Raw genomic sequence first — 55385 nt, 5'->3', positions numbered from 1 at the left:
CTTGCCGCCCTTGCCGAGCACGGTCAGGGCGTCGCCGGAGCTGGCCGGGGCTTGGGCGCGCTTCAGGCCGAGGGCCTCGGAAATGCGCAGGCCGCTGCCATAGAGCAGCGAGAGCACGGCGGCGTCGCGCGCCAGCACCCAGTCGGGCCGATCCTCGCCGATGCGGGAATCCGCCTTGGTGACGGCGGCGGCTGCCCTCGCATCGAGCGGGCGCGGCAGGCCCTTGCCGAGGCGCGGGCCGCGCGTCGCGGCGAAAGCGGCGGCGCTGAGCCGGCCGTCGCGTTCGCCGAAGCGGGCGAGCGAACGCAGGGCCGCGAGCTGGCGCATCAAGGTGCGGTTGCCGGCACCGTCGCGGCGGCGCTGGCCGAGAAAGGCGCGCAGATCGGCGGGCTTCAGCGCCGCGACGGCCTTGAGGTCGGGCGAAGCACCGAGATGTTCATCGAGGAAGGCGCGGAACTGGTTGAGATCGCGGCCATAGGCTTCGAGCGTCTTCGGCGAAAGCCGGCGCTCATGCCCGAGATGGGCGAGCCAGTCGCGCTGCAAGGTGTCGAAATCGCTCATGTTCCGATCATGGCGCGCGCGCCTTAACAAGCGCTGTGCGTCAGTGCCGCTTGGACCTTGCGGTCGTCCTCATAACCAGGAGCGATGGCCGCCATCGTGTTTGCCGGCATTCCCGCGGCCTGCGACCGCTGCTATGAGCCAGAGCGGAGATTGTTCAGGGGTGACCATTTTGAACGCGATCGACAGCCAGGGCCTGAGCTTTCCCTTTCCCGAACCGCCGGCTCCGGGGCAGGTGATCGAGGTCGCGCCCGGCGTGCTCTGGGCCCGCATCGCGCTGCCTTTCCGGCTCGACCACGTCAACATCTACCTGATCGAGGACGGCGATGGCTGGGCGGTGATCGATACCGGCATCGGCGATGCCGCGACCAAGGCCGCCTGGCTCGCCTTGACCTCCGGCCCGCTCGCCGGAAGGCGCCTGACGCGGCTGTTCGTGACGCATTACCATCCGGACCATATCGGCCTCGCCGGCTGGCTTCACGAGCAGTTCGATACCCCGCTCCTGACCAGCCAGACCAGCTATCTCGGCTGTCTCAACATCTCGCTGAGCCCGGGCGCCTCCGAGGCACCGGTCTACAAGGATTTCTACCTGCGCCATGGTCTCGACGCGCAGGTCACCGAAGTCGTCTCGACGCTCGGCCACGGCTATCTGCGCATGGTGACGCCGCTGCCGCCGACTTTCACCCGCGTCGTCGCCGGCGATGTGCTGAGGATCGGCGGGCGCGATTTCTCGGTGCTGGCGGGCGACGGGCATGCGCCGGAGCAGTTGATGTTCCATTGCGCCGAGGCCGGCATCTTCCTCGCCGCCGACCAGGTCCTGGCCAAGATCACGCCGAATATCAGCGTCTGGGCGGTCGACCCCGAGGGCGATCCGCTCGGGCTCTATCTGCGCTCGCTACGCGCCATCGCGGCGGCGATCCCGCCGGAGACGCTGGTCCTGCCCGGGCATCAATTGCCGTTCCGTGGCCTGCAGGCACGCTGCGCCGAGCTCGCAGAGCATCATGGCGAACGCTGCCGGCTGATCGCGGAAGCCGTGGCGCACGGGCCGCATTCGGTCGCTGCGCTCGTGCCGGTGATGTTCACCCGCCCGCTCGATCCGCACCAGCTCAGCTTCGCCTTCAGCGAGGTCTTCGCCCATGTGAATGCGATGCTGCGGCTGGGCGAGCTGCGCTGGGCGGCGCCGAAGGACGGCATCATGCAGGTCGAGCCCGGTCGCTGAGCCATCTCCGGCTGCGGCCGTTCGGGCAAAAACATTAAGTATGATGGCCGAAGCTTGACCGCTGACGGTTGGTCACTACGCGGAATTAGGATTTTCTCGCCATTGATGCACGCCAATGGAGGCGTGATTTCGGTGGGTACTGACGCTGTTGGACCGTCGGAGGCGCGGAATGCCGCGAAAACGACGGGAAAAAACAGAGCCATGGCGATTCCGGCGATCATCCGGGCGATGCGACCGCATCACTGGCTCAAGAACGGCCTCGTCTTCGTCCCGATCCTGCTCAATCACGACGTCTTCGACGTCCACGCCGTCGCCTATGGCGCAATCGCCTTCATCTCGTTCTCGCTGCTGGCCTCCTCGATCTACCTCCTGAACGACATCGTCGACGTCGAGGCCGACCGGCGCCACCCGACCAAGTGCAAGCGCCCGCTCGCAGCCGGCGAGATCACCAAGGCGCAGGCCTATGCGATGGTGCCAGGCCTGATGATCGTGGCCTTCGGGCTCGCCTGGTTCCTGCCGCGCCCGGATCTCTATCTTTTAGCGCTCGGCGCCTATCTCGTGCTGGCGCTGGCCTATCTGTTCTTCCTCAAGCGCAAGCTGCTCGTCGATGTGCTCGGCCTCGCGGCGCTGCACACTTTGCGCATCCTTGCCGGCAATGCGGCGGCTGCTATCCCGCTCTCGTCCTGGCTGCTCGCCTTCTCGATGTTCCTTTTCCTCAGCCTGGCGCTGGTGAAGCGCTATGCCGAATTGCGCATCACCCAGGACCAGTCCGGGTTGAAGAAGGCCGGGCGTGGCTATCATGCCGAGGATATCGAGGCGCTCTCCCAGCTCGGCATGGCCTCGGGCTGCACCTGTGCGCTGATCATGGCGCTCTATGTCGACAGTGCCGCGGTCAAGGAGCTCTACCGCTATCCGCAGCTGATCTGGCTGATCTGCCCGATCGTGCTCTACCAGATGGCGCGGATCTGGTTCATGGCCCGGCGCGGCCAGATGCCGGACGATCCGCTGGTGTTCATGATCCGTGACTGGCGCAGCCAGCTGATGGGGGCGGTCGTCGTCGTCATCATGGTCGCCGCCTCGGTCCTGCCGTGAAAGGCCGGTCCGCCGATCTTCGCTCCTGGGGCGGGCTGCGCACGCATGGCTCGGAGCTGCTCGAACCGGCCGACTGGCTCGCCGCTCCGGCTGCGCAGGATGTCCCGGTGCTCGCCTATGGCAATGGCCGCTCCTATGGCGATTCCTGTCTGAACGATGGCGGCGGGCTGATCGCGGCGCGCCGGCTCGGACGCATCCTCTCCTTCGATGAGACGAGCGGGGTGATGGTCTGCGAGGCCGGCGTCCTGCTCGACGAGGTGTTGGAGCGCGCGGTGCCGCTCGGCTGGTTCCCGCCGGTGACGCCGGGCACCTGCTTCGTCACCATCGGTGGGGCGCTCGCCAACGACGTCCACGGCAAGAACCACCACCGCGCCGGAACCTTCGGCCGGCATGTGCTGTCCTTCGAACTTGCCCGCTCGGACGGGGCGCGCCTGACCTGCTCGCCGGCCGAGCACGCCGACCTTTTCGCCGCGACCATCGGCGGCATGGGGCTGACCGGCCTCGTCACGCAGGTGACGCTGCAATTGATGAGGGTCGAATCCGGCGAGATGCTGCAGGAGGCGATCCGTTTCGAGGGGCTGGAGCGCTTTTTCGAGATCGCGGCGGACTCGGATGCGACGCATGACTACACCGTCGCCTGGATCGATTCAGCTGCCGGCGGCCGGAGCTTCGGGCGCGGGGTGTTCTTCCGGGCCAATCATGCTCCGGCCTCTTCGGCGCCGCCGCCCAAGGCTGCGCGGACACTGCCTTTCCCGATCACGCCGCCGGTCTCGCTGATCAACCGGCTGACGCTCAGCGCCTTCAATGCGCTGTATCTCGCCGCTCAGCCGAAGACGGCAGAGCCCCGGCGCATTCCCTACCGGCCGTTCTTCTACCCGCTCGATCGGGTGAGCAACTGGAACCGGGCCTATGGGCCGAAGGGGCTGCGCCAGTTCCAGTGCGCCGTGCCGATGGCCGATGCCCGCGCCGCCGTCGAGGCGATGCTGCGCCGGACGCTCGGCGCCGGCGAGAGCTCATTCCTGACGGTGCTGAAGCTGTTCGGCGACGTGCCGTCGCCGGGGATGATGTCGTTTCCGATCGCCGGGGCGACGCTGACGCTCGATTTTCCGCATCGCGGCGAGCGTACCTTGCGGTTGCTCGACGAGCTCGACCGCATCGCGATCTCGGCCGGCGGGCGTGTCAACCCTTACAAGGATGCGCGCATGTCGCCGGCCACTTTTGCAGCGTCCTTCCCGCACTGGCGGGATTTCGCCCGCCATATCGATCCCGGCTTTTCCTCCGGGTTCTGGCGGCGGGTGACCGAGGGCGTCTGAGTCAGGCCGGGGCCTTCTCCGGCGTGGCGGCCGGCTGCTCGACCGTCAGCACGGTCAGGGTGTGCTGGCGCCCGTCGCGCGCCGTCCAGGCGATGGACTGGCCGGCCGCGAGCCCGATCAGGGCGGTGCCGATCGGGGTCAGGATCGAGATCCGGCCCTGCTCGATATCGGCCTCTCCGGGGAAGACGAGCTGGACGCGGCGCTGCTGGGCCGTGTCGGAGCTGAACTCGACAATCGAGCCCATGCGCACGACATCAGCCGGCATCTGCTTGGGGCTGACGACCTTGGCGCGGTCCATTTCGTTCAGCAGTTCCTCGGCGACCTCGGGAATGCGCTCGAGGGCGGCGGTGGCGAGACCGGTCAGGCGCTCGAGATCGCTTTCCGTGACGACGATCTTGGGCTTGCGGGGCGGCTTCTGGGTCATGATGACGCGAATGTCCTGTGGTGGCGCATGCCGACGCGCGGCGCTGCTTCGAAAAACGTGAATGTGGAGGTTGCGCCTGTAAGATCGTGCTGCGGACAGCGTAGACAGCACCCCTGAACTCGGGGCGCGTAAGGCCGAGTCCGGGGCTAAACGTCCGCGATCGGGAGGATCCGGAGAACGGTGCTGCGCAGCGTGGTCATGCCTATAAAGTTGGTTTGTTCCGAGGTTCTGTCAAGCCTCGCTTGGGGATGAGACGGCGCACGGAAAAAAGGGCCGGCTTTCGCCGGCCCTCAGGCATCCGGGAGATGTCGTCGCAGCGTGTCAGCCCTTGCTGACGGCGACCTTGCGCAGATAGTCGGTGACGATCCGGGTGATGCTGCGCGAGAGCAGGTCGTCGAGTGCCGTGATGAACTCGTCGCACTGCTCGCGGGTGACGATCAGCGGAGGTTCGAGCCGGATGACGTTGCGGTTGTACTCGGTGAAGGCGACGAGCACGTCGTAATCTTTCAGCAGCAGCGCGCCGATGAAGCCGCAGAGCGAGCCCTTCAGCTTGTCGTCGAGCAGCGCGACCATGTGCTTCAGCCCGAAGGGCATGGTCTCGCTGATGTCCTGGAACTCGACGCCGATCATCAGCCCGCGGCCGCGGATCTCCTTGAGCAGGCTGGGATGCTTGGCGCGCAGCTCGTTCAGCCTTGCGATCAGATAATCGCCCTGGCGCTGCGCATTGCCCATGAGGTCTTCCTCATAGAGCACGTTGAGCCCCTCGATCGCGCTGATGCAGGCCTCGCCCATGCCGCCAAACGTGGCTTGGGCGTGGATCAGCGCCGCCTTCGGCTTGCCATAGGCCTTCATGTAGATCTCGCGGCGGGCGATCATCGCGCCGACCGCGGCCTTGGAGCCGCCGAGCGCCTTGGCGAGCGCGGTCACGTCCGGCACGACGCCGTCACGCTCGAAGGCGAAGAACTGGCCGGTGCGGCCGAGCCCGCACTGGACCTCGTCGGCGACCCAGAGCACGCCATGCTTGTCGCAGAGCGCACGCAGCTCGCGCCAGAAGCCGAGAGGCGCCTCGACGATGCCGCCGCCGCCCTGGATCGTCTCCATCACGACGATGCCGATCGCCGGATCGCTCTCCAGCGCCAGCCGCACCGCCTCGATATCGCCGAAGGGTACCTTGACCCGGTTGTCGACGAGCTTGAACTGCGACTGGTAGAGGTTGGAATCGGTGACCGAGAGCACGCCCTTGGTCTTGCCGTGGAAGGAGTTTGCGGCGTGCAGGATCTTCGATCTGCCGGGCCCCTGCGCCTGCTCGGCGACCTTCAGCGCCGCTTCCATCGCCTCCGAGCCGGTCGAGCCGAGGAAGACCATGTCGAGATCGCCGGGCGCGATCTGGGCGAGGTTGTGGGCGAGTGCCGAAGCATATTGCGACATGAACGCCATGCAGATCTCATGGCGGTTCTCGGCCTGGAACTTCTGCCTTGCCGCGATGATACGCGGATGGTTGTGGCCGAAGGCGACCGAGCAAAAGCCGCCGAAGAAATCGAGGATCTTGCGGCCGTCCCTGGTGATGTAGTGCATGCCCTCGGCGCGATCGACGATGATCTTGTCGAAGCCGAGCAGCTTCAGGAAATGCACCTGGCCGGGATTGATATGGCTGGTGAAGAGGTCCTTCACCTGGGTGGCGTCGAGCTGCTTGGCGGCCTCGACGCTGATCAGCTTCGGGCGGGCGGGAGTGGCGGGGGCCATGTCGTCCTCGTTCCGGTAAGCGGGCATGCTCATGCTGCGAGGCTCCTTTCGGCCTTGGTCCCTGCGGTCTTTGCTTTGCGGTATTCGGTGTAGGCGGCGAGCAGCATGTCCTCGTCGCGGTATCTGGGCGTCCAGCCGAGCTCGCGCTTGGCCTTGCTGGTGTCGAGGATGCAGACCTCGTTGGCGATCTTGTACTGCTCGGGGTCCATGATCGGCAGGTTGACCGCGTCCAGCGTGTCGAGCGCGAACTTGACCAGAGGCGCCGGGGTCGGCAGCAGGATCGATTTCGAGCCGGCATGCCTGATCAGGTCGCCGAGCAGCTTCTTCACCGGCGGTGGATCATCTGAGCCGAGATTATAGGCGCTGTTGGGGAAGTCCGCCTTCCAGGCCGCGATGCAGGCGCTGGCGCAGTCGAAGACCGAGATGAACTGATAGGGGTTGGTGCCTGCGCCGATCATCGGCACCGGCAGGTTGAGGTCGATCAGCCGGAAGAGCTTGACCAGGATGCCGAGCCGGCCCGGCCCGATGATCAGGCGCGGCCGGAAGATCGGGATCTGGAAGCCCCGGTCGCGATAGCCCTGGGCGAGCTTCTCGGTGGCGAGCTTGCTCTCGCCATATTCGCCGAGTGGGTTCGCCGGATGGGTCTCGTCCTGCGGCACGGTCACGGCATGGCCGTAGATCATGTCGGTGGTGAAGTGGACGAGCTTGCGGGCGCCGTTCTTCTCCATCCATTTCAGGATGTTCTCGGTGCCATGATAGTTCACCGGCCAGAAGAAATCGTGGCGTTCCTTGCGGGTCACGATCGGCGACAGCATCTTGGCCGAGAGATTGTAGACGAGGTCGTCCGGCGTCAGCGCGATGCTCTCGACGCTGGCGGCGTCGGTGACGTCGATCTTCTGGAACGGCACCTTGTCGTAATGGGCGTGGCCGCTCTTGTGGATGTCGCAGACGAGGACCTCCTCGCCCATGGCGGCGAGGTCCTCGGCAAGGTGCGAGCCGACGAAGCCGTCGCCGCCGATGATGATGTGTTTCATGTCCGGGGAACCGCTGGTTCGAAGATCAAGGGCTGCATCAACGCGGCGCGTCGGGCAGGCGAGGGCGGGTGCGCGCCGGCACCGGGACCGGCTTCAGCGCCGGCTCGGCCGGCGGGACGAGGAAGGTGCCGAGGCGCAGAATGAAACGGGCGATCAGGTCCATGGTTTCCCTCAGCTTTGTGCGATGAAGACCGTGCCCAGGACGATGAGGCCGATGCCGGCGATGCGGGCCGGACTCAGATCCTCCTGGAAGACGAAATAGGCGTAGACCGCGACCACGACGTAGGCGAGGCTCAGGAACGGGTAGGCGTAGCTGATCTGTACCTTCGACAGCACGATCAGATGCGAGGCCATGCTGACCACGAAGGTGCACAGGCCGGCGAAGACGAAGGGGTTGAAGACGACGCGGAAGACCGTCGCGATCAGTCCATCGCCGCCGATATCGAGATGGCCGACCCCGGTCATGCCGCGTTTCAGCATCAGTTGCGCCGCGGCATTGGTCAGCACCGTGAACAGGATCAAAGGCAGGTAGGCATTCATCGAAACGGGATTTTCCGCGTGGCTGATGCCGCCCTGAATGGCGCGGAAAATACTTCGAATGCCTTACGCTACGGGACCTTATCGGCCCGTAACCTTAAAAGTGTACTGCATCGACCACGGAAAGACGCCGGCTTCCCTTCGGCCATGCCTTCGCTGGCTCGGCCGCCGGCATGCTGAGATGTGGGGCGCAGGCGCGAAATCATGGCGGGAATGTGCGCCGGATTGATCCTGAGGCTGCGCTGCTCTAAGGTTAATCATTCCTTAACCTGGATTTCCAACCCGCCATGGCCGACCTGCTCCGGCTCGCGTCCCGTACTCGCTCCGAGCTCCTGCAGGCCAGCCCCTGGGCGTGGCCGTACGAGCCCGCGCTCAACGCGGCCGAGGTGCTGCCGCAGCACGATTCGGAGGAGCTTCGTGCGATCCATGCGGCACGGCGCGAGGCGACCTTGCGTCGCCTTGGATCGGGAGTGGCGGCCTGGAATTCCTGGGCGGCGACCATGACGAGCCTGCGTCGCAAGGTGGGCGCCGATCCGGCCCTGACCTCGCTCTGGCAATTGCTCGCCGGTGTCGAGCTGGTCGACGAGAGCTTCGACGGGGAATTCGACGTCGCCGGCTTCCACTTTCCGGGTGCCGCGCGCTTCGCCGGGTCGGCCTTCGGCAGCGATGTGTGGTTCACCGATGCCAGGTTCTCCGGGCCGGCCGATTTCCGCGACGCGACGTTCGCGGGCGATGCCTTCTTCGAACGCACGCGTTTCGCGGCCGGGGCCGATTTCGGGGCGGCGCATTTCCAGCGCGGCGCGGAGTTTCGCGAAATTTCCTGTGCCGGCACGCTCTGCTTCGTCGAGGCCGAGTTCTCCGGCAGCGTCTGGTTTCGCAGTTCGTTCTTCGAGGGGCCGGTGCGCTTCCGCGGCGCCAGGTTCGGATGGGAGGCGGGACTGGGCGATTGCCGCTACCGCGGACCGGCGGATTTCGTCGAGGTCGATTTCGCCGATAATGCCGGCTTCGAGAATGCGATCTTCGAGCAGAGCGCGACCTTCACGCAGGCGCGCTTCTGCCAGGCGGCTTGGTTCAGCGGGGCCCAGTTCCGTGGCGAGGCGGTGTTCGACCGCACCCGTTTTCTCGGCCGCCGGCATTTCGACGGCATCGCGGTCTCGGTGCCGCAGACCCCGGTGGCGACGCAGGCCGCCGTCCTCGAACGGTTGCGCGCCGCCTTCTCGGGCTGAGCCGCGCGAGGACGCGCCTTATCCCGGTCAGATCGGGAGCGCGTCGTCCTTGGCGATGGTCTGCTGCAGGGCCGGCCTCGCCAGCATCCGCTCCATATAGGCTTCGAAGGCCGGCAGGCGCGGCAGGGCGCCGATGATGTTCATGCCGAAATGGATGCCGCTGCCGAGCTGGGTATCGGCGGCGGTGAAGCGCTCGCCGGCGGCATAGGGATGGGCGGAAAGCCGTTTCTCGAGATTGGCGACGGTGTCGGCATGCGAGCCGAAGGAGAAGCCGCGCGGTTCATAGGCGAAGTCGTGGACCTTGGTGGCGATGATCGGGTCTAGCACCGCGTCCGCATAGACCAGCGCGGTCAGGAAGGCGGCCCGGTCGGCATCACCGATGGCGGGGGCGAGCCCGGCCTCCGGAAACCTTTCGGTGAGATAGAGGCAGATCGCGGCGCGCTCGGTGACGACGGTGCCGTCATGGACGATCGCCGGTACCTTCTTGTGCGGCTGGATGGCGCGGTAGCTCTCGGGCGGACCATCCTTCGCGCGGATGTCGACGAGCTCCATGGTGTAGGGCTGGCCGAGTTCCTCCAGCAGCCAGAGCACGGAGAAGGAGCGCGATTGCGGAGCGTGATAGAAGGTCAGCATGGCGATGTCCCTTTCGGCGTTTCCTCAAGCGATGGGCGGGCTGATAGGGGTGCCCTGGGTCGGTCGTTGTCAGGATCGATGCGCTGGTGCTGCCGCAGGCTCATGGATTCCGACCGGGCCCTGCTGTCGCTGCTCCGCCGCTGCCGGGGAGCCAGGGTTGACCCGGCTTTCCCAATTCCGGTTAAATCCCGGCGGGGGGCGTTGCAGGGATGATCATGCTGCGCGCCATTGTCTTGACTGCCGCCGCTCTGGCTTTCGCTACGCCTGCGTCGGCCTATTCCAACCCGATCAGCCGCGGGCTCGCGGACTTCCTCAACATCTTCAGCGAACAGCCGGTGCCGCGCCAGCTCGTTGCCTGGAATGGCAAGCAGGCGCCCGGTACGGTCGTGGTCTCGACCAGCCAGAGGCGGCTCTATTACGTGCTCGGCCAGGGGCGGGCGATCCGCTACGGCGTCGGTGTCGGCCGGCAGGGTTTCAGCTGGTCGGGCACGAAGATCGTCTCGCGCAAGCGCGAATGGCCGGACTGGCGTCCGCCCGCGGCGATGCTGAAGCGCCGACCCGACCTGCCGCGCTATATGGCGGGCGGAATGGAGAACCCGCTCGGTGCGCGGGCGATCTATCTGGGATCGAGCCTCTATCGAATCCACGGTTCGAACGAGCCCGACACGATCGGAGCGGCGGTCTCTTCGGGCTGCATCCGGATGACCAATCGCGACGTGATGGACCTCTATGATCGCGTCAGGCCCGGGACCAAGGTCATCGTGCAGCGCTAGCCGTCGCTGTGGCCGCGTCTGATCCGGCGGACCATGCTCCAGACCAGCAGCAGGGCGATGGGAACGAAGAGTGCGGTCGCGATGCCGACATCGACAGGCAGGTAGCCGGCATCCTTGGCGCCCTTGGCGAGGTAGCCGAACAGGCTGACGACATAATAGCCGATGGCGGCAACCGAGAGCCCCTCGACGGTCTGCTGCAGGCGCAGCTGCAACCGGGTGCGCTCGTTCATCGCTGCCAGCAGGTCGCGGTTCTGCTGCTCGAGCGCGACGTCGACGCGGGTGCGCAGCAGGTTGGCGGCACGGGCGAGCTTGCGCGAGAGATCGGCCTGGCGCTCCTGCAGCATCTGACAGGTGCGCATCGCCGGCGCCATCCGCCGGGAGAGGAAGGCGGCGATGGTCGGCCAGCCCCGGTACGGCGCTTCACCGATCGCGGTGAGGCGCTGACCGACGATGTTGTCATAGGCGCGGCTGGCGCCGAACCGGTAATTCGAGGAGGCGGCTTCCGATTCCATCGGCGCGGCGAGCGCCGTCATCTCGTCGAGCAGGGCATTGTCGGCGGCGAGCCCGTCGGTCTGCGTCATCGTGCCGGCGATACGGACCAGCGCCTCCTCGGTCGCCCGCACGGAAGGGGCGAGGCGTTGCGCCTCCGGCAGGCCGAGCAAAGCGAGGACCCGATAGGTCTCGATCTCGAGCAGGCGCTGCGCCAGCGCCCCGGCCCGCGAGGGCGTCAGCGACCGGTCGAGGAGGAGGATGCGCACGAAGCCGTCGGGATCGGGCTGGAAATCCGCCGCTGCGATCGCGCCCTCGCTGTCGACCAGCGAGGCTGCGAGGCTCGCCGGATCGAAGATCTCCTCGAGCGGCGGCGCTGCTCGCTCGGGTAGCAGATGCAGGTCGACCGCGACCAGATGCGGTCCCGGCTGCGGCAGCTCCAGCATGAAATGCGGCAACTCCCTGCCGGCGGGAGTGAACGGCGCATTGCCATTGCCCGGCAGCTCCCAGCTATAGGTGGTGAACTCGCTGTGCTGCTCCCAGCGCAGTCCGATCTCGCCGAGCCGGGCGCGATGATGTTTGGCGCCCTCGGCGGGGCCTGCGACGCCTCGCCCGGCGCAGAAGCCGGCGAGCGCCTCGCGGTCGGCACTGGCCTGCGCCTGGTCGGTCATGAAGGCGAAATGCAGCAGGCGCTGTGGCGTCTCCAGCGGGGCGAAGGGCCGGGCATGGATCTCGGCGAGGATCGCGCCGCGCGCGGGATGCGGGCTGAGCGTCGGGGCCGGCCTTGCCTCGCTGCGATCCATGCTGTCCTGCCCTGCCATGACCGGCTCTGCGGCTCGGTTCCGCGCCCATCACCGAACTTGCAGCAAAGCCCCGGAGACGGAAAGATCGGCATGGCGTCGCATCGTCTGGGAGGGGTTCGTCATGGCTTCGAAGATCGGCCCCGATGACGCGCACAGCTGCCCGACGCCGGAGGAACACCTGGCGATCGCGAGTTCGGGCGCCACGCGGCCGCGCGCCAAAGCATTCTTCGAGCGACGCGGACACCGGCTCGCGTGAGAACAAGCGATAAAACAAGGAATCGGAGCATCCGCGCTGCAAAGGGGCGCGGATGCTCTGGAGCCGACAGGTTCAGCGCTGCTGACGCGATCCGGCGGCGGCCGGCCTAGATTGTGCTGATCGCCGGAAAGCTTCGCTGCCAGCCATGCCCCTGCCAAACCGCATCCGTCCCGATGGCACGCTGTTCGCCGACCCGGCGCGCGGCACGCTGTTCGGCAATCGCGGCGGCAGGTTCCACGATCCGGCGACTAGGGCCCTGCCGCGACGGCTCTATGCGACGCAGCAATGGATCTGCTGTGTCCTGTCTTTCAAGGGTCGGCAGCGCGATGTCTGGGGGCGCTACTATACCGAGCTGTTCTTCTGCGACGAGGTCACGGCCCTGGCGGCTGGCCATCGCCCCTGCATGGAGTGCCGGCGCGGCGATGCGCTGGCCTACCGTGCAGCGCTGGTCGCTGGGCTCGGCCTCGGGCGCGTGCCGAGCTTCCCGGAGATCGACGAAAGGCTCGACGGGGAGCGCCGCCGCGGGCGCGAGAAGCGCCTGCACCGGCTCGACGCCACGGGACTGCCTGACGGTGCGATGATCATCGGCGACGATACGACATTCCTGGCCCTGCGTGGCGATGCGGCGCTGCTCTGGTCGCCGGCCGGCTATGTCGCGCGGCGGTCGCGGCCGACCGGGCCGGTGCCTGTCTGCACGCCGCCCGCGAGCCTGGCCGCGCTGGCCCATGGCTTCCAGCCGCGCTGGCATGCGAGCGTGACGGCGCTGGTCTGAACCGGACGGGGAACCTTCTCGGCGCCTGCGACGTTGTCCCGCCATCAACAATCGTGGCAATCAAGGGGGCAATGTCATGCGCTCGATCGCATTGTGGCTGCTTGGAATTCCGATCCCGATCATCATCCTGATCTGGCTCTTCGTCCGCTGATCTTGGTCCGCTGACAGGAACTCACAGAATAAATTGCTATGGCCGGGCGCGTCCCGGCCATATTCTTTTGCGGTGGGGAATCGCGCAGGCTGGGCGGAGCTGCGCGGCGCCGCCTTGATCAGATCGCCTCGTCCCTCCAGCAGCGTTCCGCCATGCAGCCGATCATCCAGATTTCCGGTCTCTCGAAGACCTATGCCTCGGGCTTCCAGGCGCTGAAAAGCGTCACGCTCGACATCAGGCGCGGCGAGATCTTCGCCCTGCTCGGGCCGAACGGCGCCGGCAAGACGACGCTGATCAGCATCGTCTGCGGCATCGTCAATCCGAGCACCGGGACGGTGCTCGCCGACGGTCACGACATCATCGCCGATTACCGCGCTGCGCGCAGCCGCATCGGCCTCGTGCCGCAGGAGCTGACCACCGACGCCTTCGAGACCGTCTGGGCGACGGTCTCCTTCAGCCGCGGCCTGTTCGGCAAGCCGAAGAACCCTGAGATCGTCGAGCAGGTGCTGCGCGATCTCTCGCTCTGGGACAAGCGCGACAACAAGATCATGACGCTGTCGGGCGGGATGAAGCGGCGCGTGCTGATCGCCAAAGCGCTGGCGCACGAGCCACAGATCCTGTTCCTCGACGAGCCGACGGCGGGCGTCGATGTCGAATTGCGCCAGGACATGTGGAAGCTGGTGCGGCGCCTGCGCGACAGCGGCGTCACCATCATCCTGACGACGCACTATATCGAGGAGGCCGAGGAGATGGCCGATCGGGTCGGCGTGATCAGCAAGGGCGAGATCATCCTGGTCGAGGACAAGGCCGAGCTGATGCGCAAGCTCGGCCAGAAGCAGCTCACCCTCCATCTGCAATCGCCGCTTGCGGCGGTGCCGGAGGCGCTGGCGGGCTATGGGCTGACCCTGCGCGCCGATGGCGAGGAGCTGGTCTACAGCTACGACACCAAGGCCGAGCGCACCGGCATCACGGCGTTGCTCAGCGATCTGGCTGAGGCCGGCATCCGTTTCAACGACCTGCAGACCAGCCAGTCCTCGCTCGAGGACATCTTCGTCGGCCTGCTGAGGGCGAACGCATGAGCGCCGTGACCATGAACCTGCACGCGATCAAGGCGATCTACCTGTTCGAGATGGCGCGGACCTGGCGTACGCCGCTGCAGAGCATCCTCTCGCCGGTAATCTCGACCTCGCTCTATTTCGTCGTCTTCGGCGCGGCGATCGGCTCGCGCATGCAGGCGATCGACGGGGTGCCCTATGGCGCCTTCATCGTGCCCGGCCTGATCATGCTCTCTCTGCTGACGCAGAGCATCGCCAACGCTTCCTTCGCGATCTATTTTCCGAAATTCACCGGGACGATCTTCGAGCTGCTTTCGGCACCGGTCGCCTGGTGGGAGGCTGTCTTCGCCTATGTCGCGGCGGCGGCGACGAAATCGGTGATGCTCGGGCTGATCATCCTCGTCACTGCCTTCCTGTTCGTGCCACTCAAGATCGAGCACCCGCTCTGGATGCTGCTCTTCCTGGTGCTGACGGCGACGACCTTCAGCCTGTTCGGCTTCATCATCGGCGTCTGGGCCGATGGTTTCGAGAAGCTGCAGGTGGTGCCGCTCCTGATCGTGACGCCGCTCGCCTTTCTCGGGGGCTCGTTCTACTCGATCGACATGCTGCCGCCCTTCTGGCGGGCGGTGACGCTGTTCAATCCGGTCGTCTACCTGATCAGCGGCTTCCGCTGGAGCTTCTTCGGCTTCGCCGATGTCGGCATCGCCGTCAGCCTCGGCATGACGCTGGTCTTCCTCTGCGCCTGCATCGCGGTGATCGCCTGGATCTTCAAGACCGGCTACCGGCTGAAGAACTGAGGTTGCGTTCGCTTTGAAGCTGCGCCGTCATTCCGGCGCAGCTCCAGGGACGCGAGCCGCTTCGGACTCAGGCCGCCTTGATCTGCTTGAAGAAGGTGTCGAGCTCGCCCCGCAGCGTCGCCGCCTCGCGGGCGAGACGCTCGGCGGTGCGCAGGACCTCGGCGGCCGAACGCATCGCCTCGTCGGAGGCCGCCGTGACGCCGGCGAGACGCTGCGCCACGGTCGCCGCGCCATGCGCCGTCGCCTGGGCGTTGCGGGCGATCTCGGAGGTGGTCGCGCGCTGCTCCTCGGTCGCGTCGGCGATGGCGGCGGTCTGGTGCGAGACGTCGCTCATCGTGCGCGTGATGATGCCGATGGCACTGACCGCGCCCTCCGCCTCGCCATGGAAAGCCTCGATCTGGCTGGCGATGCCGTTGGTTGCCTCGGCGGTGCGGTTCGCCAATGTCTTGACCTCGGCGGCGACGACCGCGAAGCCGCGCCCGGCCTCGCCGGCGCGGGCGGCCTCGATGGTGGCGTTGAGGGCGAGCAGATTGGTCTGCTCGGCGATGTCGCGGATCAGGTCGATGACGGTGACGATCTGCTCGGAGGCGCGGGCGAGATTGCCGACATGGCGGCTGGCGCCGAGCGCCTCGTCGCTGGCGCCGCCGACCATCGCATTGGCGCGGGCGAGGCGAGCGGAAATCTCGGTGATCGAATCGGTCAGGTTGTCGGCGGCGTTCGCGACCTGCTGGACATTGCCCGACGCCTCCTGCGAGGCCGTCTCGGCGCGGCCGATCTCGGAGGTGGCGGCGACGGCAAGCCCGTTCAGCATGCGCGCGGCGGTCTCCAGCGTCTGGACGCCGCCGCCGACAGTCTGCAGCGCATCGGCGAGCCTTGCATCGAAGGCGGTCACGATCTCGTCGATCCGCCGCTGCCGGGCGAGGCGTGCCGCCTCGTCGCCGGCGGCGGCGCTCTCGAGCGCGGCGCGCGCTTTGGCATTGTCGCGGAAGACGGCGACGGAGCGTGCCATGTCGCCGATCTCGTCGCCGCGCTCGACCAGCGGGATCTCCTCGACCGGCTCGGCGGCGGCGAGGCGGCGCATCGTCGCCGAGAGCCGCAGCAAGGGACCGGCGATCCTGCGCTGGACGAGCAGCAACGCCAAGGCGAGGCCGCCAGCCAGGGCCAGGGCGCCGGTTCCGATCAGCAGATCGGCGCTGCTCTGCTGCATATGGACAAGCTCGGTATCGAGCGAGGCACTGCGGGCATCGTTGGTGCCGGCGATCCGCTTCAGGGCTTCGTTCAGCGCCTTGCGGTTGCTGCGGTTGCCTTCTTCATTGCCCATCGTCCGGGCGGCGACGATCGAATGCTCGCGCGCCAGGCGGACCATCTCGCGACGGAAGGCGATGAACTCCTCGACGCGTCGTGCAACGTTGGCGAAGCTCTCCTGGTCGCCCGGGCCGATCAGCGGCCGCCAGTCCTGCATCAGCACTTCGATCTCGCGCAGGCCCTGCAGCAGCAGCGGGATGAAGCGCTCGGCGCCGGCGAGGTCATCGCTCATATAGATGCCGCGCGATTCCATGACGACGCTGTTGACCAGCCCGTTGATACGCTCGGCAATGGCGGCGCGGTGCGAAGCGGACTGCATCTCCTTCGTCGTCGTCGCATAACGTTCGAGCGTCTTGACGCCGAACGCGATCGCCAGCGCTGCCGCTATGGCGAGCAGCAGCACGGCTGCGAGGATCTGACGCGATATGGTGCGCAGCATTGGCAGGGCGATCTTGAGCGCGCGAGCCGCGACTTTCCCCCTGGCGCGCGGCGTGAAACCGCCGTCAGGCTAGGCGCGGCTCGGTTAATTTTGCGTTGGGCCCGTCAAAAACGCCGGCTCAGGCCGGGGCAGGGCGATTGACTCAGGAGCCGGCATCCTGTCTCAACCACGCCATGACCGATCTTCAGACACTCGACGGCGCCGCGGCCGCCGCCGCGCCGCATGCGCGCCGCCGGACCTTCGCGATCATCTCGCACCCGGACGCCGGCAAGACCACGCTGACCGAGAAACTGCTGTATTTCGGCGGCGCGATCCAGCTCGCCGGCGAGGTCAGGGCCAAGGCCGGCCGGCGCCAGACCTCCTCCGACTGGATGAAGATCGAGCGCCAGCGCGGCATCTCGGTGGTCACTTCGGTGATGACGTTCGGATATGGCGGGCATGTCTTCAACCTGCTCGACACGCCGGGCCACGAGGACTTCTCGGAGGATACCTACCGGACGCTGACGGCGGTCGACAGCGCGGTGATGGTGATCGACGCCGCCAAGGGCATCGAGGCACGTACCAAGAAGCTGTTCGAGGTCTGCCGTCTCAGAGACATCCCGATCGTCACCTTCATCAACAAGGTCGATCGCGAGACGCGCGACCCGTTTGACCTGATCAACGAGATCGAGACGACGCTGGCGCTCGACGTCGCGCCGATGACCTGGCCGGTCGGGCGCGGGCGCGAATTCGTCGGCACGCTGGATTTCGCCTCGAACACCTTCCGCCGCAACCAGAAGGGCGACGAGACCGATGCCGGCACGGCCGTCGCCGGCGAGGACGATCCGCTCTTCGACGAACTGCTGCCGAACGGTGCGGTCGACAGCTGGCGTGAAGAGGTCTTCCTGGCGCGCGAGGGGCTGAAGCCGTTCGATCTCACGGCCTTCCGCGAGGGGCATCTGACGCCGCTTTATTTCGGCGCGGCGCTGCGCGATTACGGCGTGCGTGACCTGATCGACGCGCTCGGCCGCCATGCGCCGAGCCCGCGCGCCCAGATCGCCGACAAGCGTGCGGTCGAGGCGGACGAGCCGAAAATGACCGGCTTCGTCTTCAAGATCCAGGCGAACATGGACCCGAACCATCGCGACCGCATCGCCTTCATGCGCGTCTGCTCGGGCAAGCTCTCGCGCGGCATGAAGGCGAAGCTGGTGCGCACCGGCAAGCCGATGCCGCTGAACGCGCCGCAGTTCTTCTTCGCCCGCGACCGCTCGATTGCCGAGGAGGCCTATGCCGGCGACATTGTCGGCCTGCCGAACCATGGCACGCTGCGCATCGGCGATACGCTGACCGAGGGCGAGGAGATCATCTTCAAGGGCGTGCCGTCCTTCGCTCCGGAAATCCTGCGCCGCGTCAAGCTCAAGGACGCGATGAAGGCCAAGAAGCTGCGCGAGGCGCTGCAGCAGATGGCCGAGGAGGGCGTCGTCCAGCTCTTCCTGCCGCATGACGGGGCGCCCGCTATCGTCGGTGTCGTCGGCGCGCTGCAGCTCGACGTGCTGAAGGAGCGGATGGAGGTAGAATATTCGCTGCCCGTCGACTTCGAGCCCTGTCAGTTCGCGATCGCGCGCTGGGTCTCGAGCGATGACAAGCTCGCGCTGCAGAAGTTCATCGCTCTGAAGCCGTCCTCGATGGCCGATGACCTCGACGGCGACCCGGTGTTCATGGCCTCGTCGCAGTTCACGCTGAAATATGATGCTGAGCGCTCACCGGATATCAGCTTCTCGGATGTGAAGGACTACCAGAAGGTCGCCGGCGGCTGAGGCTGCCGGGTGCTCGACATGGCCGGCCTCGAGCCGACCATGTCGGAAAGCAATGGAACTCCGGCGAACGGCATTCTGTCGGACGTTCTCGGACCTGAGCTTCGCCGCGCCAGAAAGTGACGTCCTGCGGCTCAGCCGCGCCAGCGCGCGAGCGCGTCGGCGATGGTCTGGCTGCCGGAGACGCCCTTCTCGAAGGTGATGATGCCGCGGCGGCCGGAGGCGAAGCGAATCGGCAGGTCGATCCAGGGCCTCGTCTGGAGCAGGTCGAGATTGCGGTCGGCCTCGACCTGGACATTCGACAAGGCCGCGACGAAGAGGTTCTCGCCGAGCGCCGAAGAAATCGCGGAGAGCGGCGCGCCACGCTCGCCTTCATCGGTCTTGAACTGCGGCACGCCGACTTCCCGGACCGTGTCGCTCGCCGCTTCGCCGGTGGTGGTGAACCGCATGCCGATGATATGCGAGGCCGGGAAGGCCTGGTCGGTGTTGCGCCGGATGGTGAAGTCGAGCGCGAGGCCGGCGTCGGGAATCTCGACGGTGGCGCGCACGATCGTCTCGACCGGCTGGCCCTGGCCGACGGTGTCGCTGTCGAGCCGCCAGAAGACGCGGCCGGGGACGGTGCGCGGCTGCTGCGGCGCGTCCGGAACCTCGATATAGAGCACGGCGCGCTGGGCGACGGCGACGTCGCTGGCGGCGCCGGGAACGGCCGGGCCTCGCTGCGGGGCCCCTTGCGAGGAAGCGGTTGCCTCGGCCCCGGCCCGTTCGCTGATCTTGCCGGACTGCTCGGCCGGCGGCTGGCCCGACGCTTCGGCGCGGGGCCTGACGGTCGGCTCCGGTGGCGGGTTGATCTTGTTGACGTAATAGGCCGCGCCGGCGATCACCGCGACGGCGAGCGCGACACCGGCACCGACGACGGCGGTGCGGACATGGCCGGGGTTGACGCCGCGCGCACGTGGCGGGGCGACGCGCGGCCGGGTCGGGACCGCCTCCTCGCGTATCGCCGGACGCTCGTCGAAGATCTGTTCGGCCGCCGGAGCGGGAGCAGGGGAGGGGCGCGGCTCTGGCGGGGCTCGCTCCGGCTCCGGGAGCGGTGCGGGGTCGCGCCGCTCATCCGCAGGCAGTGGCGGAAAGCTCGGTTCGATCGCCTCGGCGAGCGCGATCTCGGCCTCGATGCGCGAGACCGCCTCGTCGAGCGAAAGCCGCTCACGGGTGATGTCGGCCTCCGAGAGCGGAGGATCGAGGCTGCGCAGCTGTGAGAGCAGAGCGGCGCGGGCCCGGTCATAGACCGCCCGACGCGCCTCGGGCGACTTGTCGGTCAGCCCGGCAATCGCCCGCGCCAGAATGGGGTGGAAATCGGCCATTGGCCTCAAATGTCCGTGTTGTTCCGGTCCGTCAACCCTCGAACGGATTCTGGACCAGGATCGTGTCGTCGCGTTCCGGGCTGGTCGAAAGCACCGAGACGGATGCTCCGATCAGTTCCTCGATGCGGCGCACATATTTGATCGCCTGGGCGGGAAGCTCGGCCCAGGAGCGGGCGCCGGCGGTCGAGCCTTCCCAGCCGGGAATGGTCTCGTAGATCGGCTCGACGCGGGCCTGATCGCGCTGCCCGGCTGGCAGATGCTCGAGGACCTGCCCGTCGAGACGATAGCCGGTGCAGACCTTGATCTCGGCGAAGCCGTCGAGAATGTCGAGCTTGGTCAACGCGATTCCGTCGATGCCCGAGGTCTTGACGGTCTGGCGGACGAGGCAGGCGTCGAACCAGCCGCAGCGGCGCTTGCGGCCGGTGACGACGCCGAATTCCTTGCCCTTCTGGCCGATCAGCTCGCCGATCTCGTCGTGGAGCTCGGTCGGGAACGGTCCTTCGCCGACGCGGGTCGTATAGGCCTTGGCGATGCCCAGCACATAGCCGACGGCGGAGGGGCCGAGGCCCGAGCCGGTCGCAGCCTGGCCGGCGACGATGTTGGAGGAGGTGACGAAGGGGTAGGTGCCGTGGTCGACATCGAGCAGGGCACCCTGTGCGCCCTCGAACAGGATGCGCTTGCCGGCGCGGCGCTCGGCGTCGAGCAGGGCCCAGACCGTGTCGGCGAAGGGCAGGATCTCGTCGGCGATGCCGAGCAGCTGCGCGAGCAATTCCTTGCCGTCGATCTCGGCGATGCCGAGGCCGCGACGCAGCGCGTTGTGATGGGCCAGCAGCCGCTCGATCTTGGCTTCGAGGATCGTGCGGTCCTTGAGGTCGACGACACGGATGGCGCGGCGGCCGACCTTGTCCTCATAGGCGGGGCCGATGCCGCGCTTGGTCGTGCCGATCTTCAGCGTGGTGTTCGAGGTCTCGCGGAAATGGTCGAGTTCACGATGCAGCGGCAGGATCAGCGTCGCGTTGTCGGCGATCCGCAGATTCGCAGGGCTGATCTCGACGCCCTGGGCGCGCAGCCGGGCGATCTCCTCGACGAGATGCCAGGGATCGACGACGACGCCGTTGCCGATGACCGACAGCTTGCCGGGGCGCACGATGCCCGAGGGCAGCAAGGAGAGCTTGTAGACGACGCCGTCGATGACGAGCGTGTGGCCGGCATTGTGGCCACCCTGGAACCTGACGACCACATCGGCCTGGCTCGACAGCCAGTCGACGATCTTGCCCTTGCCCTCGTCGCCCCACTGGGCGCCGACCACGACCACGTTCGCCATGGCGGTGACCTTTCTCTCGCTGCCGAAACCCGACGGCGGAAGTGGCATCACTTCCGCGACCGGGCCATGCTCCAGAACGGGCCGGCGCGAAACTCGCTTCGGACAGCCGATTCGGGCCGAAGCGAAAGCACACCGACGCAAGGCGCCCGCACAAACGAAAACCCCGGCGCAAGGCCGGGGTTTCGGGGAGGTCCTTGCAACCCCTCTTCCTCCAAGAGCATGGCGAGGTCAAGGCTGAGACCGGGAAAACCGGGGAAGAATTGGCCGCGCACCGGTCGATTCCGCCCGTCGCCAGGCGTTGACCGGTCGACAAGGGCGGCGTTTGGTCGCCCCTTCGCGGCAACATCCCGCGCTGTGCTTCCTCCCGGTGCGGGCACTCGTGCCGGCTGGTGAGGGGCAGCCCTGCGGCTATCGCTGTTGCCCGGGCGGGCGAGGAGGACTAACCCGGGGTCATCCGTCATGCAGGGGCCCGCTACGATGCAACCGATCGCCATTTCGACGCTGACCATTTGCGGCATCGAAGAGCTGCCGGCGCAGAGCCAGCGCAAGGTCAGCCATGTGCTCTCGCTGCTCGATCCTGACCTGCCGGAGCTCGAATCCTTTCTGGCCTATGAGGCGCATGAACGCACGACCCTGCGCTTCCACGACATCATCACGCCGCAGGAAGGCCGCGTGCACCCGACGCAGGCGCATGTCGACGAGATCCTCGGTTTCGGCGCGAAGCTGCGCGAATCGGCGGAGCAGCGCCACGAGGGACATCTGCTGGTCCACTGCCATATGGGCATTTCGCGCTCGACCGCGGCGATGCTCTCGCTGATCGCGCAGGTCCACGCCGACGAGAGCGAGGATGCGCTGTTCGCGCGCCTCCGCGCGATCCGGCCGCAGGCCTGGCCGAATTCGGTGATGATCGGCTTCGCGGATCAGGCGCTGAAGCGTCGCGGCCGGCTCACGGACGCGCTGCGCCGGCATTATGCGCTCCAGCTCGAGGCGCAGCCGCGCTACCGCCAGTGGATGGCCGATCTCGGCCGCAGCGCCGAGGTCGAGATGGCGGGCTGAGCGGCAGGCTATTTCCACATCACCAGCGCTGCCCCGCCCGTGCGGATATCGGCCAACGGCATCATCTGCCGGCCGATCCGCCATGGGTTCATGCACCAGACGCGATAGCCGCGGAAATTGGGATTGTCTTCGCTGAAGCCGATAAAGACGCCATAGGCGACAATGGTGTGGGCGACCTCGCCATCCGTGTCGGGGAGGTTATAGGCGATCAGCATCGGGCCCCGCGCCTTCGCATGGCGCCAGATTTTGTCGATCGTCAGATCGTCGATATCGGCGCCCTTGCTGCCGCCATAGGCCTTGAATTGCAGCCCCCAGCGCTTGACGACCTGGGTCCAGCCACGCGTCGTCATCCCTTCATTGTCCTCGTCGAGCGCTCCGGCGACCTTCCTGTAGTCCTCCAGCGCCTGCCAGAGGCTGATCGTCTTCACCCGGGGGATGGCCTGGGTCCAGGAGGAGAGGGCGGCTGCCCAGCAATGATAGCGGCTCGTGTTCTGCAGGATGACGATCGGACGCGGGATAGCTTCGTACTCGAATGAAGACTGGGTGATCACCGCAGAGGTGACGTCGTCGACGATGCCCGTGACCGTCAGGTTCATCATCGCCTGGAATTCCCTGACGCGCTTTTCGGTCGCGGCGTCGAACTGACCATTGGTCTTCAGCGCGGCGCGGTTGGCGTTCGCCGGCATGCGCAGATTGAGCTGTTCCTGGATCGTGAAGACAAGGGGCCCGGTCGAGCCCTTCTTCTGGATCATCGCCGCCTCCTGCATCGCTCAGGGGAGACCGGCCGGCGCCCGCACGGCCGCTTCGGCGAGCAGCTTGGCAGCGGCATTTGCGGAGTCAATTCAAGGTTGCGCCATGACCGGGCTGGGCCTCCCGATCGCGAGACAAGCCTGTGTCCCGCTTCGTCGCGGGGTAGTCGGATCGCGTTGGGCGAACGGTGTCGAAAGGGGCGTCAGTCTTCCGAAGCATGGCTGTTTTGCCGCGTTTGCAGAGTGATCTGGCGGCGAACGGCCCTATGACTTCAAGGGACGGCGGATGGCGATGGCACGGGCCATGCTTCAAAAACAGCCGCAAGCAGGGGAACGTGACCATGACGAAGCTCGACGACTGGCTCGGCCAGAACCATGCCGAGTTCACGACGATCCGCCGCGACATCCATGCCCATCCCGAGCTCGGCCTGGAAGAGCATCGCACGGCCAAGCTCGTCGCCGACAAGCTGCGCGAATGGGGCGTCGAGGTCACCGAGAATATCGGCCAGACCGGTGTCGTCGGCGTCATCCGCGGCAAGGGGCCGGGCCAGCGCGCCATCGGCCTGCGGGCCGACATGGACTGCCTCGCCCTCGAGGAGCTGACCGGGCTGCCGCACGCCTCGAAATTTCCGGGCCGGATGCATGCCTGCGGCCATGACGGGCATACCACCATGCTGCTCGCGGCCGGGCGCTACCTCGCCGAGAACCGGGATTTCGGCGGCACGGTCAACCTGATCTTCCAGCCGGCCGAGGAGGGCCGCGGCGGCGCCAATGCCATGCTCGCGGACGGGCTGTTCGAGCGTTTCCCCTGCGACGCCATCTACGGCCTGCATAATACTCCGGGCGTGCCGGCATCGCATTTCGGCACGGCGGTCGGCCCCTTCCTGGCGGCGGCCGATTCGTGGCGGGTCACCTTCCGCGGCGTCGGCGGTCATGGAGGCTCGCAGCCGCACCGCTCGACCGACATCACCTATGCGCAGGCGCATTTCGTGCTCGGCCTGCAGGGCATCATCGGCCGCAATGTCGCGCCGCTCGACACGGCCGTGATCAGCGTCGGCTTCATCCATGGCGGCGACGAGAACGCCTCGAACGTCATCCCCTCCGAGCTCGTCATCGGCGGCACGGCGCGGACCTACTCACAGGAGGTGCGGGCGCTGGTCGAGCGCCGTATCGCCGAACTCGCGGCTGCGACGGCGCAGGCCTGGGGCTGCGAGGCGGAGGCCCATTACCATCGCGGCACCAGCCCGCTGGTCAACGCGGCCGAGCAGGTCAAGGTCGCGGTCGCAGCGGCCTCGTCCGCCGTCGATCCCGCGCATGTCAACGGCCAGATGCTGCGTGGCACCGGCGGCGAGGACTTTGCCGAGATGATGCTGGTCTGCCCCGGCGCCTTCATGCGCATCGGCAACGGCGTCGAGGCCGACGGCTCGTTCAAGGGGCTGCACACCCCGCTCTACGACTTCAACGACGCGATCATCCCGGCCGGCGTGCGCTACTGGGTCGGCCTCGTCGAACAGGAACTCGGCCAGGGCTGGCAGGCCGTCGCTGCGGAATAGGGCGGGACCTGTCCCCTCTCCCCCTGCGGGAGAGGGCTAGGGTGAGGGGTCTCGCGACGCGGATCGTTGGCTCGGCTGGCGGCCTGCCAATTTCGCCGAGCTGCGCGACCCCTCATCCGCCCCTTCGGGGCACCTTCTCCCGCAAGGGGAGAAGGGAGCGAGCTACCGCCGCGTCTGATCGAAGACGACCTCGCGGTCGCCGGGATACTTGATCCGGTAGGCGAGGCGGATTTCCTTTTGCGCGCCGGGAGCGAGCTCGAAGCTCCAGGCCGAGACGCCGCGCTTGTCGCCGACCTGCTTCTCGGTCGGCGGCGTGCTCTGCGACAACAGCTCGACGGTGATCGCGCTGTTCTCCGAGAAGGGCACGCGCTCGATCACGGTGAGCTTCACCGGCTGGGCGTGCAGGCTCTTCACCACCGTCTTGAACTCACGCTGGTCGGTGCGGGTCGAACCGAGCCAGCCGGAATCGTTTTCGCGCCGGCGCACCGGCGCGCGCGTCACCTTGATGCGGTCATCGGCGCCGAAGCCGAGCTCGACCTTGTCGCCGGGCGCGACCTGCCGGAGGCGGCCCTTGCCGATATAGGCGCCGTCACGGTGCAGATAGACCTCGCCGGCGAGCAGCGGCGCCTCGTCCTCATGGCTGAAGCTCGCCTCGAGATAGGCCTTCTCCTCCAGTTCCGGCGTGGCGCGGGCGGCGAGCTCGGGCTTGAGCTTGCCTTGCGTCAGCACCACCGCCTTGCTGGAGCCGTCCGGCGGGATGGAGACCCGGCCCGGGACCATGAAGCTCGCCTGATAGGCGCCGGCGCTGATGCTGGCGGTCTGGATCTCGGCCTGCTGCTTCTGGAGGGCGTCGGCGGCGGGCTCCGGTGAGGCGGGGGCGACCGCCAGAGCGGGCGGGCGGCCCGCGCGTTCTGCTTCCTGCCGCAGGGCACGCGCGCGCTCCTCATAGACCACCGGCGGCTCGTAGAAAGCGATGCGCAAGGGGCTCAACTCCGGCGCCCGCGTTCCTTGCGCCGAGCGTGTCGTCGAGAGTTCGACAGCGACCTCGCTCCAGTCCTCGCCGGTGCGCTGGCGCAGTTCGGCGCGGCGGGTGAAGACGATCTCGGCGCCGCCATTGGCGTTGCCGGTGGTCAGCCTCGCCTCGTAGACCGGCAGCCAGCTCGCGCCCGAGACGCGGTAGCTGACCGCGATCTCGGCCGCGACCGGCGCCTTCGCCTCGACGGCGATGGCGACCTCGCGCCTGGACTGGCCGGCGCGGGCGCCATGCGGGCGGGCCTTCTCCAGCGCCGCGATCTCGGCGTCGAGATCGGAAATGCGGTTGCGCAGGGTCAGCAATTCGCCCTGCACCTTGACCAGAGCGGTGCCGATCGCATCGAAGATCGCCGGCCAGTCGGTGACCGGCAGCGCCTTGCCGTCGGGGCCGAGCTTGTCGGGGCCGGTCCTGCCGAAATTCTCGATCGTCGCGCGTTTGGCCTCGACGGCGCTGACCTCGCCCGAGAGCTTCGCCTTCTCGCCTTGCAGGGCCCTGATCTTGCCTTCGAGGGCAGCGTCGACGGCAGGGCGGGCCTCGCCGGGAATCTGGCGGACATCGACCGCGCCGATCGTGAAGGGGCCGTCGCCTTCCGCCTCGACCCGGATCGAGGTGGGATCGACGGTCGCCGGCAGGCCACGCAGCACGATCTGCGAGACGCCCTGCAGGAGGGTGGCCTTGCCGAGGCGGGTTACCACGGCGCCGTCCGGATAGACGGTGACGCGGTCGATCTGCGAGGCGAGCTCGATCTCGGCGGCGCCGGCCAGGCCCGGGGCGAGAAACAAGGCTGCGGCCAATCCGGTCTTCATCATCATGCTGTCCCCCGACAAATCACGCGGCCGCGATTTGCCCGAGGGATTTCGGCGCGGCGAGGGCGGAATTGGGCCGGAAGGTGGAAAGGCGCCGCGAGGGCATGACCACCGCCCGGCGACGATGGCAGCCCCTTGCCGTCGCCAGGACGGTTTTCGCTGCGTCAGGGGAGCGAGGGATGCATGAGTTCGAAACGCGAGGAGGCGCGGAAAACCCCCCGCCCTTGCGGGGACGGGCAGGGGCGGGGGGCGCGTGATCTTTCCGTCATGTTCGCCCTTGCGGCGAGTATCCACGTCCTGGAGTACGACACTCGACCAGCGAAGACGTGGATGGTCGGGACGAGCCCGACCACGACGTGAAAGGCCTGTGCGACGCCTCATCCGGCCCTGCGGGCCATTTTCGCGCGCAAGGGGGAAGGAAATCAGCTGCGCAGGCCCGGCGCCTCCTGGCCGGTGCTGGCGACATATTCGGTGTAGCCGCCGCCATAGAGATGGACGCCGTCCGGCGTCAGCTCGAGCACCCGGTTCGAGAGCGCCGCCAGGAAATGCCGATCGTGGCTGACGAAGAGCATGGTGCCCTCGTATTGCGCGAGCGCCGTGATCAGCATCTCCTTGGTGGCGATGTCGAGATGGTTGGTCGGCTCGTCGAGCACGAGGAAGTTCGGCGGGTCGTAGAGCATCTTCGCCATGACGAGCCTTGCCTTCTCGCCGCCGGAGAGGAAACGGCAGCGCTTCTCGACATCGTCGCCCGAGAAGCCGAAGCAGCCGGCGAGCGCCCGCAGCGAGCCCTGGCCGGCCTGCGGGAAGGAACCTTCCAGCGACTCGAAGACGGTGGCGTCGCCGTCGAGCAACTCCATCGCGTGCTGGGCGAAATAGCCCATCTTGACGCTCGCGCCGATGGCGACGGACCCGTCATCGGGCTTCGATGAGCCGGCGACGAGCTTCAGCAGCGTCGACTTTCCGGCGCCGTTGACGCCCATCACGCACCAGCGCTCCTTGCGACGGACCTGGAAGTCGAGCCCCTCATAGATGCTGCGGCTGCCATAGCGGACATGGACGTTCTTCAGCGTGGCGACGTCCTCGCCGGAGCGCGGCGCCGGCTGGAACTCGAACTGCACCGTCTGGCGGCGGCGCGGCGGCTCGACCCGGTCGATCTTGTCGAGCTTCTTGACGCGGCTCTGCACCTGCGCAGCATGCGAGGCACGGGCCTTGAAACGCTCGATGAAGGCGATCTCCTTGGCCAGCATCGCCTGCTGGCGCTCGAACTGCGCCTGCTGCTGCTTCTCGGCCAGCGCCCGCTGCTGCTGGTAGAATTCGTAATCGCCGGAATAGCTGGTGAGGGTGCCACCGTCGATCTCGACGATCTTGCCGACGATGCGGTTCATGAACTCGCGGTCGTGCGAGGTCATCAAGAGGGCGCCGTCATAGCCTTTGAGGAAGCTCTCCAGCCAGATCAGGCTTTCGAGGTCGAGATGGTTGCTCGGCTCGTCGAGCAGCATGGCGTCCGGGCGCATCAGCAGGATGCGGGCGAGCGCGACGCGCATCTTCCAGCCGCCGGAGAGCGCGCCGACATCGCCCTCCATCATCTCCTGGCTGAAGCCGAGGCCGGCGAGCACCTCGCGGGCGCGGCCGTCGAGCGCGTAGCCGTCAAGCTCCTCGAAGCGGCCCTGTACTTCGCCATAGCGGGCGATCAGCGCCTCCATCTCGTCGGCCCGGTCGGGATCGCCGAGCGCCGCCTCGAGCTCCTTCAGCTCGGCCGCGACAGAGCTGACCGGGCCGGCGCCGTCCATCACCTCGGAGACGGCGCTGCGACCGGCCATGTCGCCGACATCCTGGCTGAAATAGCCGATGGTGGTGCCGCGATCGACCGAGACCTGGCCCTCATCCGGGAGTTCCTCACCGGTGATCATCCGGAACAGGGTGGTCTTGCCGGCACCGTTTGGGCCGACCAGGCCGATCTTCTCGCCCCTCTGCAAGGCGGCCGAGGCCTCGATGAAGATGATCTGGCGGCCGTTCTGCTTGCCGATGCTTTCGAGGCGAATCATGGGGTCCGGGAGGTTTTCAAGATCTGGAATTGCCGCGCGTTTACAGGCTGCGGGACGCGCACGGAACCCCGCAACGTGCCGGATCAGCCCCTTGCGCTGCGCGCGACCATGGCGGCGATCGTCTCGAACAGCTCGCGCTTCGCCTCGTCGGCGCCGATCTCTTGTGTCGCCGCGGCGTGCGACAGGGCTTCGGCGGCGCCGAGCATGGCGCGCAAGCCGGCGGTCGGGATCGTCCTGCCGGCGGCGAAGGGCGCGAGCAGGCCCCGGCATTTTTGCAGGAAAATCAGGTCGCAATCGCGCTTGACCGCGGCGAGCTCGGGCGAGCCGGCAAGCGCTGCCATGACACCGGGGATCTCGCGCCCCTGCGCCAGCACGCAGTCGACATAGGAGGAGGCGATCGCGCCCGCCTTGCCCGCGAGGCTGGCCTCGCTGCTTTCGAGCGCCGCCTCCATGACCGCGTATTCGCGCATGTCGAAGTCGCGATAGAGCGCGATCAACAGGGCGCTGCGGGTCGGGAAGTGGCTGTAGACCACCGGCTTGGTCACCCCGGCCCATTCGGCCAGGCGCCCGAGCGTCAGGGCGTCCGTCCCTTCCTCGCCGACGATTCGCCAGGCGGTCTCGATCAACTGGCGCTGGCGCTCCTCGCGCGTCAGGCGCTGACGGCGTGGCAGGCTGGGTTCCGTGCTTGACATGTTTTATATACCAAAAGTAACTTACTAAAAGTATATAGCGATCGACCGCCGATCGCAATCACAGCGGAGATTTCGCATGCACGCCCTCGTCGTCGTCGCCCATCCCGATCCCGCCTCGCTCAGCCAAGCCGTGGCGCAGAAGCTGGCCGAGGGCGTCTCCGGCGCCGGTCACAGCGCCGAGATCGCCGATCTCGCCAGGGAGGGCTTCGATCCGCGCTTCACGCTGAAGGACCTCGCCGCCCATCGCCGCGAGATCGCCCAGCCCACCGACATCGCTTTCGAGCAGATGCGGATCGAGCGGGCCGATGCGCTGGTACTGGTCTATCCGGTCTATTGGTGGTCGATGCCGGCGCTGATGAAGGGCTGGATCGAGCGCGTCTTCGCCAATGGCTGGGCCTATGACGAACTGGAAGGCGGGAAGACGGTGAGGAAGCTGCAGCACCTGCCGGTCCATCTCGTCGCGGTCGCCGGGGCCGACATGCGCACCTATGCCCGCCACGGCTATTTCGGCGCGATGCGGACCCAGATCGACCACGGCATCTTCGGCTATTGCGGCGCGCCGGTGGTGACCTCGGAACTCTTGGTGCCGGTGCCGGAGATGTCGGAGCATCTCGATACGGCGCGCGTGCTCGGCGGCAGGGTGTTCGACAGAGCGGTGGGCACGGAAGCCGCGGCGGCGTAATTCTACTGTTCCAGCTGTTGCGATGTCCGTCATGGTCGGGCTTGTCCCGACCATCCACATCTTCTTCCTTCGAAGGTGCTGTTCAAGGCGCGGATGCTCGCCACAAGGGCGAGCATGACGGACAGGCTCATGCCCGCCCGCGCAGGCTGGCCTGCAGTTTCACCCGCATCTCCAGGAAGTTCCTGAGCTCGGTCACGCGCCTGACCGGGTCGAGCACCTCCTCGTCCAGCCCATGCGCCCAGGCGAGATCGCGGCGGGCGGGATCGGCGTCGAGCGCATCGAGATCGGCGAGCCAGCTTTCCGTGTCGGCCTCGTCGCGGCGGAAGCCGCGTTCGATCAGCGCCTTGCTATGCCGGCGCAGGATCGTGGCGATCAGTCGCAGCGAGAATTCCGGATGGTACTGCACGCCCCAGAAGGTGCCGCCGTCCTGGCGGAACTCGGCGGCCTGGATCGGGCTCATCGCATTCGCGGCGAGGATGGTCGCGTGGTCCGGCGGGGCGACGATGCTGTCGAAATGGATCGCCGGTGCGTCGAAGGCGGCCGGGCGGCCGGCGAGCAGCGGATGCGCGGCGCCGGCCTCGGTCTTGGCGATGCGGCGGGCGAAGCCGATCTCCAGCCCGTTCGGATTAAGCGCGACGCTGCCGCCGGCGGCGACGGCCGCGATCTGGATGCCCCAGCAGGAGCCGAAGCAGGGCGTACCGCTCTGGTAGATCGCCCGCATCAATTCGATCTGCCGGGTCACTGCCGGTTCCGGGCTGTGGATGTGCAGTGACGAGCCGGTCAGGGCGATGCCGTCATAGGAGGCGAGCCCGCTGCCATCGGGCAGATTGGCGCCCTCGTCGGCGGGCAGACAGATGTCCGTGACCAGAGAGGGCTCGATCCGCCGGAGCTCTGCGGCATAGGCCTCGCCCGGTGTCGCGCCGCTGTCGCGCGCGTACTCCTCGCGCTGTGCGCGCTTGTAGCCGTCGACGACGAGGACGCGGAGCGGCTTGGGGGCGAACAGATTCATGGCTTCCTCGGCACGATTGCGTGTGGCGACGGGCTGCGTTGCGCCTCCTCTCATAGGAGAAGCGCTGCCTGCAAGGCTATGCAAGCGCTCCGCAGATATGAGGATCGTGCATCTTGCAGCCGGCCGCCTCCCTTCCTCAGCGAATCTGGGCCAATGCCTATCTTCTGCTGACGCTGACCACCCTGCTCTGGGCCGGCAACGCCGTCGCCAGCCGGCTCGCCGTCGGCCATATCGCGCCGATGACGCTGACCTCGCTGCGCTGGGTCCTGGTCTGCGCCGTCATGCCCTATCTGTTCCGGCAGGGGCTGCGCGAGCACTGGCCGGTGCTGAAGGCGAACTGGCTCAAGGTGACGCTGCTCGGCACCTTCGGCTTCACCGCCTTCAATACGCTGATGTACATCGCGGCCTATTCGACCACCGCGATCAATATCGGCATTCTGCAGGGCTCGATCCCGGTCTTCGTGTTGCTCGGCGCCTTTCTCGCCTTTCGGACCCCGATCGGCGGGCTGCAGGCGCTCGGCGTCTCCGTCACCATTCTGGGCGTGCTCGTCACGGCGAGCCGCGGCGACTGGCATACCCTGCTTCAGCTCAGCTTCGTGCCCGGCGATCTCTGGATGATCATCGCCTGCCTGCTCTATGCCGGCTACACCGTCGGCATCCGCACGCGCCCGCCCATGCCCGGGCTGATCTTCTTCACCGCGATGGCGATGGTCGCCTGCCTGGTTTCGCTGCCGCTTCTCGCGGCCGAGATCGCCACCGGCGAGGCCTTTTGGCCGACGCTGACCGGCTGGCTGATCCTGATCTATGTCGTGGTAGGCCCCTCGCTGGCGTCGCAGCTCTTCTTCATGCGGGCGATCGAATTGATCGGCCCCGGCCGCGCCGGTGTCTTCGTCAACCTCGTGCCGGTGTTCGCGCCGGTGCTTGCGGTGCTCATTCTTGGCGAGCACCTCGCGCTCTATCACGGGCTGGCACTGGCGCTGGTGCTCGGCGGGATCTGGATCGCCGAGCGCAGGCGCTGAGCCTCAGCGCAGACTCTCCACCGCCAGCCGCGCGACCGCCGCATGGGCGGCTTCGCGAGCCTTGGCATCGGCCTGTGACCCGGCGAGATAGACCGCGATGGCGAAGCGGCGGCCATCCGGCAGGGTGACGATGCCGATATCGTTGGTGGCGTGGTTGAGCCCGTCGGCGCTCGGGCCGAGCCCGGTCTTGTGGGCAAAGCGCGCGCCGTCGGGCAGACCGGCCCGGATCCGCTGCGGTCCCGTCTTGGTTTCCAGCATGATCTTGTCGAGCAGGGCGGTGTGCGCGGGCTCGCGCAGCCAGTTTCCCTTGGCGAGGGCTTCGAGGAAGGCGGCCGAGGCATCGGGGCTGGCGGCGTCGCGCCTGTCCTTGAGCGAGGCTTCCAGCGTCTTGTGTCGCTCTGCGGCCGGGATCGCCTGGATCGCCTTGTAGAAGGCGGCAGTGTCGATCGCCTCGTCCCAGCGATAGCCGGGCAGGCCGAGAATCTCCGGCTGGAAGACGCGCTCATAGCGGTCGACCGAGATGCCGGGAACGCCGCCATCCCGCAGCATCGCGGTCAGCACCTGCGGCCCGCCGATCAGGCGCAGCAAGAGATCGGCGGCGGTGTTGTCGCTCTCGGCCGTCGAGCGGGTGAGGAGATCGCGCAGCGTGTAGTCGTTGCGCTCGCCCTTGAAGCCCTTCGCCAGCGGGCTGTGATAGAGCGAGAGATCGTTGCGGGTGACGGTGATCTTCTGGTCGAGCTTCAGCTTTCCGGCCTCGACCGCCTGCAGGACCGCGACCGCGAGCGGCAACTTGAACACGCTCTGCATCGGGAAGGGCTCGGTGCCGCGATGCGACCAGCTCTTGCGATCCCTGAGGTCGAGGAGCGCGACGCCGAGGCGTCCTTTCGCCGTTTGCTCGATGGATTTGATCCAGGCATCGAGCCTTGCCTTGTCCCAGTCGGCGAAAGCGGGCGAGGCGGTGAGAAGGATGAGGGCGGCGGAGCAGGCGAAGGCTTGGGCGAAGGCTCGGCGGGTCGGCATGAAAAATCCCCTGTGGCGGGCTGCCACAGGGGAGGGTGATTGCGGCGCCGTTTGGGCGCCCAGAACGCTTTCGGCAGGCCGGCCTGCTTGAGAATCTCATTCGCCGTGTGGCGGGATTTCGTGCCGGCGTCGAGCGAGACCTGCTTCTGGGTTTCCGGATGGCGCCAGATCTCATGGTCGCCCTTGGCTGATCGGTAATACTCGTAGCCAGCCTTGCGCAGGATACGTTTCAGCCGCGGGCCGATCTCGACCATCAAGCAGCCTGAACGATGTCCGAGACCTTGATGTCGAGGTCGAGCCGGAGTTCTTCCTCGGTCTCCAGGAAATCCGGCACGAGCAGTTTCAGCCGCTCGCGCAGAGCCTCGATCGTCGCGGCCTCCGTGACGATGCCGGCATCGCTTCTCGAACTGGCGTACCAGACGCCGGCATCGTCGTCACGGCGGACGTCGAAGGTGACGATGCGCATGCGCAATCCTCCGTTCCGGAGAAATATAGCATGCGCACCACCATTGCGCAGCCTTCAGAACTTCAGGCGGCGGGCCCGCTTGACCATCGGGATCTCGTGGATCCGGGCGAGCAGCTCGTCCGAGATCGCCTCGTCGACGGCGACATAGCAGATCGCGTCGCCGCCCGGCTTGTCGCGGCCGAGATTGAAGGTCGCGACATTGACGCCGGCCTCGCCGAGCACGGAGCCGAACTGGCCGATGAAGCCCGGCTTGTCGGCATTGCGGACATAGAGCATGTGCGGCGCGAATTCGGCGTCGACCTGGATGTCGCGGATCTCGATGATGCGCGGCTTGCCGTCATGGAAGACGGTGCCGGAGGCATGGCGCGGCATGTCCTGCGCCTCGACGACGATGCGGATGACGCTTTCGAGATTGCCGGCGACCTCGCGGGTCAGCTCCTCGACGACGATGCCCTTCTCCTTGGCGATCATGGTCGCGTTGACCATGTTGATCTCCGGCAGGAAGGGGCGCAGCACGCCGGTGATGGCGGCGGCCGAGATCGCCTTCAGGTTCAGCTTGGCGACCGCGCCTTCGTACTCGATCCGGATGCCCTTGACCTGCGCCTCGGTGAGCTGGCCGAGGAAGGAGCCGAGCTTTTCGGCGAGATCGACGAACGGCTTGATCCGCGGCGCTTCCTCGGCCGAGATCGACGGGAAGTTCACCGCATTGGTGATCGCGCCCTTGAGCAGATAGTCGCTCATCTGCTCGGCGACCTGCAGGGCGACATTCTCCTGCGCCTCATTGGTCGAGGCGCCGAGATGCGGCGTGCAGACGACATTGTCCAAACCGAAGAGCGGGTTCGTCTCGGCCGGCTCCTGCGAAAACACGTCGAAGGCGGCGCCGGCGACATGGCCGGACTTGATCAGCTCGGCGAGGGCCGCCTCGTCGACGAGGCCGCCGCGGGCGCAGTTGATGATGCGCACGCCCTTCCTGGTCTTGGCGAGGTTCTCGGCCGAGAGGATGTTCCTGGTCTTCTCGGTCATCGGGACGTGCAGGGTGATGAAATCGGCGCGCTTCAGGAGCTCGTCCAGCTCCACTTTTTCAACACCCAGCTGCACGGCGCGTTCCGGCGAGAGATAGGGGTCGAAGGCGATGACCCGCATCTTCAGGCCGATGGCGCGCTCGGCGACGATCGAGCCGATATTGCCGCAGCCGATCAGGCCGAGCGTCTTGGCGGTGATCTCGACGCCCATGAAGCGGTTCTTCTCCCACTTCCCGGCCTGGGTCGAGAGGTCGGCGGCCGGGATCTGGCGGGCGAGCGCGAACATCATGGCGATGGCATGCTCGGCGGTGGTGATCGAATTGCCGAAGGGCGTGTTCATCACGATGATGCCGCGCGCCGTGGCGGCCGGGATCTCGACATTGTCGACGCCGATGCCGGCGCGGCCGATCACCTTCAGGTTCTTCGCCTCGGCGAGCAGCTTTGCGGTGGCCTTGGTCGCCGAGCGGATGGCGAGGCCGTCATAGTCGCCGATCACGGCGGCGAGCTTGTCCTTGTCCTTGCCGAGGGCCGGATCGAAGGTCACGTCGATGCCGCGATCTTTGAAAATCTGCACGGCGGCGGGGGAGAGGGCGTCCGAAATCAGGACTTTGGGGGCGGTCATGATGATGGCTCCGGCGGCGCCGCGCTGCACGGGGAGCGTTTCGGCGCTGAGAAGGGGAGGGAACCCCACCTGTCATTCCGGGGCGGCGAAGCCGAACCCGGAACCCATGGCGGGGTGCAATACTGATGAAGCGGTGGAGAGGGCTCGCCCGGTCGTGGGTTCCGGGTTCGCGGGCGAAAGCCCGCGCCCCGGAATGACAGGGCGAAGCGCCTCAGGCCGCCTTCTTGCCCAGCGAAGCCTTGGCCTCGTTGAAGGCATAGGTGATCCAGGGCAGCAGCGCCTTGAGGTCTCTGGCCTGGACGGTGGCGCCGCACCAGATGCGCAGGCCGGGAGGGGCGTCGCGGTAATGGCCGAGATCGTAGCCGGCGCCGGCCTTCTCGATGATGCTCACCACCTGCTTGGCGAAGGCCGCCTGCTGCTCGGCCGGCAGCGCGGTCACGGCCGGGTCGGTGAACTTCAGGCACACCGAGGTGTTCGAGCGGGTCTTCGGCTTCACCGCGAGGAAGTCGATCCAGTCGTTCTCGCGCACGAATTTGGCGATGACGCGGGCATTGCCCTCGGCGCGCTTCACGAGGCCATCGAGCCCGCCGACCTTCTTCGCCCAGTTGAGCGCGTCGACATAGTCCTCGACGCAGAGCATGGACGGGGTGTTGATGGTCTCGCCGACGAAGATGCCCTCGGAGAGCTTGCCGCCCGAGGTCATGCGGAAGATTTTCGGCAGCGGCCAGGCCGGCTTGTAGGTCAACAGCCGCTCGACGGCGCGCGGCGAGAGGATGATCATGCCGTGCGCGCCTTCGCCGCCGAGCACCTTCTGCCAGGAGAAGGTGACGACATCGAGCTTTTGCCAGTCGAGGCGCTGGGCGAAGGCGGCCGAGGTCGCGTCGCAGATCGTCAGGCCTTCGCGGTCATCGGCGATCCAGCTGGCATCGGCGACGCGCACGCCGGAGGTGGTGCCGTTCCAGGTGAAGACGACGTCGCGGTTCTTGCTGTCGACCTTCTTCAGGTTCGGCAATTCGCCATAGGGCGCCTCGAACAGGCGGGCATCCTGCAGCTTGAGCTGCTTGACGACATCGGTGATCCAGCCGGAGCCGAAGCTTTCCCAGGCCAGCATGTCGACGCCGCGGGCGCCGAGCATCGACCACATCGCCATTTCCATGGCGCCGGTGTCGGAGCCGGGGACGATGCCGATGCGGTAATCGGCCGGGACCTGCAGCACTTCGCGGGTCAGGTCGATCGCGAGCTTGAGCTTGTCCTTGCCGACCTTGGCGCGGTGCGAGCGGCCGAGCGGCGCGTCACTGAGGGCTTTGAGGGTCCAGCCGGGGCGCTTGGCGCAGGGGCCGGACGAGAAATTGGGCACGCGCGGGCGCGCTGCCGGAATCGTATTCGCCATCGATGTCTCCATCCTTGCAGATGGGCGCGCCTCGGTGGGGAGGCGTGTCCCGTCGACGAGGGTAGGATGGGAGGGGCGGGGGAGTCAAGGGATGGATCGAAAAGCGGTTGCGCGACAAATTGTTCTGTCAATGCTATGCCGCATCATCAGTTCGTTTAGATGAATGGATCGCAGCTTCGATCTCCGCGATATCATCTGTGAAATCCAACACCATCTGAATAGGGCGTTCGGAGGCGTGAACTTCGTTGTAGTGATCGACGTCCTGCTTAATTTGAAAGCAATCGTCGATGATCGATTTACGGCGTTGAGAAAAAGATTTTTCCATGAATGAGCGCGGTGCGTTGTCGATGTCTGCCCAGAGATTCATTTGGGTTCCGCCAACGTTCATTTTTACGGAGTGCTTGGCGCGATACTTTCGCCCTTCCGCGTCGGTCCGCTTTTGCTGGCGCAAGCTTTCTGCGAGTGCCTCTCGGCAGAGCTTGGTAATGTCCCTTGGTTCGGGGCGGTACAGGCCTTGCCTAATCGCCCAAACAGCTACCTCATCGAGAGAGACAGGAGAAGGATCGACTTCCGTGTTGTATCGCTCAAATATTCTCTGCATCTGCTCAGCAAAATTTGCCATTTTCGCCTCGGTTTTTGGCTAAAGTTCAGCTTCAGCAACGTTGCCCCAGCCGTCCGTGGTGGCGCTTTCGACTATATAGCGGCGAACCGGCGTCTGGTATTTTCGAAGAAAATCGTATCGGTTCATACGTCGCTGCAACTGCCCAACGACAATAGCTGGGTGGATTTGCATTGTTGCAGCAAACCCAATCACATCTCGCTCTGAGAAATATGGGTTCTTCCGTGCGTAGAACGAATCCATTTTCTCGTGTGGTATGCAGAATTGGCTAGCAGCGAAGTTAGCCAGCCGTTCCTCTTCTGTTACGCTCTCACCTACGGACTGCCCCTCTCCAGACAAGTGGTCAACAATCCCGAAGCCAGATTTTCCGTGACCAAGGAGAATGTGTTCGATTTCATGCCTTAGGACAAACCAGAAATTATCTAATCTATCATAAAGAGTAGACATGCCAATGACGGGGGATTGATCGTCTAACCAAGTGCATACGCCGTCAATTTTTGCTCCAGGCAGAGTCTCAACAATAACTAAACGTACTCCGCAAGATTTCAAAATCTCTGGCACGTAACGGACGGCCTCCGGATCAATCATTAAAGACCGTAGCTTGGGCAGGGCTAATCTTAATTTATCAATAGAAAACTCAGGTGCCTTAATATGTCGAGCGAGCTGGCGAACCCGAAAAACCCAAGCAAGCTGATGCGGTGACACAGCGTCATAATGGGTCTTCTTAGCTGCAAACGCGACAGTCGGTGTCCCGTCTGGGTCGTTGGCGGCTTCAAAGAAGCGATCAACCTGCAGTTGTAGAAGTGACGATTCTGCGGATCTAATCCATCCGCGTCGGATCATATCTCGAACCGGGTATGCGGTCTGCAATTCAGCGCGCGTGCGGACGGCAGGATCAGGCTCCTTGGCGTTCGCCAAGTCGTACTGGCTTTGAAGATTGGCAAAAAACTGTGCAGGAACGCCGAAGGCATCGCCCAAAAGGCGCGCCATATCGGGCGTGATGGCCCGCTTGCCGGATAGCAAAGGGTTCAATTGTTGCTCAGTCTGTCCGAGGATGAACGCAAGATCTCGCTGTGTCCACTCGCGCTCTTCGAGTTCAATTTTTATAAATGTGCCTGGATGATCGATGCCGACGCTTTTAAAGCTTGTCATCTAGGCGGCCCCGCGAATTTGTTCTTTTAGGCCCATAATCATGATTTCTGCCGGTGTAACTTTATCGTTGATGCGAACGTGAAGCGTCCATTGGGAGGACACCGCTATCGATTGCATTCCATTGGAATCAAGCGCTGCTTCTTCGTAGCGAAGGCTCTTCCACGCTCGCATTGTACTGGTGTCAGGAACTGCTCTCATGAGATTCAAACGCTGGCGCATGGATTGAATCACAGCCACCGGCAACCCGGTTTCTGCCGCTCGCTCCGTCTCGATCAGTGCGAGGCGGGTATCCACGAACCTAATCTCCATAAAGGTCTTCCTAGCACCTTTCGCGCGCCTGTTCAACTCCAACTTAACGAGGGGCGTTAAGTCGTTTATTTGATTGTGGGGCGGCCTCTTCGGTGAAGGCGCGGCTTGCTCCCGCCGGCGAATGGTGGAGGGAAGCTGAGAATGTAGAAAATCAATCCCAGCGCTCCCAACCGCCCGTATGATCCCCCGCATCCCATCCCCGAGGGGCGGCCGACCGGAGGCATGTCGTTTAGCGGGGTGGGTGCGGCGCCTGCGGGCGAGGGTTGCGCCTCGCTCCTGGGAGGCTTCGGGAACCGCAACCTGAACCCCTCTCCTTACAGGAGAGGGGTTTTGCGGCGCGGTTCCGCAAACTTATCCCCGCCCTCCCGACCGCCCCTATACTCCCCCGCATCCCATCCCCGAGGGGCGGCCGACCGGAGGCATGTCGTTTGGCGGGGTGGGTGCGGCGCCTGCGGCCGGGCTTGCAACCCGGTCCCGGGAGGCTTCGGGAACCGACCTGGGGGTACTACGGCCCCTGCGCGAGGAGCTCGCTAGCCGGACCAGGCCGCCGATCGTGAACCGCCCGAGCGCCGACGCGACGACCCGATGAGGGGAACTGGCGAAGGCGACGAGCGGGATCGGGCAAGGTCCGAATGAAGCGCGGCCCGGAGTTTTCAAATCGCCGCCGGCGGAGCGCCACGGGGCGTGCGGATGGGGATCCATCCGCGCCGCTTCCTGGCTCAATGGAAGCGGATACCAAACCCGCGCCTCGCGGCGCTCCGCTGCCCCTCATTTGCGACAACGCCCGCGGGATCAGCCTGCGGGCGGGGACGGCGTTTGGGCGCGGGAGGCACGACCTGCTCCCTCTCCCCTTGCGGGAGAGGGTGGGGTGAGGGGTCTCGCGACCTGACGGGACTAGTTTTCTACCTGCGGCCGATATCGGAAAGCGTAGCGCGACCCCTCATCCGGCGCTGCGCGCCACCTTCTCCCGCAAGGGGAGAAGGGAAGCGGCTCGCTTCCCACTCCTTGCTGGGAGCCAATCGGAGGACATCCCATGCCCCGCAATCCCGACCATCGTGGCGCGACGAAGGAGGAGTTCGAGCGCTATCAGCGCGAGCGGCCGATCATGCTTCGCAGGGTCGCGACATTGATGCAGTGCTGGCGCTTTTGCGGTCGCAAGGATTGCCGGCGCGCCAGGGCCTGCTCCGGGCCGGATGGCGGGGAATGCGCCGGCAAGCTCATGGACTGCCTCTCCGACGAGATGCGCGCGACCTTCCGCGAGGCGATCCGCCTGCGCCTCGCCGGCGTCGAGGGCAGGGAGGCCTGGTACGAGGCCGAGCGGCGCATCGCCCGGCACAAGGCGCAGATCGAGGCGATTCCGGGCATGGGCCCGGACCGGGGCTGAGGGCGGCTGGCGCCCCCTGCCGGCTCAGAGGCCGGTCATCGTCATCTCGGCGTCGATCGCTTTCATCTTCGGATTGGCGGCGCAGAAGGCCCGGACCTTGGCCTCGATGGTCGCGGATTCGTGGCTGGCGCCGGCTCTCGCCCTGCGGTCGGCCTTGTGCTGGCCGGTCTTGAGATAGTCGGCGCAGGTCAGGTCGGGGTCGGTGATCTCGGCCGAGGCCGGGGCGGCGACGAGAAGACAGGCAAGGGTCGCGGCGAGCGCGCGCAAGGCGAGAGGCATGGGCGATGTCCTGAACGTGCGGCCGGCTGCGCGGCCCTTCGGCGGGGCTGGTGCACCCTGCCGACGCCGGGCGCAAATGCTGCTTGCGCCGCCCGGCCCTGCAGGCAGGGCATCGCGGGAAAGCTGCCGTTTCGGCAGGGCGAGGCCGGGAAAAGTCGTCGGCGGACAGGGCTCCCTGCGCCTTCGCCGCGCCGTTCACGGCCGTGCTGCTATAAGCTTCCGCTCGAACGCGATTCACGGAAGGCGCCGCCATGGCCAGAAAAACCCCCGAACAGCTCACCAAGGAATTCGAGGGCCGCAAGGCCAAGGGGCTGGCCAAGGGCGGCGCGGCCTATTGGCCGAACGTGCTCGCCAACGCCGTGCTGAAGCTCGCGGCGGAAGGCCAGGTGCCCGATGTCGCGGCGCTGCTCGCCCGGATCGAGCTGGAAGCGGCCTCGAAGGACATCCAGGTCAAGGCCGGCGCCGAGGAGGCGCTGGCGCGGCTGAAGCAGGCGGCGGCAAGGGGCGCGGAGTAGGGGCGCGGGGAACCCTTCTCCCCTCGGGGGAGAAGGTGGCAGCGCGAAGCGCTGACGGATGAGGGAAGGAGGGCTCGCCCGGTCGAACTGCCCTCATCCCCCTGCCGGGACCTTCTCCCCCGAGGGGAGAAGGGTGCTGTCTCTTATTCCCCCATCGCGATCAGCGAGGCGTTGCCGCCGGCCGCCGCGGTGTTGATCGTCACCGTCTGCTCGGTGGCGAAGCGGGCGAGATAGTTCGGCCCGCCGGCCTTGGGGCCGGTGCCCGAGAGGCCGTGGCCGCCGAAGGGCTGCACGCCGACGACCGCGCCGATGATGTTGCGGTTGACGTAGATATTGCCCGTCGAGAGTTTTTGCGTGACGCGCTCGACCGTGGTCTCGATGCGCGAATGTACGCCGAGCGTCAGCCCGTAGCCGGTGGCCTCGATCGCTTCGATCACCTTGTCGAGCTCGCCCGCCTTCCAGCGCACGACATGCAGCACCGGGCCGAAATGCTCGGCGGTGAGGTCGGAGACCTTGTCGAGCCGGATGATGTGCGGGGCGACGAAGGTGCCGCCGAGCGACGGCACCGCGCCGGCATAGGCGATCCGGCCCTCGGCCTGCATCGCCGCGATATGGGCGTCGAGCCGCTGCTTGGCGGCGGCGTCGATCACCGGGCCGACATGGGTCTCGATCTCGCGGGGATCGCCGAGCCTGAGCACGCTGGCGGCGCCCTCGATCATCTCGACCATCTTGTCGGCGACGTCCTCCTGCACGACCAAGAGGCGCAGCGCCGAGCAGCGCTGGCCGGCAGAGCGGAAGGCCGACATCACCACATCGTCGGCGACCTGCTCGGCGAGGGCGGTCGCGTCGACGATCATGGCGTTGAGCCCGCCGGTCTCGGCGATCAGCGGGACGATCGGGACGTCCTTGGCGGCGAGCGCCCGGTTGATGGCGCGGGCGGTCGCGGTCGAGCCGGTGAAGGCGACGCCGGCGACGTCGGGATGGGAGACGAGGGCGGCGCCGAGCTTGCCGTCGCCGGGGGTGAGGTGCAGCGCCGATTTCGGCACGCCGGCCTCGTGCAGGATGGCGATGGCGAGGCTGGCGATCAGCGGGGTCTGCGGCGCCGGCTTGGCGACGACGCTGTTGCCGGTGACCAGCGCGGCCGCGACCTGGCCGGTGAAGATGGCGAGCGGGAAGTTCCAGGGCGCGATGCAGACGAACGGGCCGCGGCCGCGCAGGACGAGGCGGTTCTCCTCGCCGGTGGGGCCGGGCAGGGCGGTCGGCACCGCGAACTTCGCCTCGGCCTCGGCGGCGTAATAGCGCAGGAAGTCGACGGCTTCGCGGAGTTCCGCGATGGCGTCGTCCAGCGTCTTGCCGGCCTCGGCCTGGAGCAAAGCGAGGATCGGGCCGCGGCGGGCCTCCATCAGCTCGGCCGCCTGGCGCAGCGCCGCGGCGCGGATCCGGGCCGGGGTCGCGTTCCAGGCGGGGAAGCCGGCCTTCGCCGCGAGCACCGCCCGTGCAGCGGCGGCCTCGTCGGCCTCGACGACATGGCCGATCGGCCTCGCATCGATCGGCGAGCGCAGCTCACGGCGGTTGCCGGCGACGGGCTTGCCGTCGATCACGGCGCTCGCCTCCGCGAAGGGCTTTGCGGTGGCGCGGCCGATCTCGGCGAGCAGCGCCTCCAGGCTCGCGGCATCGCCGAGCTCGACGCCGGCCGAGTTCTTGCGGGACGGGCCGAAGAGGTCGGCCGGCAGCGGAATGCGGCGATGGCGGGCGGCGCCCGGCGTTCCGATGATGTCGGCCGGCGGCACGAGCAGCTCCGAGACCGGCACGTCCGGATCGCCGGAGACCGAGACGAAGGAGGAGTTGGCGCCGTTCTCGAGCAGGCGGCGCACGAGATAGGCGAGCAGGTCCTGATGGCCGCCGACCGGCGCATAGGTCCGGCAGGCGAAGCCGGAATTCTCCTGCAGCAGGCGCTCATAGAGCGCTTCGCCCATGCCGTGCAGGCGCTGGAACTCGAAGTCCAGGTTTTCAGCAAGACGGCCGTCCGGCTGGGCGCCCTTTTGGTCGCCGGCGAGCTCGGCGACGGTCGCGACGGTCAGCGCATTATGGGTAGCGAATTGCGGGATGATGCGCGGGCGCAGGGCCAGCAGCTGCTTGGCGCAGGCCTCGTAGTTCAGGTCGGTCATCGCCTTGCGGGTGAAGACCGGATAGTCGGGCAGGCCGCGTTCCTGGGCGCGCTTCAGCTCGGTGTCCCAATAGGCGCCCTTGACCAGGCGCACCATCATGCGCCGGTCATGGAACTCGGCCAGCGCCGCGATATGGGCGATCACCGCGCTGGCGCGCTTCTGATAGGCCTGGATGGCGAGGCCGAAGCCGTCCCAGCCGGCGAGCGAGGCATCGGCCAGCACGGCGTCGATGACGTCGAGCGAGAGCTCGAGCCGGTCTGCCTCCTCGGCGTCGACGGTGAAGTTGAGATCGTATTTCTTGGCCTGGCGGGCGAGCTCGATCACCTTCGGGGTCAGCTCGACGAGCACGCGCTCGCGATTGGTCGCGTCATAGCGCGGATGCAGCGCCGAGAGCTTGACCGAGATGCCCGGGCGGTTCGGCAGCTTGTCATTGCCGGCCGAGCGGCCGATCGCCTCGATCGCGGCGGCATAGGAGGCGTAATAACGGTCGGCGTCTCCTTGCGTGCGGGCGCCCTCGCCCAGCATGTCGAAGGAGTAGCGGTAGAGCTTGCCGGTGCCGGAGCGGGCGCGCTTCAGCGCCTCCTCGATGGTCTGGCCGAGCACGAAATGATTGCCCATGACCCGCATCGCCTGGCGCGTCGCGGTGCGCACGGCGGGCAGGCCGAGGCGCTTGGAGAGATTGCCGATGATGCTGGTCGGGGTCTCGCCGGGCTGGATGATGCGGGCGGTGAGGCCGAGCGCCCAGGACGAGGCCGAGATCAGGAAGGCGTCGGACTTCGATTCATGATGGGCGAAGTCGCCCTGGCCGAGCTTGTCCTCGATCAGCCGGTCGGCGGTGGCGGCGTCGGGCACGCGCAGCAGGGCTTCCGCCAGCACCATCAGCGCGAGGCCCTCCTTGGTCGAGAGCGAATACTCGCGCAGCAATTCCTCGATGCCGCCGAGGCCGACCTTGCGGGTCCGGATCGCCTCGATCAGCCCGCTGGCGCGGGCGTCGATGCGGGCCTTGGCGGCCGGCTCGCGCCTGGAGCCGGCGAGCAGGCGCCCGGCGATGGCTCCGTCATCCTCGGCATAGGGCGCGTGGAAGACGGGCGCGGTGCTGTCGATCGGTCGCGGGGCAGGGGCGGCCATGGCGGGGACTCCGGAGAGGCGAATGCGGGATGATCTGAAGGATCATGGCTATCTCGCCGGATATCAATGGATATGTTCGCGCTCTGGCTATATGAAATCCGGGATAAAGGAAGAGTTTCAGGAAATTATCCCGTGTTGGATCGAACCGACCGCCGCCTGCTGGCGATGCTGCAGAATGACGGCCGTGCCGCCGGCGTCGAGCTGGCCGAAGCGGTCGGTCTGTCGCCGACGGCGACGGGCGAGCGCCTGAAGCGATTGACGCGCGAGGGCTACATCACCGGCTACCGCGCGACGCTCGATCCGGTGAAGCTCGGCCTGCATCTTCTGGTCTTCGTCGAGGTCTATCTCGACAAGACGACGCCCGATGCCTTCGAGCGCTTCGCCAATGCGGTGAAGCGGGCGCCCGAGGTGCTGGAATGCCATATGGTTGCCGGCGGTTTCGACTACCTCGTCAAGACCAGAGTGGCCGACATGAACGCCTATCGCCGCTTCCTCGGCGAGGTGCTGCTGGCGCTGCCGGCGGTGCGCGAGACGCGGACCTATGCCGTGATGGAAGAGGTCAAGACCGACGGCGCTCTGCCGCTCTGAGCGGCCGTGTCCTGACCGCGATTGGGCGCGCCCGAGCCGGGCTGCCGGAAATTTGCGCGACTTGTTTGCCGCGCTGCATGAATTTTCATCGGATCGGCTTGACGCAGATGGACATTGCGCCAGTTTGAAGCTGCCTGCTCTGCGGCACGGGCCTTGCTCGTCGTCGCCGGAACCAATTTCCCGCCCTCGCTCCTCTCGCGCCCCATTCCGGAGTCCCAGATGTCTACGACTAAAGTCCACAGCTCCCTTTCACGCCGGCGCCTGGCCGGGCTGGCGGGCGTGCTCGGCCTGGTCGTCGCGGGGCTCGGAACCGGCCCGGCCGCGGCGCAGACCGCGGTGCGCTTCACGCTCGACTGGCGCTTCGAGGGGCCGGCGGCTCTGTTCCTGATGGCGCAGGAGAAGGGCTATTTCAAAGCCGAGGGGCTCGACGTCACCATCGACACCGGCAATGGCTCGCGCGAGGCGATCCCGCGTGTCGCCTCCGGCACCTATGATGTCGGCTTCGGCGACGTGAACTCGCTGATCCGCTTCCGCGACGAGAATCCGACCGTCGATCTCAAGGCGGTGATGATGGTCTATGACCGTCCGCCCTTCGCCATCGTCGGCCGCAAGAGCCGCGGCATCACCAGCGATGTGAAGAGCCTCGAAGGCAAGAAGTTCGGCGCCCCGGCAGCCGACGCCGCCTTCGCGCAATGGCCGATCTTCAAGACGGTCAACAAGCTCGACGACAGCAAGATGCGGATGGAGAATGTCGGCTTCCCGGTGCGCGAGCCGATGCTCGCCTCGGGCGAGGTCGACGCCGTCTTCGGCTTCGCCAACTCCTCCTACATCAACCTGAAGTCGCGCGGCGTGCCGGTCGACGACATCGTCACCATGCTGATGTCGGATTACGGTGTCGAGCTCTACGGCAATGTCGTGATGGCCTCGCCGAAGTTCATGGCGGAAAAGCCGGAGGCGCTGCGCGGCCTGCTGCGGGCGATCACCAAGGGTATCCGCGACACCGTCGCCAATCCCGAGCTCGGCGCGCAGCTGGTGATCAAGCGTAACGATGTCGCCAAGCAGGAGGTCGAGCTCGAGCGCCTGAAGATGACGCTGGAGCAGAACGTGGTGACGCCCTGGGTCAAGGCCAATGGCGTCGGCGGCATCGACAAGGCGCGTTGGGCGACGGCGCTCGACCAGATCGGTCTGACCTTCACCTTCAAGGACAAGGCCAAGGCGGGCGAGGCCTTCATCGACAGCTTCCTGCCGGCCGAGCCCGAGCGGAAGCTCTGAGCTTCCCGTCCCGTATCCGGCCTTCCCGGTGAAGGGAAGGCCGGCTCCTTTTCTGCGGCCCATGGAGCGCCCTTGACCGCCTTCGTCGAACTGAACGAGGTCACGCATGTCTATAGCGGCGGGGACGGGCCGCCCGCGGTCGACGGCCTGTCGCTGAAGGTGCGCGAGGGCGAGTTCGCCGCGATCGTCGGCCCGTCCGGCTGCGGCAAGTCGACCCTGATGAAGCTCGCGACGGGACTGCAGAAGCCGAAGGCCGGCATGGTCACGGTGGCCGGCCAGCGCGTCGCCGAGCCGATCAAGATCACCGGCATGGCCTTCCAGAACCCTGTGCTGCTGCCCTGGCGTACGACGCTCGACAACCTCCTGTTGCCACTCGAAGTGGTGCAGCCGCATCGCCAGCGCCTGCGTGCCAACAAGGACGAGTATGTCGCGCGGGCCGAAGGGCTGCTGGAGAAGGTCGGCCTCAAGGGCATGGGCGCTAAATACCCCTGGGAGCTCTCCGGCGGCATGCAGCAGCGCGCCTCGCTCTGCCGCTCGCTGATCCACGAGCCGAAGCTGCTGATGCTCGACGAGCCCTTCGGCGCGCTCGACGCTTTCACGCGCGAGGAGCTCTGGTGCGTGATCCGCGATCTGCAGGCCGAGCGCGCCGTCACGGTGATCCTCGTCACGCATGATCTGCGCGAGGCGGTGTTCCTGGCCGATCGGGTGTTCTGCATGTCGGCGCGGCCGGGCAGGATCATCGCCGAGCGCGAGATCGGCTTCGCCCGTCCGCGCGACCTCGAAATCACCTACACGCCGGAATTCGCCGAGATCGTCCACGAGCTGCGCGGCCATATCCGCGAGGCGAGGGCGGCGGCATGAAGCGCTCGATCTGGCTCAGGCTCGCGCCCTATCTGTTCACGCTCGGCTTCTTCGCGCTGTGGGAAGCGGCCTGCCGGGCGCTTTCGATCTCGGCCTTCGTGCTGCCGCCGCCCTCGGCGATCTGGGCCGCGCTGGTGCAGTACCAGAAGCCGCTCTACACCAACGCCTTCCACACGCTCTGGATGACCACGGCCGGCTTTGGGCTCTCGATACTGTTCGGGCTCGCGGTCGGGCTGCTGGTCGGTTCGTCGCGCCTGCTCCAGGCCGGGCTCAACCCGCTGCTGGTCGGCTTCAATGCCATCCCCAAGGTCGCGGTTGTGCCGATCCTCGTGCTCTGGTTCGGCGTCGGCTGGCTGCCGCCGGTGCTGACCGCCTTCGTGATCTCGTTCTTCCCGATCGTGGTCAATGTCGCGACCGGCCTCGCGACGATCGAGCCGGAGACCGAGGACGTGCTGAAGGCGCTCGGCGCGAGCCGGTTCGATATCATGACCAAGGTCGGCATCCCCCGCTCGCTGCCGTATTTCTTCGGGGCTCTGAAGGTCTCGATCACGCTCGCCTATGTCGGCTCGGTGATCGGCGAGCAGAACGCTTCCAATCTCGGCATCGGCAATTTGATCACCCGCGCCTCCGCCGATTTCAACGTGCCTCTGGTGTTTGCGGCGCTGATCGTGCTGGCCGTGCTCGGCATCTTCCTGGTCGCGGTCGTCGATTTCGTCGAGAACCGGATGACCGGCTGGGCCAAGCGCTCGCAGATGGCACGGGGCTGAGCGGAGCGTGAAGACGATGGTCGACACTGGGCCATGGTGACAGCGCTCCGTCGCCTGCCTATCGTGCGCGCCCTCTAGCCGAGGGTCTGCCGATGCTTCCCGATATCCGCGATTACGAGCGCCTGCGCGCCGCCTTCCGCTGGCAGATTCCGGAGCGCTACAATATCGGCGTCGATTGCTGCGACCGCTGGGCCGCGGCCCAGCCCGACAAGACGGCGATCATCGAGCTCAATCCGGACTGGTCGGTCACGCCGGTGAGCTATGGCGAATTGCGGGCCCAGTCTAACCGCCTCGCCAATGCGCTGCGCCGGCGCGGCGTCGGCAGCGGTGACCGTGTCGCGATCCTGCTGCCGCAGGGACGGCATGTGCCGATCGTCCATCTCGCCGCCTACAAGCTCGGCGCCATTGCCGTGCCGCTGGCGGCGCTGTTCGGCGCCGATGCGCTGTCCTACCGGCTGACTGATTGCGGCGCCAAGGTGCTGGTGACCAATGCGGCGGGCCTTGCCAAGCTGGCGCAGATCGAGGAGCCGCTGCCGGAACTCGAGCTGATCCTCACCAGCGACGGCGCCGATGGCCAGGCAGAAGGGCTTGAGAAGGCGCTGGAATGCGAAAGCCCGGACTTCACCCCGGTCGACACCGCGCGCGACGATCCGGCGCTGATGATCTACACCTCCGGCACGACCGGCAACGCCAAGGGCGCGCTGCACGGCCACCGGGTGATGCCGGCGCATCTGCCGGGGGTGGAGATGCCGCACGAGTTCCTGCCGCAGCCGGGCGATCTGATCTGGACGCCGGCCGACTGGGCCTGGGCCGGCGGCCTGCTCAATTGCCTGATGCCGGCCCTGCACCATGGCGTGCCGATCCTGGCGCGGCCGGCGGCGAAGTTCGATCCGGAAGAGGCTTTCCGGCTGATGGCGGATTTCGGGGTGCGCAACAGCTTCATCCCGCCGACGGCGCTGCGCATGCTGCGCTCGGTCGAGAATCCGCGCGGGCGCTACGATCTCAGGCTGCGCACCGTCGCCTCGGGTGGCGAATCGCTCGGTGCCGAGACTCTGGCCTGGGGCCGCGAGAAGCTCGGCCTGACCATCAACGAGTTCTACGGCCAGACCGAGTGCAATCTCGTGCTCGCCTCCAGCGCGGCGCTCGGCGTGATCAAGCCCGGCTGCATCGGCAAGGCCGTGCCGGGCCACGAGGTCGCGGTGATCCGCGCCGATGGCAGCCTCTGCGAGCCTGAAGAGGAGGGGCGGATCGCGGTGCGGCGGCCGGATCCCGTGATGTTCCTGCGCTACTGGAACAAGCCGGAGGCGACGGCGGCCAAGTTCATCGGCGACTGGATGACCACTGGTGACCAGGGGCTCTGCGATGCGGAAGGCTATTTCCGCTTCGTCGGCCGCGATGACGACGTGATCACCTCCTCAGGGTACCGGATTGGGCCCGGCGAGATCGAGGATTGCCTGCTGCGCCATCCGGCGGTGTCGCTGGCGGCGGTGGTCGGCAAGCCGGACGCGCTGCGCACCGAGATCGTCAAGGCCTTCGTCGTGCTGGCCGCCGGCCAGGAGCCCTCGGAAACACTGGTTTCGGAGATTCAGGGTTTCGTGCGCCAGCGCCTGGCGGCGCATGAATATCCGCGCGAGATCGAGTTCCGGACCGAACTGCCGATGACCACCACCGGCAAGATCATCCGGCGGCTGCTGCGCGACGAGCCCGGCTGAGCGCGCCGGGACGTTCCGGCGCGAGGCTGCCGCGTGCTCCCGGCCGCAGCCGCATTTCGGCGAGCGCCAGCCGGTCGGTGACCGCGTGCTGGCCGGCGATCTCGCCGAACAGCTCATGGAGATGGCTGCGCCGCCGCAATTGCGCGAGAAGCTGCGCCAAGGGCGCGAAGCTGGCGAAGCGTTCGTCCTGGGCGCTGGCGTAGAGCCAGCGGCGGTTGCCCCTGCCGAGCAGGATCGCCCCGGCGATCGGCTGGCCGTCCAGCGTCAGCAGGCTGGCGCGGCATTGCCGGCTGCGGGCGAGATTGCGGGTCATGGCGCGCAGGAAGGCGGTCTCGCGAATGTCCTGCAGGGTCGCGGCGCCGGCCCGGGCGCGCGGGCCGGAAGCCTCCAGCGCCAGCAGCATCTCGACGACGTCGCGCAGTTCCTGCCGCGAGGCCGAGTCGACCAGAGCGAGCTCGCCGTGGCGGGAGAGCCCATGCCGCAGCGCCGAAAGATCGGGACCGCCTTCGGCCGGAGGCGCTGGCGGCGTGGTGCCGGCGCCCAGGCTCGCTCCCCAACCCATTGCGGGCGCCTGCCTCAGGATGGCCTGGGCGAGATCGCCATCGCGATCGATGCCTTGCAGCAGAAGGCCGCTCGAGGTGGTGCTGCCCCAGCTGCCGCGCATGCCGAGCACGGCCTCGACCACCGGGACGAGCTCATCGCGGTCGATCAGGGGGGCGGCGCTGCCGAGCCGGGCGTCGTTCCAGCCGGTCAGGACATCGCTGCCGAACAGACGGCGGCTGGGCTGAAGTGGGATGAAGCCGAGCAGGCGACCGGTGCCGCCCGATCTGCCCTGCCGGACCAGCAGCACGCCGACATTGCGGAAGCTGACGAGATGCTGTGCCGCCGGCAGCGCGAAGCCGGGCTCGTAGAAGGGGTTGGGTTCGATGGCGCGGGCGGCCAGGGCAGCCCATTCGGCTTCGATCGCGGCGCAGGCAGAAAGCTGGCGGCGCTCGATATGAAGCGTGCCGCCTGCCTTGGCGGCATGGCTGGTGCCGGCCCGCGCAGCTGGCCGACGGCCATCGGCCGGTGTGTTCAGGGCGAAGAGGTTCGGCATGGTCCTGCCTCCGGAGCCAGGCCGGATCGATACTGTTCCGTACCGGAATGGCACGTCGCGACAGCGAGAGCGGCAGGCTGGTTGGCAGGGATCAAGAAGCGGGCCAGATGCGCCCGGTTCAGCCGTGATGATGACGGGCGTGGCTGCCCACTTCCGCCGGCGCGGCACGGCCGAGAAAGGCGCTCCAGAGCCGGGCGACCACCGCCTCGTCGAGGTCGCGGGTGATCAGGACGAGGCGCGAGCGCCGGTCGGAATCGGGCCAGGCCGAAAGCTGGATCGGTGGGTGCAGGATCTGCTGGACGGCGTGGACCAGAAGCGGAGCCTCCGGTTCCTCGGCCAGCGCGACCAGGCCCTTGAGGCGCAGCAGCCTGGGGCCATGGGTCGAGCGCAGCAGGGTCCAGAACAGTTCGAAGGTCGCGCGTCGGATCGGCTCCTCCGCGGTCAGGACGAAGGCGCGGATGCTGGCGTCGTGGCGGTTGACGTCGTGGTGGTGATGATGCCCGTGACCGTCTTGGTCATGGTGGTGATCGTGGCTAGCTTCGAGCGTCTCGGCGGCGAGCCAGCGGCGCAACTCGCCGGGCCGGTCGGCGAGATCGTAGAGCCCGGCACCGACCAGCGCCTGCGCCGGAGCGTCGGCGGGCAGGATCGCGGCACCGGGATTGAGTTCGCCGAGACGGCGGCGCAGAGCGGCGACGGCTTCGGGATCGGGGGCGATTTCGGTCTTGGTCAGGACGATCCGGTCGGCGGCGATCACCTGGCGCAGCGCCTCGGCATGGGCATCGAGCGTGGCCGAGCCATTGACCGCATCGACCACGGTGACGACACCGTCGAGCCGGAAGCGCATGGCGAGATAGCGGTGGTTGATCAGGACGTTGAGGATGGGCGCGGGGTCGGCGAGCCCGGTCGTCTCGATCACGATGCGCCGGAACGGGGCGATCCGGTGATTGTCGCGCCGGCGCAGCAGATCCTCCAGCGTCACGATCAGATCGTCGCGGATGGTGCAGCATAGGCAACCGGAGGCGAGCAGGACCATGTTGTCCTCGGCGCCTTCGATCAGGAGGTGGTCGAGGCCGATCTCGCCGAACTCATTGACCAGAACCAGCGTGTCGGCCAGCGCCTCGTCCTTGAGCAGGCGGTTGAGCAGCGTCGTCTTGCCGGCGCCGAGAAAGCCGGTGAGCAAGGTCAGCGGGATGGGTGGAGGCGGCATTGCAGACATGATGGACGATCGTTCTGGCGGATGATTCAGGTCGGAGGCGCGAGCGCCAGCTTCGAGGCTCGCACCCGCTTTTGTTCTAATATTACATTGACCATGATCGCGGCGACGACAAGGCCTCCGCCGGCATATTGCAGCATGCCGACGCGCTCGCCGAGCACCGCGGCGGCAATGACCACGGCGAAGACCGGCTCGGCGCAGAAGGCGAGCGCCGCCGGGCCGGGCGCGACCCGCGCCAGGGCCAGGACCTGCCAGAGGAAGCCGACGAGATAGCCGCCGATCGTGACGAGCACCGCAATCGGCGCCAGGGCGAGGGCGCCCGGCGGCTGCATGCCGCCGGTGAGCAGCAGGATCAGGAAGGTCACCGGCAGGATCATCAGATGCGACCAGAACAGCTTTGGCAGCGTCCCGGTCTCGCCGAGCGCGCCGGCGGCGAAGAACTGCACCGCCGCAGCGACGCTGGCGAGCAGCGCGAGTGCGAGGCCGCGCGGATCGAGCCCATGCCAGTCGGGCCCGACGACCATGGCGACGCCGAGAAAGGCGACGAGAACGACGACGATGCGTTCCAGGCGCGGTCGCGTCCGGGTCAGCAGCGGCTCGGCCAGCACGACCAGCACCGGGAAGGTGTAGAACACCACGGCGGCGACGGTGACCGGCAGGAAGGCGACCGAGGAGAGATAGGCGCTGCCGACGAGCCCGGTCGAGAGGCCGAACAGGATGAGGGCCGGCCAGCAGCGGCGCGGCACGGAAAGCCGGGAGCGCCAGAGCAGGATGACGCCGCCGACCAGGGCCAGCATCACGAAGACGCGGTAGAAGACCAGGAGCGGGCCGCTCAGCCCGGCAATGCCGGCGATCTGGGCGCTGACGATGTTGGTACCGAAGGCCGCGGCGGAGGCGAGCGCCAGCGCGATGCCGCGTTGGCTATTGGAGACGTCGTCGTCGGTGCGCACGGCGTCTCCGGCAGGTTTCAGGCGTCGGGCTTGGCGGCGGAGGCTGCCGGCTTGGCCGGGCGCGGGGGAGGCTTGACCAGCGCCGTGCTCGGCTTGGGCTTGGCTGGCGCAGCCTTCGGCTTGCTGGCCGGCTTGGTCAGCAAGGGCTTGGCCGGCGCAGCCTTGGCGGCGTTGCGTGCTGCCGGCTTGATGCCGGCGGCGGCGCCGGGACGCAGGCTCGCCGGGGTCGCGGCGCCCGGCTGGACGGCGCCCTGCAGGCGCAGCGGGCCGGAGCCGAAAGCGTTGGAGGGCGGCTGGACCTCGTCGCCCGGCGCCGTGGCGGCGAAGGCGGAGGAGCGCGCCGGAATGGCGCCATTGGCGGAGGCGGTGCGGCCGGAGCCGACCAGCCCGGCCGCGACCGGTGCGCCCGGCTGGATGGTTTCGCGCGCGACCTGGGTGTCGGGCTTGGCGACGACATTGGCAGCGAGCGGAGCGGAGGCCGAGCCGGGGGTGCGGCCGAAGGCGACCGGGACGGTGGCGAGCGGGGCGCGCTGGCCGAGCGTGATGCGGCCGGAGGGCGAGCGCGTCAGGACCGCGCCGCCGACGCCGGATTGCGGCACGCCGACGGCGAAGCGGTCGGAGGTGCCGTCGCTGTTGCCGCCGACACCAGGGGCGGCGGAGACGGTGATCGGGCCGCTGGAATCGACGTCGTCGCCGAGCGCGCCGCCGCCGCGGCGCACGGCGTCGCAGACGCTGTAGGCGCGTCCGCCAGTGCCGGAGGGAAGGCTGGCGACCGTGGTGCCGAGCCCGCCCCATTTGCCGAAGCCGTCATCGAGCAGCTGCGCCGCCTTGATGGTGCGCTCGGCGCCGGAATGGGCGCCCATCACCACGGCGATCAGCGTGCGCCCGCCGCGGGTCGCGGTCGCGACCACGTTGAAGCCGGAGGCGCAGACGAAGCCGGTCTTGAAGCCGTTGATGCCATGATAGCGGCCGACAAGGCCATTGGTGTTCTTCAGCACCTGCTTGCCGAGCTGGACGGCGCCGGTGTTCCAGTAGTCGGAATAGTCGCCGAATTCGCTCATCAGCGCCATGGCCAGCACGGCGAGGTCGCGGGCGCTGCTCTGCTGGTCGGGGTGGTGCCAGCCATTGGGATTGACGAAATTGGTGTCGCGCATGCCAAGGCGCCGGGCCTCGGCATTCATCATTGCGACGAAACTCTCGACATCGCCGCCGACGCCTTCGGCGATGACATAGGCGATGTCGTTGGCCGACTTCACCATCATGATGCGGATGGCGTTGTCGAGCGTCACCTCCTGGCCGGCGCGGATATAGACCTTGACACGCGGCTGGCTGGCGGCCCGCTTCGAAGCCGGGATCGCGGTCTCGAGCCCGATCTTTCCGTCGCGGACCGCCTTGAGCGCGACATAGAGCGTCATCATCTTCGTAGTCGAGGCCGGGTGCCAGGCCTGGCTCGCATTCTCGCTCGAGAGCACGGCGCCGCTCGAGGCGTCGATCACTAGGCTCGTGCCGGCCTGGGCGGGCATGGCTGCGGCGAGGAAGCTGGCGAGGGTCGCGCCGGCGGCGAAGCGAAATGCGTTCATCGGCTGAGGTCTTGAACCTGTCTTGACGTGTAGTCGAGGGGCTTCAACGCGACGCTTGAGGCATTTTCGAGACGGCGGGCGATTTCCGGCCTCGCCGATCCTGCATACCTACCCTTCGCAGAGCGATTTGCCTAGCGCCGTCAACCGGTCCACAAGCGGGCAAATCGCTTTTGTTTCGGGACTTCCGCGTGAGCTTCGCCCTTTTGTGGATACCGGCGACGCTCGCCGCCTCGCTGCTCCAGACTGCCCGCAACCTGACCCAGCGCTCCTTGACCGACGCGATCGGCGTGGTCGGCGCCACGCAGGTGCGCTTCGTGTTCGGCCTGCCTTTCGCGCTGATCTTCCTCGTCCTGGTCTGCCTGGCGAGCGGCCGCCTGCCGCCGCCGCCGGATCTGCGCTCGCTCGGCTTTACCCTTTGGGGCTCGGTGGCCCAGATCCTGGCGACCGGGCTGATGCTGGCGGCGATGCGCGAGCGCTCCTTCTCGGTGACGACGGCCTATACCAAGACCGAGCCGGTGCAGGTCGCGCTGTTCGGGGCGCTCCTGCTCGGCGATGCGTTGAGCTGGCCGAAATTCGCCGCCATCGTCGTTGCCACCGCCGGCGTCGTCGTGATGTCGTGGAAGCCGGGCGAGAAGCTCAGCGCCGCGGGCCTGCGCCCGTCCGTGCTCGGCATCGCCGCAGGCGCCTCCTTCGCGCTGTCGGCGATCGGTTTCCGTGGCGGTATCCTCGCCCTGCCAGACGGTAATTTCGTGCTGCGCGCCACCACCACCCTGGCCTGGGGGCTGGCGTTCTCCTCGGTGATCCTCGTCAGCTACATGGCGGTGGCCAACAGGGCCGCGTTGCGACGCTCGCTCGAGAACTGGAAGCCTTCGCTCGCCGCCGGCTTCCTCGGCGCCGCCGCCTCGCAGTTCTGGTTCATCGGCTTCTCGCTGACCAGCGCCGCCAATGTCCGCACGCTCGGCCTGGTCGAGGTGCCGCTGGCGCAGATCGCCTCGCGCCGGATCTTCTCCGAGGGTACGTCGCGGCGGGAGCTTTTGGGCATGACGATGATCGTCGTCGGCGTCGGCGTGCTGCTGGCACTCTCGGTCGGCTAGTTTTCGGTCCGATGCGATAGCGCGCCGCGGCTGCGCTTGACTGGCGTTCGCTTTCGGTGACCTTTCCACGCACGGCAGAAATGCACCCATGCCGCTTGTGGCGGCGCGCGCCCGAAGGCAGATAAGGTGTAACTGCACATCATTCGGGAGATGACGTCATGAGCGCTGCAATCGTTGGCTGGGCCCACACGCCCTTCGGCAAGCAGGATGCCGAGACCATCGAGAGCCTGATCGTCAGGGTCGCGACCGATGCGCTGGTCGATGCCGGCATCACCGCCGATCAGGTCGACGAGATCGTGCTCGGCCATTTCAACGCCGGCTTCTCGGCCCAGGACTTCACCGCTTCCCTCGTGCTGCAGGCCGATCCGGCGCTGCGCTTCAAGCCGGCGACGCGGGTCGAGAATGCCTGCGCCACCGGCTCGGCCGCGGTGCATCAG

At 67.1% G+C, this 55385-nt stretch carries 51 protein-coding genes and 2 pseudogenes (2 of these 53 running past the window's edge); 23 read left to right on the top strand and 30 right to left on the bottom strand.

Annotated features, from left to right (window positions below; translation table 11 throughout):
* Positions 1 to 561, bottom strand: the 5' portion of a protein-coding gene (locus J0J10_RS06025; protein WP_291645703.1) for a tyrosine recombinase XerC. Its footprint begins 363 nt before the window's first position; only the first 561 of its 924 coding nucleotides appear in the window; the start codon lies at positions 559 to 561; its stop codon lies off the left edge, out of view.
* 160 nt (positions 562 to 721) lie between these two features.
* On the opposite strand from J0J10_RS06025, the gene J0J10_RS06020 reads away from it, so the two are divergent.
* The 3 genes from J0J10_RS06020 (at position 722) to J0J10_RS06010 (ending at position 4182) form a co-directional block, all read left to right on the top strand.
* The gene (locus J0J10_RS06020; protein ID WP_291645702.1) at positions 722 to 1777 is read left to right on the top strand and encodes an MBL fold metallo-hydrolase; all 1056 of its coding nucleotides are present in this window, start codon (positions 722 to 724) and stop codon (positions 1775 to 1777) included.
* 105 nt (positions 1778 to 1882) lie between these two features.
* Positions 1883 to 2869 (top strand): UbiA family prenyltransferase, encoded by a 987-nt coding sequence (locus J0J10_RS06015; protein ID WP_291645701.1) that lies wholly within the window; start codon positions 1883 to 1885, stop codon positions 2867 to 2869.
* Entirely contained in the window at positions 2866 to 4182 is a 1317-nt protein-coding gene (locus J0J10_RS06010; RefSeq protein WP_291645700.1) for an FAD-binding oxidoreductase, read from the top strand. The genes J0J10_RS06015 and J0J10_RS06010 overlap by 4 nt, the downstream gene beginning before the upstream one ends.
* Before the next feature lies 1 nt (position 4183).
* Here J0J10_RS06010 and rnk read toward each other — a convergent pair whose 3' ends face one another.
* The 5 genes and pseudogenes from rnk to J0J10_RS05985 all read right to left on the bottom strand — a co-directional run.
* Positions 4184 to 4606: a nucleoside diphosphate kinase regulator gene (gene rnk, locus J0J10_RS06005; protein WP_291645699.1), complete on the bottom strand. Its 423-nt coding sequence runs from the start codon at positions 4604 to 4606 to the stop codon at positions 4184 to 4186.
* 321 nt (positions 4607 to 4927) lie between these two features.
* A complete protein-coding gene (locus J0J10_RS06000) occupies positions 4928 to 6382 on the bottom strand; it encodes an aspartate aminotransferase family protein (RefSeq protein WP_291645698.1) in 1455 nt (484 codons plus the stop codon).
* On the bottom strand, positions 6379 to 7383 hold the full coding sequence (locus J0J10_RS05995) for an NAD-dependent epimerase/dehydratase family protein (RefSeq protein WP_291645697.1): 1005 nt from the start codon (positions 7381 to 7383) through the stop codon (positions 6379 to 6381). The genes J0J10_RS06000 and J0J10_RS05995 overlap by 4 nt, the downstream gene beginning before the upstream one ends.
* A 37-nt stretch (positions 7384 to 7420) precedes the next feature.
* Entirely contained in the window at positions 7421 to 7546 is a 126-nt protein-coding gene (locus J0J10_RS05990; protein WP_291645696.1) for a hypothetical protein, read from the bottom strand.
* A gap of 11 nt (positions 7547 to 7557) precedes the next feature.
* Positions 7558 to 7923 (bottom strand): annotated as a pseudogene (locus J0J10_RS05985) (DMT family transporter); the annotation flags it as partial.
* Between the two features lie 284 nt (positions 7924 to 8207).
* Between J0J10_RS05985 and J0J10_RS05980 the strand changes: the two are divergent.
* Positions 8208 to 9146 carry a pentapeptide repeat-containing protein gene (locus J0J10_RS05980; protein WP_291645695.1) on the top strand — a complete coding sequence of 313 codons (939 nt, stop codon included), beginning with the start codon at positions 8208 to 8210 and terminating at the stop codon, positions 9144 to 9146.
* A gap of 27 nt (positions 9147 to 9173) precedes the next feature.
* Here J0J10_RS05980 and J0J10_RS05975 read toward each other — a convergent pair whose 3' ends face one another.
* On the bottom strand, positions 9174 to 9779 hold the full coding sequence (locus J0J10_RS05975) for a glutathione S-transferase family protein (protein WP_291645694.1): 606 nt from the start codon (positions 9777 to 9779) through the stop codon (positions 9174 to 9176).
* 215 nt (positions 9780 to 9994) lie between these two features.
* Here J0J10_RS05975 and J0J10_RS05970 point away from each other — a divergent pair, with 215 nt between their 5' ends.
* A complete protein-coding gene (locus J0J10_RS05970) occupies positions 9995 to 10552 on the top strand; it encodes a L,D-transpeptidase (RefSeq protein ID WP_291645693.1) in 558 nt (185 codons plus the stop codon).
* Here J0J10_RS05970 and J0J10_RS05965 read toward each other — a convergent pair.
* A complete protein-coding gene (locus J0J10_RS05965) occupies positions 10549 to 11862 on the bottom strand; it encodes a DUF3422 family protein (protein WP_291645692.1) in 1314 nt (437 codons plus the stop codon). The genes J0J10_RS05970 and J0J10_RS05965 overlap by 4 nt on opposite strands.
* 103 nt (positions 11863 to 11965) lie before the next feature.
* Between J0J10_RS05965 and J0J10_RS05960 the strand changes: the two genes are divergently transcribed.
* The 4 genes from J0J10_RS05960 (at position 11966) to J0J10_RS05945 (ending at position 14875) form a co-directional block, all read left to right on the top strand.
* Positions 11966 to 12100 carry a hypothetical protein gene (locus J0J10_RS05960; RefSeq protein ID WP_291645691.1) on the top strand — a complete coding sequence of 45 codons (135 nt, stop codon included), beginning with the start codon at positions 11966 to 11968 and terminating at the stop codon, positions 12098 to 12100.
* A gap of 145 nt (positions 12101 to 12245) precedes the next feature.
* Positions 12246 to 12872, top strand: a complete 627-nt coding sequence (locus J0J10_RS05955; RefSeq protein WP_291645690.1) for a hypothetical protein — start codon at positions 12246 to 12248, stop codon at positions 12870 to 12872.
* A gap of 303 nt (positions 12873 to 13175) precedes the next feature.
* A complete protein-coding gene (locus tag J0J10_RS05950) occupies positions 13176 to 14102 on the top strand; it encodes an ABC transporter ATP-binding protein (protein WP_291645689.1) in 927 nt (308 codons plus the stop codon).
* A gap of 11 nt (positions 14103 to 14113) precedes the next feature.
* Entirely contained in the window at positions 14114 to 14875 is a 762-nt protein-coding gene (locus J0J10_RS05945; RefSeq protein WP_291645829.1) for an ABC transporter permease, read from the top strand.
* 67 nt (positions 14876 to 14942) lie between these two features.
* On the opposite strand, the gene J0J10_RS05940 is transcribed toward J0J10_RS05945, so the two are convergent.
* A complete protein-coding gene (locus J0J10_RS05940) occupies positions 14943 to 16619 on the bottom strand; it encodes a methyl-accepting chemotaxis protein (protein WP_291645688.1) in 1677 nt (558 codons plus the stop codon).
* A 173-nt stretch (positions 16620 to 16792) separates the two neighbouring features.
* On the opposite strand from J0J10_RS05940, the gene J0J10_RS05935 reads away from it, so the two are divergent.
* Positions 16793 to 18415, top strand: coding sequence for a peptide chain release factor 3 (locus tag J0J10_RS05935; protein ID WP_291645687.1), 1623 nt, complete (start codon positions 16793 to 16795; stop codon positions 18413 to 18415).
* A 131-nt stretch (positions 18416 to 18546) separates the two neighbouring features.
* On the opposite strand, the gene J0J10_RS05930 is transcribed toward J0J10_RS05935, so the two are convergent.
* Together J0J10_RS05930 and J0J10_RS05925 are read right to left on the bottom strand one after the other, a co-directional pair.
* Positions 18547 to 19773: a serine/threonine-protein kinase gene (locus J0J10_RS05930; protein WP_291645686.1), complete on the bottom strand. Its 1227-nt coding sequence runs from the start codon at positions 19771 to 19773 to the stop codon at positions 18547 to 18549.
* Positions 19774 to 19804: 31 nt separating this feature from the next.
* Positions 19805 to 21097 carry an adenylosuccinate synthase gene (locus tag J0J10_RS05925; RefSeq protein WP_291645685.1) on the bottom strand — a complete coding sequence of 431 codons (1293 nt, stop codon included), beginning with the start codon at positions 21095 to 21097 and terminating at the stop codon, positions 19805 to 19807.
* 477 nt (positions 21098 to 21574) lie between these two features.
* Between J0J10_RS05925 and J0J10_RS05920 the strand changes: the two genes are divergently transcribed.
* Positions 21575 to 22153, top strand: coding sequence for a tyrosine phosphatase family protein (locus J0J10_RS05920; protein WP_291642251.1), 579 nt, complete (start codon positions 21575 to 21577; stop codon positions 22151 to 22153).
* A gap of 8 nt (positions 22154 to 22161) precedes the next feature.
* Here J0J10_RS05920 and J0J10_RS05915 read toward each other — a convergent pair whose 3' ends face one another.
* Positions 22162 to 22905, bottom strand: coding sequence for a peptidoglycan-binding domain-containing protein (locus J0J10_RS05915; protein ID WP_291645684.1), 744 nt, complete (start codon positions 22903 to 22905; stop codon positions 22162 to 22164).
* Between the two features lie 338 nt (positions 22906 to 23243).
* Between J0J10_RS05915 and J0J10_RS05910 the strand changes: the two genes are divergently transcribed.
* Positions 23244 to 24455, top strand: coding sequence for an amidohydrolase (locus J0J10_RS05910; protein ID WP_291645683.1), 1212 nt, complete (start codon positions 23244 to 23246; stop codon positions 24453 to 24455).
* Between the two features lie 162 nt (positions 24456 to 24617).
* Here the strand turns inward: J0J10_RS05910 and J0J10_RS05905 are convergent, their stop codons facing one another.
* The 3 genes from J0J10_RS05905 to J0J10_RS05895 all read right to left on the bottom strand — a co-directional run bounded on the left by J0J10_RS05905 (position 24618) and on the right by J0J10_RS05895 (position 29031).
* The gene (locus J0J10_RS05905; protein ID WP_291645682.1) at positions 24618 to 26300 is read right to left on the bottom strand and encodes a mucoidy inhibitor MuiA family protein; all 1683 of its coding nucleotides are present in this window, start codon (positions 26298 to 26300) and stop codon (positions 24618 to 24620) included.
* A gap of 416 nt (positions 26301 to 26716) precedes the next feature.
* On the bottom strand, positions 26717 to 28339 hold the full coding sequence (locus tag J0J10_RS05900) for an ABC-F family ATP-binding cassette domain-containing protein (protein WP_291645681.1): 1623 nt from the start codon (positions 28337 to 28339) through the stop codon (positions 26717 to 26719).
* Between the two features lie 83 nt (positions 28340 to 28422).
* Entirely contained in the window at positions 28423 to 29031 is a 609-nt protein-coding gene (locus tag J0J10_RS05895) for a TetR/AcrR family transcriptional regulator (protein ID WP_291645680.1), read from the bottom strand.
* 76 nt (positions 29032 to 29107) lie between these two features.
* Between J0J10_RS05895 and J0J10_RS05890 the strand changes: the two genes are divergently transcribed.
* Complete coding sequence (locus J0J10_RS05890) at positions 29108 to 29713, top strand: NAD(P)H-dependent oxidoreductase (RefSeq protein WP_291645679.1); 606 nt, start codon at positions 29108 to 29110, stop codon at positions 29711 to 29713.
* A gap of 127 nt (positions 29714 to 29840) precedes the next feature.
* On the opposite strand, the gene J0J10_RS05885 is transcribed toward J0J10_RS05890, so the two are convergent.
* On the bottom strand, positions 29841 to 30722 hold the full coding sequence (locus tag J0J10_RS05885) for a type 1 glutamine amidotransferase (protein WP_291645678.1): 882 nt from the start codon (positions 30720 to 30722) through the stop codon (positions 29841 to 29843).
* 113 nt (positions 30723 to 30835) lie between these two features.
* Between J0J10_RS05885 and J0J10_RS05880 the strand changes: the two genes are divergently transcribed.
* On the top strand, positions 30836 to 31741 hold the full coding sequence (locus tag J0J10_RS05880; RefSeq protein WP_291642312.1) for a DMT family transporter: 906 nt from the start codon (positions 30836 to 30838) through the stop codon (positions 31739 to 31741).
* A 3-nt stretch (positions 31742 to 31744) separates the two neighbouring features.
* Here the strand turns inward: J0J10_RS05880 and bla are convergent, their stop codons facing one another.
* The 8 genes and pseudogenes from bla to J0J10_RS05840 all read right to left on the bottom strand — a co-directional run bounded on the left by bla (position 31745) and on the right by J0J10_RS05840 (position 38326).
* On the bottom strand, positions 31745 to 32761 hold the full coding sequence (bla, locus tag J0J10_RS05875) for a class A beta-lactamase (protein ID WP_291645677.1): 1017 nt from the start codon (positions 32759 to 32761) through the stop codon (positions 31745 to 31747).
* Between the two features lie 86 nt (positions 32762 to 32847).
* Positions 32848 to 33015 (bottom strand): annotated as a pseudogene (locus J0J10_RS05870) (type II toxin-antitoxin system HicA family toxin); the annotation flags it as partial.
* Positions 33015 to 33227, bottom strand: coding sequence for a DUF1902 domain-containing protein (locus J0J10_RS05865; RefSeq protein WP_291645676.1), 213 nt, complete (start codon positions 33225 to 33227; stop codon positions 33015 to 33017). The gene J0J10_RS05865 and the pseudogene J0J10_RS05870, both read right to left, overlap by 1 nt.
* A 54-nt stretch (positions 33228 to 33281) precedes the next feature.
* A complete protein-coding gene (gene serA / locus J0J10_RS05860) occupies positions 33282 to 34871 on the bottom strand; it encodes a phosphoglycerate dehydrogenase (protein ID WP_291645675.1) in 1590 nt (529 codons plus the stop codon).
* A gap of 211 nt (positions 34872 to 35082) precedes the next feature.
* Positions 35083 to 36261, bottom strand: coding sequence for a phosphoserine transaminase (locus J0J10_RS05855; RefSeq protein WP_465247160.1), 1179 nt, complete (start codon positions 36259 to 36261; stop codon positions 35083 to 35085).
* Positions 36262 to 36394: 133 nt separating this feature from the next.
* Complete coding sequence (locus tag J0J10_RS05850; protein WP_291645673.1) at positions 36395 to 36883, bottom strand: hypothetical protein; 489 nt, start codon at positions 36881 to 36883, stop codon at positions 36395 to 36397.
* Between the two features lie 18 nt (positions 36884 to 36901).
* Positions 36902 to 38032, bottom strand: coding sequence for a helix-turn-helix domain-containing protein (locus J0J10_RS05845; RefSeq protein ID WP_291645672.1), 1131 nt, complete (start codon positions 38030 to 38032; stop codon positions 36902 to 36904).
* A complete protein-coding gene (locus J0J10_RS05840) occupies positions 38033 to 38326 on the bottom strand; it encodes a type II toxin-antitoxin system RelE/ParE family toxin (protein WP_291645671.1) in 294 nt (97 codons plus the stop codon).
* Between the two features lie 1048 nt (positions 38327 to 39374).
* Between J0J10_RS05840 and J0J10_RS05835 the strand changes: the two genes are divergently transcribed.
* Positions 39375 to 39725 carry a hypothetical protein gene (locus J0J10_RS05835; RefSeq protein WP_291645670.1) on the top strand — a complete coding sequence of 117 codons (351 nt, stop codon included), beginning with the start codon at positions 39375 to 39377 and terminating at the stop codon, positions 39723 to 39725.
* 24 nt (positions 39726 to 39749) lie between these two features.
* On the opposite strand, the gene J0J10_RS05830 is transcribed toward J0J10_RS05835, so the two are convergent.
* Positions 39750 to 40004 carry a hypothetical protein gene (locus J0J10_RS05830; RefSeq protein ID WP_291645669.1) on the bottom strand — a complete coding sequence of 85 codons (255 nt, stop codon included), beginning with the start codon at positions 40002 to 40004 and terminating at the stop codon, positions 39750 to 39752.
* 251 nt (positions 40005 to 40255) lie between these two features.
* Between J0J10_RS05830 and J0J10_RS05825 the strand changes: the two genes are divergently transcribed.
* Positions 40256 to 40519 carry a hypothetical protein gene (locus tag J0J10_RS05825; protein WP_291638239.1) on the top strand — a complete coding sequence of 88 codons (264 nt, stop codon included), beginning with the start codon at positions 40256 to 40258 and terminating at the stop codon, positions 40517 to 40519.
* A 143-nt stretch (positions 40520 to 40662) separates the two neighbouring features.
* On the opposite strand, the gene putA is transcribed toward J0J10_RS05825, so the two are convergent.
* A complete protein-coding gene (putA, locus tag J0J10_RS05820; protein WP_465247163.1) occupies positions 40663 to 43791 on the bottom strand; it encodes a bifunctional proline dehydrogenase/L-glutamate gamma-semialdehyde dehydrogenase PutA in 3129 nt (1042 codons plus the stop codon).
* Positions 43792 to 43947: 156 nt separating this feature from the next.
* Here putA and J0J10_RS05815 point away from each other — a divergent pair, with 156 nt between their 5' ends.
* The 5 genes from J0J10_RS05815 (at position 43948) to J0J10_RS05795 (ending at position 49015) form a co-directional block, all read left to right on the top strand.
* Entirely contained in the window at positions 43948 to 44403 is a 456-nt protein-coding gene (locus J0J10_RS05815; RefSeq protein ID WP_083533547.1) for an Lrp/AsnC ligand binding domain-containing protein, read from the top strand.
* Positions 44404 to 44622: 219 nt separating this feature from the next.
* On the top strand, positions 44623 to 45675 hold the full coding sequence (locus tag J0J10_RS05810) for an ABC transporter substrate-binding protein (RefSeq protein ID WP_291645667.1): 1053 nt from the start codon (positions 44623 to 44625) through the stop codon (positions 45673 to 45675).
* 72 nt (positions 45676 to 45747) lie between these two features.
* Positions 45748 to 46536, top strand: a complete 789-nt coding sequence (locus J0J10_RS05805; RefSeq protein ID WP_465247159.1) for an ABC transporter ATP-binding protein — start codon at positions 45748 to 45750, stop codon at positions 46534 to 46536.
* Positions 46533 to 47303: an ABC transporter permease gene (locus J0J10_RS05800; protein WP_291645666.1), complete on the top strand. Its 771-nt coding sequence runs from the start codon at positions 46533 to 46535 to the stop codon at positions 47301 to 47303. Before J0J10_RS05805 ends, J0J10_RS05800 begins: the two co-directional genes overlap by 4 nt.
* Positions 47304 to 47395: 92 nt before the next feature.
* The gene (locus tag J0J10_RS05795; RefSeq protein WP_291645665.1) at positions 47396 to 49015 is read left to right on the top strand and encodes an acyl-CoA synthetase; all 1620 of its coding nucleotides are present in this window, start codon (positions 47396 to 47398) and stop codon (positions 49013 to 49015) included.
* Here J0J10_RS05795 and J0J10_RS05790 read toward each other — a convergent pair.
* The 4 genes from J0J10_RS05790 to J0J10_RS05775 all read right to left on the bottom strand — a co-directional run bounded on the left by J0J10_RS05790 (position 48981) and on the right by J0J10_RS05775 (position 53854).
* On the bottom strand, positions 48981 to 50111 hold the full coding sequence (locus J0J10_RS05790; protein ID WP_291645664.1) for a GNAT family N-acetyltransferase: 1131 nt from the start codon (positions 50109 to 50111) through the stop codon (positions 48981 to 48983). The two genes, J0J10_RS05795 and J0J10_RS05790, sit on opposite strands and share 35 nt — an antisense overlap.
* A 118-nt stretch (positions 50112 to 50229) precedes the next feature.
* Positions 50230 to 51327, bottom strand: coding sequence for a CobW family GTP-binding protein (locus tag J0J10_RS05785; protein ID WP_291645663.1), 1098 nt, complete (start codon positions 51325 to 51327; stop codon positions 50230 to 50232).
* 26 nt (positions 51328 to 51353) lie between these two features.
* Positions 51354 to 52274: a DMT family transporter gene (locus J0J10_RS05780; protein WP_291645662.1), complete on the bottom strand. Its 921-nt coding sequence runs from the start codon at positions 52272 to 52274 to the stop codon at positions 51354 to 51356.
* Positions 52275 to 52291: 17 nt separating this feature from the next.
* Positions 52292 to 53854 carry a D-alanyl-D-alanine carboxypeptidase family protein gene (locus tag J0J10_RS05775; RefSeq protein WP_291645661.1) on the bottom strand — a complete coding sequence of 521 codons (1563 nt, stop codon included), beginning with the start codon at positions 53852 to 53854 and terminating at the stop codon, positions 52292 to 52294.
* 188 nt (positions 53855 to 54042) lie between these two features.
* Here J0J10_RS05775 and J0J10_RS05770 point away from each other — a divergent pair, with 188 nt between their 5' ends.
* Positions 54043 to 54948, top strand: a complete 906-nt coding sequence (locus tag J0J10_RS05770) for a DMT family transporter (RefSeq protein ID WP_291645660.1) — start codon at positions 54043 to 54045, stop codon at positions 54946 to 54948.
* Between the two features lie 158 nt (positions 54949 to 55106).
* A protein-coding gene (locus J0J10_RS05765) for an acetyl-CoA acetyltransferase (RefSeq protein WP_291638229.1) crosses the window boundary here: on the top strand, positions 55107 to 55385 show its start. 891 nt of this gene lie beyond the right edge of the window; only the first 279 of its 1170 coding nucleotides appear in the window; the start codon lies at positions 55107 to 55109; the stop codon falls past the right edge of the window.

Origin of the sequence: Allobosea sp. (assembly GCF_017308075.1) — a bacterium.
In the GTDB taxonomy this organism is placed as follows: Bacteria; Pseudomonadota; Alphaproteobacteria; order Rhizobiales; family Beijerinckiaceae; genus Allobosea.
The sequence above is the reverse complement of the archived record's forward strand: the minus strand, read 5'-3'. Positions and strand labels throughout refer to the sequence as shown.

What these genes read in the sequence shown, in the direction of transcription:
- J0J10_RS06015 (WP_291645701.1), top strand. Translation starts at nt 1,883, where the DNA reads ATGCACGCCAATGGAGGCGTGATTTCGGTGGGTACTGACGCTGTTGGA.
- rnk (WP_291645699.1), bottom strand. Translation starts at nt 4,606, where the DNA reads ATGACCCAGAAGCCGCCCCGCAAGCCCAAGATCGTCGTCACGGAAAGC.
- J0J10_RS06000 (WP_291645698.1), bottom strand. Translation starts at nt 6,382, where the DNA reads ATGAGCATGCCCGCTTACCGGAACGAGGACGACATGGCCCCCGCCACT.
- J0J10_RS05995 (WP_291645697.1), bottom strand. Translation starts at nt 7,383, where the DNA reads ATGAAACACATCATCATCGGCGGCGACGGCTTCGTCGGCTCGCACCTT.
- J0J10_RS05990 (WP_291645696.1), bottom strand. Translation starts at nt 7,546, where the DNA reads ATGGACCTGATCGCCCGTTTCATTCTGCGCCTCGGCACCTTCCTCGTC.
- J0J10_RS05980 (WP_291645695.1), top strand. Translation starts at nt 8,208, where the DNA reads ATGGCCGACCTGCTCCGGCTCGCGTCCCGTACTCGCTCCGAGCTCCTG.
- J0J10_RS05975 (WP_291645694.1), bottom strand. Translation starts at nt 9,779, where the DNA reads ATGCTGACCTTCTATCACGCTCCGCAATCGCGCTCCTTCTCCGTGCTC.
- J0J10_RS05970 (WP_291645693.1), top strand. Translation starts at nt 9,995, where the DNA reads ATGCTGCGCGCCATTGTCTTGACTGCCGCCGCTCTGGCTTTCGCTACG.
- J0J10_RS05965 (WP_291645692.1), bottom strand. Translation starts at nt 11,862, where the DNA reads ATGGCAGGGCAGGACAGCATGGATCGCAGCGAGGCAAGGCCGGCCCCG.
- J0J10_RS05960 (WP_291645691.1), top strand. Translation starts at nt 11,966, where the DNA reads ATGGCTTCGAAGATCGGCCCCGATGACGCGCACAGCTGCCCGACGCCG.
- J0J10_RS05955 (WP_291645690.1), top strand. Translation starts at nt 12,246, where the DNA reads ATGCCCCTGCCAAACCGCATCCGTCCCGATGGCACGCTGTTCGCCGAC.
- J0J10_RS05950 (WP_291645689.1), top strand. Translation starts at nt 13,176, where the DNA reads ATGCAGCCGATCATCCAGATTTCCGGTCTCTCGAAGACCTATGCCTCG.
- J0J10_RS05945 (WP_291645829.1), top strand. Translation starts at nt 14,114, where the DNA reads ATGAACCTGCACGCGATCAAGGCGATCTACCTGTTCGAGATGGCGCGG.
- J0J10_RS05940 (WP_291645688.1), bottom strand. Translation starts at nt 16,619, where the DNA reads ATGCTGCGCACCATATCGCGTCAGATCCTCGCAGCCGTGCTGCTGCTC.
- J0J10_RS05935 (WP_291645687.1), top strand. Translation starts at nt 16,793, where the DNA reads ATGACCGATCTTCAGACACTCGACGGCGCCGCGGCCGCCGCCGCGCCG.
- J0J10_RS05930 (WP_291645686.1), bottom strand. Translation starts at nt 19,773, where the DNA reads ATGGCCGATTTCCACCCCATTCTGGCGCGGGCGATTGCCGGGCTGACC.
- J0J10_RS05925 (WP_291645685.1), bottom strand. Translation starts at nt 21,097, where the DNA reads ATGGCGAACGTGGTCGTGGTCGGCGCCCAGTGGGGCGACGAGGGCAAG.
- J0J10_RS05920 (WP_291642251.1), top strand. Translation starts at nt 21,575, where the DNA reads ATGCAACCGATCGCCATTTCGACGCTGACCATTTGCGGCATCGAAGAG.
- J0J10_RS05915 (WP_291645684.1), bottom strand. Translation starts at nt 22,905, where the DNA reads ATGATCCAGAAGAAGGGCTCGACCGGGCCCCTTGTCTTCACGATCCAG.
- J0J10_RS05910 (WP_291645683.1), top strand. Translation starts at nt 23,244, where the DNA reads ATGACGAAGCTCGACGACTGGCTCGGCCAGAACCATGCCGAGTTCACG.
- J0J10_RS05905 (WP_291645682.1), bottom strand. Translation starts at nt 26,300, where the DNA reads ATGATGATGAAGACCGGATTGGCCGCAGCCTTGTTTCTCGCCCCGGGC.
- J0J10_RS05900 (WP_291645681.1), bottom strand. Translation starts at nt 28,339, where the DNA reads ATGATTCGCCTCGAAAGCATCGGCAAGCAGAACGGCCGCCAGATCATC.
- J0J10_RS05895 (WP_291645680.1), bottom strand. Translation starts at nt 29,031, where the DNA reads ATGTCAAGCACGGAACCCAGCCTGCCACGCCGTCAGCGCCTGACGCGC.
- J0J10_RS05890 (WP_291645679.1), top strand. Translation starts at nt 29,108, where the DNA reads ATGCACGCCCTCGTCGTCGTCGCCCATCCCGATCCCGCCTCGCTCAGC.
- J0J10_RS05885 (WP_291645678.1), bottom strand. Translation starts at nt 30,722, where the DNA reads ATGAATCTGTTCGCCCCCAAGCCGCTCCGCGTCCTCGTCGTCGACGGC.
- bla (WP_291645677.1), bottom strand. Translation starts at nt 32,761, where the DNA reads ATGCCGACCCGCCGAGCCTTCGCCCAAGCCTTCGCCTGCTCCGCCGCC.
- J0J10_RS05865 (WP_291645676.1), bottom strand. Translation starts at nt 33,227, where the DNA reads ATGCGCATCGTCACCTTCGACGTCCGCCGTGACGACGATGCCGGCGTC.
- serA (WP_291645675.1), bottom strand. Translation starts at nt 34,871, where the DNA reads ATGACCGCCCCCAAAGTCCTGATTTCGGACGCCCTCTCCCCCGCCGCC.
- J0J10_RS05855 (WP_465247160.1), bottom strand. Translation starts at nt 36,261, where the DNA reads ATGGCGAATACGATTCCGGCAGCGCGCCCGCGCGTGCCCAATTTCTCG.
- J0J10_RS05850 (WP_291645673.1), bottom strand. Translation starts at nt 36,883, where the DNA reads ATGGCAAATTTTGCTGAGCAGATGCAGAGAATATTTGAGCGATACAAC.
- J0J10_RS05845 (WP_291645672.1), bottom strand. Translation starts at nt 38,032, where the DNA reads ATGACAAGCTTTAAAAGCGTCGGCATCGATCATCCAGGCACATTTATA.
- J0J10_RS05835 (WP_291645670.1), top strand. Translation starts at nt 39,375, where the DNA reads ATGCCCCGCAATCCCGACCATCGTGGCGCGACGAAGGAGGAGTTCGAG.
- J0J10_RS05830 (WP_291645669.1), bottom strand. Translation starts at nt 40,004, where the DNA reads ATGCCTCTCGCCTTGCGCGCGCTCGCCGCGACCCTTGCCTGTCTTCTC.
- J0J10_RS05825 (WP_291638239.1), top strand. Translation starts at nt 40,256, where the DNA reads ATGGCCAGAAAAACCCCCGAACAGCTCACCAAGGAATTCGAGGGCCGC.
- J0J10_RS05810 (WP_291645667.1), top strand. Translation starts at nt 44,623, where the DNA reads ATGTCTACGACTAAAGTCCACAGCTCCCTTTCACGCCGGCGCCTGGCC.
- J0J10_RS05800 (WP_291645666.1), top strand. Translation starts at nt 46,533, where the DNA reads ATGAAGCGCTCGATCTGGCTCAGGCTCGCGCCCTATCTGTTCACGCTC.
- J0J10_RS05795 (WP_291645665.1), top strand. Translation starts at nt 47,396, where the DNA reads ATGCTTCCCGATATCCGCGATTACGAGCGCCTGCGCGCCGCCTTCCGC.
- J0J10_RS05790 (WP_291645664.1), bottom strand. Translation starts at nt 50,111, where the DNA reads ATGCCGAACCTCTTCGCCCTGAACACACCGGCCGATGGCCGTCGGCCA.
- J0J10_RS05785 (WP_291645663.1), bottom strand. Translation starts at nt 51,327, where the DNA reads ATGTCTGCAATGCCGCCTCCACCCATCCCGCTGACCTTGCTCACCGGC.
- J0J10_RS05775 (WP_291645661.1), bottom strand. Translation starts at nt 53,854, where the DNA reads ATGAACGCATTTCGCTTCGCCGCCGGCGCGACCCTCGCCAGCTTCCTC.